Genomic DNA, 57,033 nt, shown 5'->3' on the forward strand with positions numbered 1-57,033 from the left:
ATAATACCGGCAATAAGATAACCGATAAGAGGGGGGAGGCGTAAACGTGCAGCGATATAGCCAAAAATTAAGGCGACGCCAAAGCCAACCGCAAGTAATATTATCAGTTCTACATCATGTGGCACTAAAAACTCCCTAAGCTATTATGGTTAAGGTTTAAATAAGCACAAAGAGTGCCAAAAAATATTTTTAAAGTGTAGCAAGTCGCATAAAAAAAATGCAAAAAAAAACGACCTTGACGGTCGCTTTTTTCAAAAAAACTAAAATTATTTAATTTTAGCTTCTTTAAAGATTACGTGTTGACGGATTTTTGGATCAAATTTTTTGATTTCCATTTTTTCCGGCATTGTACGTTTGTTCTTAGTGGTAGTGTAGAAATAACCTGTACCAGCAGAAGAAACTAGACGAATTTTATCACGCATTGTCGTAACTCCTTAGATCTTTTGACCTTGAGCACGTAGGTCAGCAACAACCTTTTCGATACCCAATTTGTCGATAATACGCATACCCTTAGTAGTTAGACGAAGACGTACGAAACGTTTTTCGCTTTCTAACCAGAAACGGTGGTGGTGCAGGTTCGGCTCGAACCGGCGCTTAGTTTTGTTGTTGGCGTGTGAGACGTTGTTACCAACGACTGGACGCTTGCCGGTAACTTGGCAAACCTTAGACATGGTGTAACTCCATTGATTTAGCCAACAGCAAATCTGTATGGCCAGTCAAAAATAAACGGATTGAATTCATTCAAGGGGCGTTTTATACCAAAAATACGCTTAAAAGACAAGCGATTTAAGATAAAACAAGACATGATGCTGTTTAATAGCTCATGCCTTGATCAGTTATCGAAGAAGAGTCTTCGAAATAAGTCGATGAATCGGCTTGTCAAACGGTGGGAGAATGAATTTCAAGCTATACAACTTGGGATTAGACATCATAGACCGTTCATGTGACAAACTGAAAAATCCTTCAGGACCGTGATACTTGCCCATGCCTGATGCACCTACGCCACCAAATGGTAAATCGTCTTGTGCAACATGAGTCAAAACAGTATTCAATCCGAAGTGACCTGAATGTGTGCGCTGTACAATATAATCTGCACGCGCCTGATCAAAGTCGAAATAGTATAATGCAAGTGGACGCGGACGGCTATTAATAAACGCAAGAACATCATCTATTTGATCATATTCCATTATAGGAAGAATGGGACCGAAGATTTCATTCTTCATAATTTCCATGTCAGAAGTCACGCCAGTCAAGATTGTTGGCACAATTTTTCTATTTAAACTTGCATCTTCACTTTGTGGATTTATTTCAATAATTTTTGCACCAAGTTTTTTTGCATTTTCTAAATATCCCTGCAAACGATTATATTGTTTGTCATTCACAATAGATGTGTAATCGGGGTTATTTAAAATACTTGGGTACATATCGAATACATAAGTTTCAAATTGCTCGATGAATTCTGCTGTTTTGCCTTTTGGTAAGAACATATAGTCGGGCGCAACACAAGTTTGTCCTGAATTCCATAATTTACCAACGGCAATACGTTGGGCAACATCGCTCATGTCACTTGATGAATGCACAATAACAGGCGATTTTCCGCCAAGTTCTAAAATAACAGGAACCAAGTTTTCTGCGGCAGCCGCCATAATGGTTTTACCCACAGTGGTAGAACCTGTAAAAATAATTTTATCGAATGCTAAATGACAGAATAAGTCAGAAATAACACCGCCACCATTTACCACAGCAACTAACTCTTGTGGAAATGCTTCTGCAATAGCTTGTTCAAGTACACGGCCAAAATTGGCAGATGCACTCGAAATTTTAATCATTGCGTGATTGCCAGCAGCAAGCGCGCAAATAAGGGGACCAACAGAAAGTAATAAAGGATAATTCCACGGTGTAATAATGCCAATTACGCCTAAAGGTTGATATTCGACCCATGCTTTTGCAGGTTGATGAATGATTCCAACGTGGCGCTTAGAGGGTTTCATCCAAGTGCTTAGGTTTTTACTATAATATTTGATATGCTCTAAACACGTGAGAAGTTCACCAATTTTGGTTTCGCTTATAGAGCGATTACCATAATCTTGATTAATCGCATCTGCAAATTGGTCTTGGTATTTCACTAAAACACGTTTTAATCGGGCAAGTCGGTCTATACGTTCCTTCGCGCTTGGCACAGGGTAACGCTGATAAGCAAATTTTTGTAATGATAGAAGCTCGTTTAAATGGGTTTCGTCAAATGATTGTGCGGTCATGGTTGTATTTTTTGTTTGACTGTTCATAGCAAATTACATTTAATAAAAGCGATTAATTAAGTTTTTAGAGTATTTACTCTAAACAGTCAAGATACTTTATGTTAGTTTGCTAACATTTTATACAGAATGGTTATGTCAGGATGTCTCAATCAAAAACGGTCAAAACCAAAGAGCGTATTTTACAGTTAAGTTTGCAATTGTTTAACGAACGCGGTGAGCGTTTAGTTACAACAAATCATATTGCAGCAGAGCTGAATATGAGCCCTGGAAATTTGTATTATCATTTTCGTAATAAAAGTGAAATCATTAAAGAGTTAATGGAGCAGTATCAATCTGAAACGCTTGAAATGCTTGCTTTGCCAGATGATCGTGCTTTAGATGCAAACGATAAAATTCGTTATTTCCAGGTATTAAGTAGCCAGCTTTGGGCATATCGTTTTCTGCATCGTGATGTTTATCATTTGGTCGAAAATAACGAAGATTTTCGTAAAATGTATCCGCGATTTGCAGGTCAAGTGATGCAGCAAGGACAAAAAGTTTATAAAGCTTTTGTAAATGCTGGATTAATGGAAATGACAGATTCAGAAATTGAAGCTTTAATTATTAATTTATGGATTGTTTTAACCAACTGGACAAACTTTTTATATATGTCGGGTCATATTAAAGATTCGAATACATTGGAAGAAAAATGGGTATGGCAAGCATTACGTCAAATGGTCTTCTTAGAAGGTGCTTATTTACGTGGTGAAAGCCGAAATACCTATGAAGGATTGTTAGAATCTTTTGGTTCATCTGAGTTGTTTGAGAGCCTTTCATCTGCAAAAAAATAGATAGTGAATAATTCTATTTTGTTGGCAAACGAAAAAGCGTTAGAATGCTCGGCTTATTTTAATTTACTGATTAGCGATATAAACCAACATGAATATGACGACTGCCAACACTGCACGTTTGTTAATTACCTGTGAAGATAAACCAGGTATTGTGCAAGCTGTTTCTAGCTTTTTGTATCATCAAGGAGCAAATATTACAGCTCTAGATCAATATGCTACAGCGGCTCAGGGCGGGCGTTACTTTATGCGTGTTGAATTTGAGTTAGATAATTTACAAAGTCGTAAAGAAAATTTAACGCAAACTTTTGCATCGAACGTGGCAGAACGTTATGACATGCAATGGCGCTTGGCATTGGTAAGTGATGTTAAAAAAGTGGGTATCTTAGTTTCAAAAGTAGACCATGCATTACTTGAACTTTTATGGCGTCATGCACGTGGTGGTTTACCATGTGAAATTACGAAAGTTGTTTCTAATCATGAAACATTACGTGAGTCTGTAGAAAACTTTGGTATTCCTTTTGAAGTTGTACCTGTAAATAAAGAAAATAAGCGTGAAGCTTATGCGCAAATTGATGAGTTAATGCAAGGTAACGATTTACTTGTTCTTGCTCGTTATATGCAAATTCTAGATGAGGAATTTGTACAAAAATGGGAAATGAAAGTCATCAACATCCATCATTCATTCTTACCTGCTTTTGTGGGTGCAAACCCATATAAACAAGCGTATGAAAAAGGCGTTAAGCTGATTGGTGCAACTGCGCATTATGTAACAGCAGATTTAGACCAAGGACCAATTATTGAGCAAGATGTAGAGCGTGTAAACCATGACTTTACCGTAGATCAGCTTCGTGATTTAGGTCAAGATGTAGAGCGCAACGTTTTAGCACGTGCGGTTAAATGGCATTTAGAAGATCGTATTATTGTAGATGGTAATAAGACTGTTGTTTTCCAATAAGTCTTTATTTGATACAGATAAAAAGGCATACTATTAGTATGCCTTTTTTATTGAATATATGAATTATCAGTAATATAAATCAATAAAAAAGTAATAAAAATAGACAAATTAAATGTTGCAAATGAAAACACTTCTCATTTATCATTGTGGCACTTTAATTGTACAGACCGATAAGTTTAATTGCTGATTTAAAATTTACTTTAAATATGTAATTTTGCTTTTGAAGGTAAAAGAATTTAATGACTCAATCTGCCTCACCTATGATGCCTGAACATAATCCGATGAAAAAGAAAGTCGTTATTGCTTTAACAGCAGTAATTGTCGGACATTTGAGTGTGATGTGGGCTTTGAGTCATATCAAAACTTTAGAAATAAAGCCAAATGAAACAAAGCCAATGAGCGTTCGTTTTGTCACAATTGCAGATGAACCCGTTGTTGAGCCTGTAGTAGAACCTGTTGTTCAACCGCCTAAGCCTGAACCTAAACCCGAACCTATTGTGAAGCCAAAAGTAATTGCGCAAAAACAACAGGTAACAGAGAAGAAAGTTCAACCTCAAGAAGAAGTTGTAGATAAGAAAAAACTTGAGAAAGAGCGTTTAGATAAGTTAAAGCAACAACAAGAACAGCAAGAGCAACAAAAGCGTTTAGAACAGCAACAGCGTGATCAACAGCAACGTGAGCAAGCTGAACGTGATCGTCTTGCAAATGAACAACGTGAAAATCAACGTCGTCAGCAAGAACTGAATACACCGAAAAAATTGAACATTGGTCAAATTTCTTGGTCACGTTCACCAAAACCAGTTTATACAAACAAAGATTTACAAGGCTCTAATCGCATTATTGTTGTTTCTATTGAAGCAGATGCGAAGGGCAGTATTACAAATGTACGAGTAATTAAATCGAGTGGTCTTAGCGCCCTTGATGAAAAAATTGTACGCGCTGTAAAAGGTGCAAAATTCAAACCATATAAGGAAAATGGTATTGCATATCCGTTTAAAGCGGATCAACCATTTGAACTTACATTGAATTCTAACGGCTAACATTTATCAGGAGTTCGAGTATGAACTTTTCAGTTTATTGGCAACATGCAGATGCAGTCAGCAAAACACTTTATTTTGTGTTGTTGATTATGTCTATTACAACATGGACTGTTCTTATCTTGCGCTTGATGGGAACGCGCCAACTTAAACAAATCGCTTATGCTCAACTTTCTAAAGCTATTGCTGCATTGAAAAATAAGCTTTCACCTTTATCGTTCGAGCAACGTAAAGCTGTGGCAGAGCAAGCACTTCTTCGTCAAATTTCAGTTGAAAAATCTTCTGCTGAAAAAGGCATTGCAGTGTTAGGAACAATTGCTTCACTTGCACCATTTGTAGGTTTATTTGGTACGGTTTGGGGTATTTTCCATGCTTTAGTTGCCGTAGGTAAAAGTGGTCAAGCAGGTTTAGCACAAGTTGCAACACCAGTTGGTGAAGCACTGATTATGACTGGTTTTGGTTTGGCTGTTGCGATTCCTGCAGTAATTGCATACAACATCTGCATGCGCTTCAACAAAACGTTAAATAACGAATTACAAGACCATGCACACAGCTTATTAATTGACACAATGTTGCAGCAAGATTCATCAACTCAAAAAGTTGAAGTGAAAGCAACAGAAAATGGTTTAGTTGGAGGTCAAGTTTAATGGCTTTTCAATTGGGTGAAGACAACGATAGCGGCATGAATGAGATGAACCTCATTCCACTTATCGACATTATGTTGGTATTGATGATCATCTTTTTGGTGACAGCAACCGTTGCCAACCCATCAATTCCATTAACCTTGCCACAAACGACTGCTGAAATCCAAGATCAGCCACCAAAAGCAATTACTGTAAGCATTAATGCAAATGGTGATGTTGCTTGGGATGATAAAATGATTAGTTTAGATGAGCTAGAAACTCGTTTTAACGAAGCAGGTCAGCAAGCGCAAAAACCAACTGTGCAATTACGTGCAGATAAAGAATCTAAATACGATACAGTTGCTCAAGTAATGTCACGTGCGAGTGAAGCCGGACTCAGTGATATTGCCTTTGTAAACGAAAATTAAAATTTAGAAATTTCTTAAAAAAAGCGATCTATTTAGGTCGCTTTTTTGTGCATGAATTTTGTGTTTAACCCTCAATAAATTATTTAAATGAGTTTTATACATACAAAAAAGATTTTAATAAGGTGACTTGTTATCTAATTAATCATATATATTTCAGTTAGGACATTACTCTATGTCTAGTTATTACAGGTAAGTATATATAGTGGAATTGCGTAAGCCGCTAGATGCTCAAGCATCTGGCTTAATGGTCATATTGTGTATTGTTTGGGGTATTCAACAGGTTGTACTTAAAATTGCTGCACCTGATATTTCTCCTATTATGCAAATTGCAATTCGGTCTGGGCTTGCAGCAATTTTGGTTTACCCATTAATTAAGCTAGAGCAAGGAACACATTTATATTCGAAAGAATATTTGCTTCCAGGTATTTTGGTGGCATTTTTATTTTCTGCTGAATTTGTTTTTGTGGCTGAAGCTTTACGCTTTACGTCGGCTTCTCATACCGTTGTTTTGCTTTATACCGCACCTATTTTTGTCGCTTTAGGTTTGCATTGGAAATTACCTTCTGAGCGTTTATCTGTAATTCAGTGGGGCGGAATTTTTATTGCATTTTCAGGTATTGTTTTATCTTTTATGGGGCGTGAGCAAAAAGTAGGTGTAGATTTACAGCAAGTATTATTTGGTGATGTTCTAGCGCTAAGTGCAGGCATTATGTGGGCGTTTACCACTATTGCACTACGTTTAACAAAATTAGGAGATGCTCATCCTACGCAAACGCTTTTTTATCAATTGGTAGGTGGTTGCTTGTTCTTATTGCCTGTTGCATATTTTACAGGGCAAACAGTTATTCATTGGACAGTACTTACTTTAAGTAGTTTGGCATTCCATGTGCTCATTATGTCATTCTTTAGTTTATTACTTTGGTTCTGGTTGCTTAGAAAATATTTAGCAAATGGATTAGGTGTTTTTTCCTTTTTAACGCCAATTTTTGGTATGGTCTTTGGCGTTGTTTTTTTAAATGAAAGCATTGAAACCAATTTTATTTTAGGCACTTTGCTTGTAATGGCAGGAGTATTTATTGTGACACTCCATCAATGGGTTAAGCGCAGTTTGGCTTTTCCTAAATCTCTTAGATAAATTTTAAAAATGAATACTGTAAATAAATATACATGGCTAGGTTTTAGTTCAATATTAATTTGGGCTAGTTTGGTGGCAGTTGTAAAACTCATTACTGAACAAGTGACACCTGTTTCAGGCATCGCCATGATTTACAGTTTTAGTGCTTTATGCATTTTAATATTCGGTAGCATGCCGTCACTTAAAGAAATGCCAAAAGAATATTTATATGGCTGCGGTATTTTATTTGTTAGCTATGAAATTTTATTCTTAATCTCTATTGCGCTGTCACATAACCATGAGCAAGTTTTAATTATTGCGATGATTAATTACTTATGGCCGCCCATCACCATTTTATTTTCTATATTTGCAAAGCAATTAAAGTTTAATAACTTTGTTTTTGTTGGATTTATTTTGGCTGTAATTGGTTTATTGCTTGTGGTGAATCCACGAATATTAGAAATAGCACAGTTTATTCATGTGTTAGAGCAAAATCCCAAAGCGTATTTCTTTGCCTTTTTAGGTGCAATTTTGTGGCCGTGCTATAGCGTTTTAACGAAAAAATATGCACAAGGATATAACGCAGTTCCTTTATTCTTTGTGCTTACAGCGGCTTCATTGTGGATTCTACACTTTGCATTAAATGAACCATTCATTATGCCAAGCCTGAATTTATGGTTGGCAATTGCAGTTGTGGGAAGCTTGATTGGTATTGCATATAGCAATTGGAATCAAAGTTTACAATTTGGGAACATCCAAGTATTAATTTTAGCAACGTACTTTATGCCAATTTTATCATCCCTAATGTCTATGCTTATTTTAGGTGTAATTCCTTCTTTTGCATTTTGGATTGGTACAGCATTGGTGACAGTGGGTGCATTAATTTGTTGGAAATGTACGTTTGCAAACAATTGAATCCATTGTGAAAATAGCGAATTAGAAAGCCCTTTATAAAAGGGCTTTCTAATTTTAAGAAGATTACTTTGCTTCAAATATTTTAGAAAGAGGAATAGAGAGCTTCGCAGATAAATAGTCATCTGCCTCAATAAGTGCAGGCCCTATTTTTTCCATCCATTCATCATGTTCAAGAACATCACCAATGTCATGTTTATGCGGTAATGAATAAGGTAGATTGCTATAAAAATTCCAAAAATCGACTTGAGATAAATTTCGAACAAGCACGAATTTATCGTCATCTGTACGTTTAATTAGATCTTGTTTCTCGAGCATTAAAATGTATGAAGGCAAGCGTCCAATTTCATCACGTCCTAAAACTTCTAAAGCTTCGTGTTCACTAACAGATTTTCCAACTTTTTGCTTTTTATAGAACAGCTCTAATAAATCTAAAAGCATGAGTAAAGGATGACGTTTTTGATCTTTTCCTGAATTAAATGCAGTTAAGGCATAGCTAATTTCAACACCAAGTAAAACAATATTCCATGACAGGAAAATCCATAAAAGGAAGATTGGAACGGCAGCAAAAGCACCATACACAATTTGGTAACTGGTGAAATTCGACATGGTATAGCCGAATAAATTTTTCAATAATTCAAACACAACGGCACTAAAGAGACCCGCAATAAGTGCAGCTTTTATAGGAACATTACGGTTGGGAATTGTCCAATTTAGAATAAAAAAACCAATAACAGTGAGGGAAAATGAAATTGCCCATAAAATAAATGCACCATCTAACTCATAGCCTGCAAAGTTATTGCTTAATACATTCATAGATGCGAGCGTTGATGAAATAACAAAGGCACTGCCAAGTAAAATGGGACCTAAAGAAATAATTGTCCAATAGCGCATAAAACCTAAAATACCACCGCGTGTTTCTTTTACACGCCAAATTCGGTTAAACACCGTTTCAATACTCGTGAGCATCATCACTGTAGTAAAAAATAAGAACAGCACGCCAATAATGGTCAAATTGCTCGATTTTTCTGTAAATGCACTTAAGGCTTTGTCGAATGCAATGGTGGTATTGGGTAAGAAATTACTATAAATGAGTTGCTGTAATTGTTGTCTGGCTGGTTCTAGTGCTTTAATTGAAGAAATAATAACAAGAAAAACAGTAAGCATTGGTACTACAGCAAACAGGGTTGTATAAGTTAGAGATCCTGCTTGTTCACGGCAACGGTCTGCTTCAAAGCGTCGTAATACAAACAAAATAAACTGAAACCATGTCTTTTCATAAAAAGGTAGTTTTTTAAAATACTCAATGATCATGCTTTAGTAATCTCAATTGTTTTTAATGATATTTCTCAACTTTCTTTAATAAGCTTACCCAAAAAAAGATAAAAATACCGTATAGTTTTCTTTTTTGTTCCGTTTGTTAAAAATATGCAACCCTACATTTTAGTTCTATATTACAGTAAATATGGCTCAACAAAAGAGATGGCACATTTAATTGCAAATGGTGTCGAATCTACGGGCATGGCTGTAAAAATTCGTACAGTTCCTAATTTATCAACTGTGGTAAAAGAGGCGGAGCCAAGTATTCCAAATGATGGTGATATTTATTGCACCTTAGATGATTTGGCTAATTGTTCAGGTTTGGCATTAGGCTCACCAACACGTTTTGGTAATATGGCATCGGAACTGAAGTATTTCTTAGATCAAACAACAAGTTTATGGCTAAATGGTGCATTACATAATAAACCTGCAAGTGTATTTACTTCTTCAGGCTCTATGCATGGCGGGCAGGAAAGCACTTTATTGACTATGCTTCCACCGTTATTTCATCACGGGATGATAATTTTGGGTTTAACCAATGCAAAGCCTGCATTATCGAATACTAAAACAGGTGGAACACCTTATGGTGCAACGCATGTAAGTGGACCACGACACGACCAAAGCCTAAGCCAAGATGAAAAAGGCTTATGTGAAGAGCAGGGAAGACGACTTGCTGAAACCGCGTTGAAATTATTGAAATAATAAAATGAAAAGGAGAATATTAATTCTCCTTTTTTTCTGCCTTAAAACGTTTGCCACATTTGTTACATTGGTAATCTAAGAAAATTCTTTGATCGACAATAACACCTGCTTTTTTGCCAAAACGATGACCTAAAAAACCACCCGTAATACCTACGCTAATTGCACCAACGAAAGTTCCTACAGTTCCGCCTACAATAATGCCTAACGGACCTGCAACTGTTCCAATAGCAGCACCAATAGAAGCACCAGATGCTGCACCACCAACAGTACCTGCTGTTGCTCCTGCACCACTAAGTAATACGCCGCCTATTTTTTGAAGGTTTTGTTCATGGTTGCGTTGTTCAATTTCGCTAGATCCACATTTAGGACATTGCATTATCTTATTCCTTGATTTGTGTGTTTTTAATAAAACACTTTAAATGCTTATTTTGAGTTTAACCGACTCTTTAAGATAATTGGATATAAAAAAAGCGCCAATTGGCGCTTTTTTTATTTTCACGAATATTAATCGCGAACAAATTCAACAGTGCCATTTGCTAAAGATTTAACACGAGCTAAAGATTCTACGCGGTAACCTTTTTCAAGAAGTAAATCACGACCTGGTTGGAATGATTTTTCAATCACAATACCAATACCAATAACTTCAGCATTTGCTTGGTGAATTAAGTCTGCAAGACCTAAAGCTGCTTGACCATTTGCCAAGAAGTCATCAATAACCAACACTTTATCAGTTGAGCTGATGTGTTTGTTTGAAATCGCAATTGTGCTTTCAATTTGCTTAGTGAAAGAGAAAACTTTAGAACGATACAAATCATCTTTTAAAGTTAAAGATTGGTATTTACGTGCAAAAATTACAGGAACACCAAGCTCTAAACCAGCCATTACTGCAGGCGCAATACCAGAAGCTTCAATGGTAATAATTTTTGTAATACCCGCATCTTTGAATAGACGAGCAAATTCTTGACCAATGAGTTGCATCATTGCAGGGTCAATTTGGTGATTTAAGAAAGAATCGACTTTCAGAACTTCCTCAGAAAGGACGATACCTTCAGCTAAGATTTTCTGTTCAAGTGCTTGCACGGGAGAATCCTCAAAAGCAGTTGCTTTTTAAAGCAAAAGCGTATTTTAAAAAGCAACTGAAAAAATGCAAGCGAAATTAACAAATTCCTTAACTTGTTTGTCCTTTATAGCTTGTTAGTAACAGTCCATAAGATGTTTTTTTATCGACATGGGTTACTTTTACAGGCAGGTAATCTAATTTAGGTGCTAACCAGAAAATTGTTTCACGACCAGGTTTATCGTGCTTTAACACAACTTTCATGGTGTCGAAAGTACCATAGCTTGTAGTTACTTTTTCATTTCCTTGTTTTACAAATTTACGTGCTTCAATTTCTTTTGCATCAGCAAGATAATAATTCGATTTTAATGTGCCTTTTTTCAAATCTTCACGTAACTGAAGTTCTGCATTTAGCTCATCTAAAACACCTGCTTTCCAAGCAAATGAACGAGTTTTATCATCTTTTTTGGTATTAATTAATTTTGTACTTGGATTAAAGTTAATGCTCATAGTGTTGTTATGAACAAGAACCTTACTTGTGCGGCTAAAGCTTGTAGATGAAATTTGTCCATTATTCAAAGTGAATTTACTAGTTTCAGTTGCAGAGGCTAAACCAACTGCTTTTGCAACAAAAGCGTATGACCAATTGTTGCCAGACTTTGCTAATGTACGTGTCGCTGAACCAATATTTTTACCATTGTAGCTAAACTGATAACCCGCCTGAAATGGACTCATTGCAAAGCTTTGGCTTGAAATTGTACCCAATACCGCCGTTACTGTAAGAGCAGAAGTAAGGCTGAGAGTTTTTAAAATTTGTTTAGCCATATATTAAATGTCCTTTACGTAATGGAAGATGAGTTCCACAGCTTGAAATGAGTTTTAATGATTATGCATTTAGATCATGAAGATAAATCTTAGATTTTTTTCTTTTCTGTATCTGAAATGTAGCGCTGTAAATTGCTATAGCATCGTACGCTATTTCTGTTTAATTGGCGTAACGTCAGATTCGGTGAAGTCTGTAACATTACTTTCTAGTCGCTCACTCGACATTTTGCTAAAAAGCGCCACTAAATTAACATTGCCAAAAACAACAAGTTGAGCTTCACGAAGTACAGCATGATTTACGTTTACCTTGGCTAAAGTATCAATAATCGATTTATTTTTGCCAAGCCAACGGTTTAAGTCTAAATAAAGTAAATCATCTTTTACTTTAATCACATTTAGTTTTTCTAAAATCATGCCTAAAGGATCTTTATTTAAAACTTTTTGATAGAACCATAAAGCACATTGAACACCACCTTTATGAAACACACTTGGATATTTAGCATCTAAAATTGTAGTTTCACTAATTTGTTCAAATACAATCAACTGAGATTTTTTATTGAGTTCCATCAGCGCAAGTTTTAAATCGACACTTAATGTAATATTTAGCCCGTTGTAATCTAAGGTTGCATAAAGGCGTAACCAATCATCATGTAAATCTGCATGAAGATCTTTTAACATTTTTACATTATCGGTAACGAAACGCTGAAATGTGGCGTTCAGAAACACTTGAGACATTGGAAATTCACGTTCGTCTTCAATGTAATCTTCAGCTTTTTGATAAGCTTGTTTTAAGCGAGCGGAGATATTTGAAATGATCGTTTGCATATCGTGTTCCAATGATTGGGTCTATCTTTGACTCAAATTACTTTAATTGTATTAAAAATTCGAGTTTATCGCTTGCAGTTTATCAAAATAAATAGCACCATTTTCAATAGTTTATATGCTTGATTTATTTGTTGATAGGTTTCGCTTTTATCTATAAAAATAGATAACTCGATCTATATTATTCTGTTTTTACAGTTTGGGAAAACCGACTTTTGTCCGTTTATTGTGATGTCAATTAAAATATTTTTAACACCTTTTAGAAGCCACTGGTGGCAAGATTCTATTTTTACTGCATCATTGTTGATTGCAGGATTTTTGCATCTCATTGTTTTGACTCTACAATTTGCAGAGCCAACAGCAACTGACACATCGACAAAAGATATTGCAGTTTCTATTCGACCTGCTGAAAAAGAAGTAAAAAATGCAGATTTTTTAGCACAAGAAAATCAACAAGGGGCGGGGACATTTCGTGAAGCACATCGGATATCAAGCGATATGCCTGCTGCGATGGAAGATTTAAGCGCTGGTGAACAACAACTTAAAAGTTTAGAGCAAATGCAACAACAACGTGAATTGAGCTTTGAAGAAAAAGTGTTAATGACCACGTTAAGTTGGAAAAAAGAAGCAGAGCAAAATAACCGTAAAAAGGCGATGGAACAACTCAATAGCCAATTTCAAGCCAAAGCAGCAATGGTTGCAAGCATTGAAGCACAATATTTAAAACGTCAGCAAAATTTCAGTCGTACTCAAAAAGTAAAAACTTTAGATGGCATTCAGGCGAAAAAAGACGTTTCAGCAGCGTATATGGATAAATTCCGTGAAAAAGTAGAATTTTACGGTAATCGATATTATCCAGAACAAGCTAAACAAATGCGTTTATCTGGTGAAGTTCGCTTAATGGTTATCTTAAATGCGAATGGCGGTATTCGTGCAATTCGTTTAATTGATAGTTCAGGTCATGCCATTTTAGATGAGGCAGCTAAAGCCTCGGTTCGTAAAGCAGCACCGTATGGTGCATTCGATTCTAAAATGAAAGATATCTCAGAGCTTCGAATTATTCGTACTTGGCGTTTTGATCCTGCTGAAGCTGAAATTGAAGTGAACTAAAGCTTTCAGTCTATTTCCTTCTCCTTCTAGGAGATAGTTAAGTAGAGGTCTGTTCAATTTTCTCAAATAAAAAAGCGAGCTCTAGCTCGCTTTTTAAAATTCAGAATTAATCTTGTTCTAAATATGGATTTTCAAAACCTAATTTAGCAAGAATTTCAATTTCCAATGCTTCCATTTCGTCTGCATCTTCATCTGAAGTTTCGTGGTCATATCCCATTAAATGCAAAGTTCCATGAACAAGCATATGGGTGAAGTGAGTGAGTGGAATTTTATTTTGTTCCTGAGCTTCGCGTAATACAACAGGAATGCAAATGACTAAATCGCCAATTGGAAATGAATCTAAAATTTCAGCCATTTCATCGGGAAGGTCACTTGGGAAAGATAAAACATTGGTCGGTTTATCTTTGCCGCGATATTCTAAATTGAGTTTGTGGCTTTCATCATTATCGACACAAGCAATACCAATTTCACAATCACTTTTTGTGTCGATATGGCGTAAAGCTGTTTCTACAACTTTTTTAATATGAGCACGCTTCAAGACCAATTCAGGTGCTTGAAAATCCTGTTGTAGAGAAAGACTAAGCTTCAAAACAAATCCTTAAATCATGTTTAAATTAGTCTTGTGCATCTGCTGCGGCATCATTTTCAGCAATTAATGCCGCTTGGAGCGCTTTACGTTCCGCACGAGCTTCTGCACTAAGACGTTGATGTTCGCTATCCCATCCTTCGTATGCTTCAACAATTTTTTGTACCAATTGGTGGCGCACAACATCGCGTGAATGGAAGCGAGTAATATGAATTTCTTTTACATTTTCAATAACACGTAATGCATGTGATAAACCCGATTGTTGTCCTCGAGGTAAATCGACCTGTGTTACGTCACCTGTAATGACGGCACGAGAACCAAAACCTAAACGGGTTAAAAACATTTTCATTTGTTCAGGTGTAGTGTTTTGTGCTTCATCGAGAATAACGAAAGAATGGTTGAGTGTGCGACCACGCATATAAGCAAGTGGAGCAACTTCAATGACTTGGCGTTCAATCAGTTTTGCAACCTTTTCAAAGCCAAGCATTTCGTACAATGCATCGTAAAGTGGACGCAAATAAGGATCGATTTTTTGAGATAAATCACCTGGTAAAAAACCGAGCTTTTCACCTGCTTCAACAGCAGGTCGAACCAGTAAAATACGTTGAATCTCATTACGTTCTAACATATCTACAGCGGCAGCAACTGCAAGATAGGTTTTACCTGTACCGGCAGGGCCAATACCAAATGAAATATCACTTTGTAAGATGCGTTGAACATAACGCTTTTGGTTTGCACCACGCGGGTTGATGCGACCTTTTCGAGTTTGTAGATAAACATCTTCTAGACCTGTATGTTCTTGGTCTAAATCCGTTTGTAGTTCACGGTCAGTTTGGCTGCCTTGAATCATAAGATGCAAGGTGTCTGATGAAATCTGCTGAGAAAGTTCAGCTTCGCTATGCAGACGTTGGAGCAAGCTTTCGGCTCTCTCGACTGCTTCTAGATCACCATCGACAAAGAATTCTTCGCCACGATGGGAAATTTGGACATTCAAACGTTGTTCGATTTGTTTTAAGTGACCGTTATAAGCACCTAACATATTCTTTAAACGGTCAACTGAAACACCAGGAAAAGCTACTGTACGTCGAATCGTTGCAGTCAAGAGAGTTCCTTAAAAGTAATCTTGTTATAACCCTACATTACGCTACGTCAGGTTCAAGATTCAAGAGCTCACCGTAAACTAAATTTAAAGTTTTTATTTCAGTGATTTCAATTTCTGCAAAACGTCCAACCCAAGATGCATCACCAATAAATGTCACATAACGCGTGTTGTCTGCTGTACCCACTAAAAGGTCAGGGTCTTTGTCGGAAACTTTTTCAATAAGAACACGTTGGATTGTGCCTAGCATTGCATCTGTCTTATCAATACTTGAGCGTTTAATCCATTGTTGAACTTTAGCTAAGCGTTCTTTTTTCACATCTTCAGAAATTGTATCTTCCAATTCTGCCGCAGGAGTTCCCGGACGTTTTGAATATACAAAGCTATAAGAATGGTCAAAGTCCATGTCTTTAATAAACTGATAGGTTTCTTCAAAGTTTTCATCTGTTTCGCCAGGGAAACCAATAATGAAATCTGAAGATAAATGCATATCTGGACGAACTTTACGTAACTTGGCAATTTTTTCGATGTAAACATCAATGGTATGGTTACGCTTCATCGCCTGAAGGACATCATTTGAACCACTTTGTACAGGCAAATGAAGGTGAGAAACCATTTGTGGTAAATCTCGGTAGCATTGAATTAAGTCATCGTTAAATTCAAGCGGGTGAGATGTGGTGTAACGTAAACGACCAATTCCCGGAATTTCTGCAACTAAACGAAGTAAATCTGCAAATGTACAAATTTCACCTTCGAAAGTTTCACCACGGTAGCCATTTACGTTTTGACCTAATAGTGAAATTTCACGAACGCCTTTTTCTGCCAATGTTGCAATTTCAGCAAGGACATCATCGAGTGGGCGTGAAACTTCTTCGCCACGTGTATAAGGCACAACGCAGAAAGAGCAGTATTTTGAACAGCCTTCCATAATTGAAACAAATGCTTTATGACCTTCAACGCGCGGTTCAGGTAAAAAGTCGAATTTTTCAATGTCAGGGAAAGAAATATCAACCAGTTTGATTTTTTCTTTTTTAGGTTTTTCAATTTGGTCAAAATGCTGATCGAGCATTTGTGGTAAACGGTGTAAAGTTTGTGGACCAAAAATCATATCAACATAATTGGCACGTTTTTGAATGTTGTCACCTTCTTGAGATGCAACACATCCACCAACACCAATAATTAGGTCCGGATTTTTTTCTTTTAGCTTGCGCCAGCGACCAAGTTCAGAAAATACCTTTTCTTGTGCTTTTTCACGAATGGAGCAGGTATTCATAAGTAGAATATCGGCCTCTTTCGGATCTTTGGTTAACACATAGCCGTGTGAATCGCCTAGTAAATCTGCCATACGATGACTGTCATACTCATTCATCTGACACCCTTGCGTTTCGATGAACAGTTTTTTTACTGAACCGTTGGCTGGGGTGTGCTGTGGCTGGGTAACAGTGTTTTCTGAGGCAGCTTGGGCACTATTTGGAATGAAGGTTTGAACCGTCATGTAGGCTCCTAAAAGATAAATCTTTATGAAACATGCTCTTGTGGCAGTATAGAAGACCTAGTGGCATTCCACATGTGTTCTATCTGCACGATAAATATTGAGCAAAAAATCAAGGAATGTAAGAAGGCGCATAGTTTAGCAGGAAAATGTAAGAAATTTATAATTTAAAATAAGTGTGTATTTTTATTGATTTATGAAGGGAAAATGTTTGAAAATTAATATTGTTTAATCATAAGGTTACACAACAGAACAATAGAGTTATTTCAAAATAACTAAACTGTTAGGCGCTGTTGGTTAATTTCTATATATAAAAGGCACAGTAATGGAAGAAAGCACAAATATGCTCGCAATAATTAAAAAAGAAAAACAAGGTTATAAACGTCTTGTATTAAGTATGAGTTCTTTGTGTCTTTTTTCTTTTGCACATGCAGAAAATGAGCAGTTTAACGATGCTTTAAAGGCATCAAATGCTGGAAATACACAAGCCTTAGAACAATATCAAAATTCTATGCAAAATGATGTTTTGGGTTATTACCCAGAATATTGGCTATTAAATAGAAATTTAGCATCACAGCCTGCAAGTGCCATTATTAGTTTTGCTCAGCGCTATCCTCAATCTGCTATGGCTGAAAAACTTGCTGCCGATTATGTAGAAGAAAAAGTAAAACAAGCCGATTTTTCAAGTCCATTGCCCGTTTTGCAATATGTGACTAATCCAGATCAAGCGGAAAGTTGTGCAATGGCACAAGTTCGTGCACGTTCAGGCGATCCATTGGTTTATGCAGAATTTAAAGATGTTTGGTTAAGCACAAGCTCTCAATCTGATTTTTGTCATGGTTTGGCACGCATGATGTCATCTAGCCCTTTAATGACAAAAGAAGATAAAGAACAGCGTCTTTGGGGGCAATTGCGTTCAGGAAAAAGTGGTCAAGCTGTTACAACAGCACAAAGTTTAGGATTGAACTTAACGCTAGCTCAATTTAATTCTATTCAAGCAGCTCCTTTAAATTATATTTGGTCTGCACCTAAAAGTACGGATGCAGATTATGCATATTTAATTTTTGCGATTGGGCGTTTGGCAGAAACAGATTTAAACTCAGCACTATCTTCGGTAAAACGTAGCGCTGAAGGCACACCTGAGATTATCCAAAAAGCGTTATACAGAACTGTTGGTTACATTGGTGGCACAACAGTGATGAAAAACAACTTCAATAAAGAAGTTTTAGATGTTTTAGATGCAAGTTATGGCTTGCCATTTAGCCCAGAAGAGGCGGAAATTTATGCACGTCAAGCAATTCGTTTTAGTGGCTGGGAAAGTTTAATTCGTGCAATTGATGCAATGTCAGTTACTCAGCGTGAAGAAGATCGTTGGCAATATTGGTTGGCTCGTGCATATGAACAGCGCACAGATTCAGCTTCACAACGTACATCAAAAGAAATTTTTAAGAAATTGGCTGAAGGTACGGGTTATCACAACTTATTAGCCAAAGACCATGTTGGGCAAACTTATAACTTATCATCTAGTTATGAACCATCAAATAAAGATATTCAACGTTTAAGCCAAGATATTCATTTTAATCGTGCATTTGCTTTACGAGATATTAATGCACCTGTCACGTATATTAATCGTGAATGGAATTGGGCAGTTCGACAAGCATATTTAAAACATGATGATGAACTGATTCTTGCAGCAGCAAAACGTGCAACAGACATGGGGTGGTATGATCGTGCAATTTATGCGGCAGATCGTACGGTAAGTAAATCAAACCATCTTTATGGTTATGCAACACCACACAGAGGTTATGTTGTAAGTCATAGTCAAAATGCTGGAATTGATCCTGCATGGGCGTACGGAATTATGCGTCAAGAAAGTCGCTTTAATACTGCTGCGCGTTCGCATGTTGGGGCAGGCGGTTTAATGCAAATCATGCCTGAAACTGCAAAATTGGTTGCACGTAAAATGGGTGAAACTTACAACCCTGCTGCGTTATCAGACATGAATGTAAATATTAGATATGGGACTTATTACTTATCGACTATTCAAAGTCAGCTCAGTAATAATGCAGTGATTGCCACAGCAGGCTATAACGCAGGACCAAATAGAGCACGTCGTTGGCAGCCTGAATATCAAACTATTGCAGCAGATCAATACACAGAAACTATTCCGCTAAGTGAAACTCGTGATTACGTAAAACACGTTATGACAAATGCAGTTCATTATGGTTTATTACTTGGTCAAGGTCCACAATCTATTGGAAAACGTATGCAAGTTATTCCTATGCGAAACGTAACTCAATAGTGGTAATACACGGTTAAAGCCAGTTGCTTTATTAGGTAAGGTAAAGATGAGAAAAGGGTTTCAGCAAAAAATGATAAAACGAAGCATGCTTGTTATAAGCACGCTTTGTTCATGCTTTGTGACATCTTATCTTTATGCAAATAAACCTGTGGGATACGTTTTAGATATTCAAATGACACCTGCAATTTGTTTGCTAGATACATCTAAAGTAAAAAAACGAAAGTGTATGGAAGGTTATACATTAAATATTGAGGGTTTATATCCTGAAACCACGAGTAAGAACTGCTCTACAGACACCTCAGCAACTTTACAGCCTTTACAAGCAAAAGTTGTTGCGCGTGTAATGCCCGATGAGGCAGCTCGACGCCAATTGTGGGCTGCTGTAGGTGGTTGTACGGGAACAAATGCAAGTCGATATTTTAGAACCGTAATTAACTATGCAGAGCGTTTAAAAATTCCTTCGGTTATGACAGGGCAGGAAACTAAACAAATTCATACTATTTCTTTACAGACCATGTTTGTACGTTTAAATAAAGGTTTATCTGCAAATAGTATTCGTTTTCAATGTATGAAACATCGTAATACAACCTACTTAACATCTTTAAATATATGTTATGCGCCAGATGGTCAATATAAAGCCTGTTCCAATAAAGTCGTTTCAAATTGCACAGGAACTTTTACAATTAAAGGCTCTTACTAAGCTTTTTTAGATTTTAATTTATATTTTCTATCAGACTTTTGTTCAATTAGATTCTGTTTTACATGCATCGTACGAATGATTGGAGTACAATCTTTGCCGTTTATGATGATTAAGATTAAATAGAACAGCTATTTAATTGCATTGACTATCCTCTCAATTGGAGATAATTACATGAAGCAAGCAGTTCGTGTTGCCGTTACTGGCGCAGCTGGTCAAATTGGTTATAGCTTATTATTCCGTATCGCAAGCGGTGAAATGTTGGGTAAAGACCAACCAGTTATTCTTCAATTATTAGAAGTTCCTTTTGAGAAAGCTCAACAAGCGCTTAAAGGCGTAATGATGGAGCTTCAGGACTGTGCATTCCCACTTCTAGAAGACATGATTGGTACTGATGATCCTAAAGTTGCATTTAAAGATGCTGACTATGCATTATTAGTTGGTTCACGTCCTCGTGGTCCTGGTATGGAACGTGCTGACTTATTAAAAGTAAACGGCGAAATCTTTATTGGTCAAGGTCAAGCGCTTAACGAAGTTGCTAGCCGTGACGTTAAAGTTCTTGTTGTAGGTAACCCTGCTAACACTAACGCTTACATCGCTATGAAATCTGCTCCAGATCTTCCAGCGAAAAACTTCACAGCAATGTTACGTCTTGACCATAACCGTGCAGCTTCTCAAATTGCTGCTAAAACTGGTAAAGCAGTTAAAGACATCAAAAACCTTACTGTTTGGGGTAACCACTCTCCAACAATGTATGCTGACTACCGTTTTGCAACAATCAACGGTGAAAGCGTTAAAGACATGATCAACGACCAAGATTGGAATGCAAACACATTCCTTCCTACAGTTGGTAAGCGCGGCGCTGCAATTATTGAAGCTCGTGGTCTTTCTTCTGCTGCTTCTGCTGCTAATGCTGCAATCGACCATATGCGCGATTGGGCTCTTGGCACAAATGGCGAATGGGTAACTATGGGTATTCCTTCAGACGGTTCGTATGGTATTCCTGAAGGCGTAATGTTTGGTTTCCCTGTTACAACTGAAAATGGCGAATACAAGATTGTTCAAGGTCTTGAAATCGACGAATTCAGCCGTGACCGTATCAACTTCACGTTGAACGAACTTGAAGAAGAGCGCGCAGCAATTGCTGACATGCTTAAATAATTTAATCTTTCCAGATTAAGTTTAAAAAGGGACCCCATTTGGGGTGCCTTTTTTAAATAAAAATAAAGTGAAAAATATATGTAATTTAAAAAAAATCTGTTATAAATGATTAAATAATAATAATTTTAAGGAGATAACAATGCAAAATGTACAAATCACATTGGAGACGTTATTTCAAACCTTGGGGCTTGCTTCCGATGAAAAAGATATGGATCTTTTTGTAGATAATCATCAATTAGATGCAAGTGTAAAACTAGAAAATGCACCATTTTGGAATGATGAGCAGCGTCAAATTTTAGCAAACTACAAATCAACCAATGAAGAGTGGGTAATTATAATTGATTTGCTTGATGAGCTTTTACATGGCGAATAATAAAAGCAGTTAGAATGTGTATAAGTGACTGAAAGTATTGTGTAAAAAACAACAGTCCATAAAAATATTATCGTTAAATTTAAAGATCTAAATATGAAAATATAAGGATCAAAGAATGCTAGATATGGACGTAACACAAGAATTATTGTTTCAACAACTCGGTTTAGACAGCTCAAAAGAAGGAATTGAAAAATTTATCGATACACATCGATTAGATTTGAATACAGCTATGCCCGCAGCAGATTTTTGGACAGACTCGCAAAGTAATTTTCTAATTAGTCATTGGGGAAAAGATGACGAGTGGTCTATGGTGATAGATCAGTTAAATGAACAACTTCATAATGATTAATTAAGTTATAAATAGAAACAAATTATTTAGACACATCGCTAGTTTTATTTGTTTAATTCTTATAAGCTGATTAAATAACAAACTACAAATAAGCTGATAAGGAGGGCGAAAGCTCATGCAGAACAAACCATCCTTAGAATTATTATTTTCACAACTTGGGTTAGCAAATAGTGCAGCTGCAATAGAATTGTATGTACGTACACATCAGCTACCAGCCAATGTGTCACTTCACGATGCGCCTTTTTGGAATAAAGCGCAGCGCTCACTTCTCATTAGCCATTTAGTTCAAGATGATGATTGGGCAATATGGGTAGATGAATTAAATCAACAACTACATTTAGATGCTTATAAGTTACAAGCTGTTTGAACTAATTTCTTTCATAAAAATAAAAGCCTCAATTGAGGCTTTTATTTTTGCTATTTATTATTTGAGAGTTAATGAAGCTTGCTTTGAACAATCTGATTAAACCATTTTTCATCTTTAAATGTTTTGAACGCAGCGTGTTGCATCAAAATTTCTAAATCGTAAATTGGTGTTTTACTATATTTAGTCAGCCAATGGCGTGTCATTGAAGGCTCATTTTTTATTGAAGATACATAAGCCAAGAAGAAATAAATGTCGCCGTGTTCAAAATGAGCCATCGGCTTCATAATTTGCTGGGTAATAATGGCATAACGCTGTTCTTGGGTTATTTCAAAAAACATCATATATGCTTTAGCCAAATGCAATGATAGGTTGATATACAACTCTAACGGCATTTCTTCAAACTCAACACGCGCTTGTTCTAAAAGTACAATCGCTTCTTGTAAAAAATGAACTTTTTCTTGGCGATGTTCGCTAATTTCAACCAATTGAAGACGTAAGTCTGCACGTTCCAATGCAAGAACAGGCGTATTTTCTTGTAAAAAAAGTTGGTCAGTTTCGCCAAGACGTTGAATAATTGTCTTTGTGTTTTCGCGCATTGGAAACATCCTCATTGAATCATCTTCACTATATGAGGATGTTTTTTGGAATTTAAAGTTACAAAATAGAATCGTTGTGACGAAGCCATGCAGTAATAGATAGTCTTTGATGCTTTGCTTTTAAAACTTCGTGTAATAAATCACTTTGAAACAAAGCGACTCTATTAGGTTTAGGTTGTAGCGTATGCCATTGATCATTTTTATCTTGTAGGCGTAATTCACCACCCCAATCATCTTGCCAATCTTCATGTAAATAATAAACTGCAGAAATGATGCGACCATTTTTACCTTGTGGATTATCACGGTGCAAAGCATAAAACTCACCTGAGTTATAGCAAGCAAAGTGAGCTTCTATATTATTGATTCCTAAATAAAATGCACGATTAAATTGTTCTGTAAGTACATAAAGTGTTTTTGTATGTTGATGCGATATTTTTAATTCTTCATGTAGCCATAAAATATGATCGCTACGTATATTTGAAACAATTCCATTTTGAATCGCAGCATCTCTAAACTGATTTAAATGAGATGTGCATTCCTCTACAAGTTGATGAATATATTCAGAAGAATAAGCGTCATCAATGATAGAGAAGCCGTGTTGATCTAAATCATCTAAGATTTGATCAACATTCCAAGACTTTGGGAGAAGGACTGCTTCCATCGCTTAAAACTCAAAATAAAAAAATGTGTCTGCTATTAGAACAAGATATGCTTCTGAATGAAACTAAATTTCATGCTAAAATACTCGTTGATATGAGGAATAAATGAAACATGAATTACCGTCACCATTACCATGCAGGCAACTTTGCCGATGTCATGAAGCATGTCCTATTGCTTCAATTACTGACTCGACTCAATGCAAAAGATAAACCTTATCGCTATGTAGATACGCATGGTGGTGCTGGTAAATATGATTTATCAACATCTGAAGCGCAAAAGTCAGGTGAGTTTTTAACGGGTATTCACCGTTTAGTTAAACTAGATGATTCTATTAAACGCAATGCGCCAGAAGGTGTTCAACAATATTTAAAAGTTGTTGAAAACATGCGTGAAAACTTTGGTAAGGGTGCATACCCAGGCTCGCCATGGTTTGCGCTTGAAGGCATGCGTGAAATAGATAAAGCCACAATTTTTGAAATGCAACGTGATGTTTTTCAACAATTACGTCATAACATTTTTGACAAGCGTGCAGGCTTACATGAGCGTGATGCTTATGAAGGTCTTTTAGGTGTTATTCCGCCGAAAGAAAAACGTGGTTTAGTGATGATCGATCCTCCATATGAAGTGGAGCGTAAAGATTTTCCTCAACTTGTTGAATTAATTGTTGCTGCATACAAAAAATGGCCTACGGGCGTATTTGCGATTTGGTATCCAATTAAAGACCGCGCGATGATTGAACGTTTTGAAAAGAAAATGTTTAAAACAGGTATTCGTCGTCAGTTGGTGTGTGAAGTATGTGTATGGCCAGATGACACACCTGTTGGTCTAAATGGTTGTGGTTTGTTGGTGATTAACCCACCATGGAAGTTTTCTGAAGATGCTGATGAGGCGTTACAATGGTTATTCCCACATTTACGCATGAGCGAAAATGGCGGACATGCTGCTGTACGTTGGTTAGTTGGCGAATAAGTTAAAATGAATCAGAAATGGTCACATTTAGGAATGAAGAATGACAAATACAAATAAACCTGAACGGGAAATATCTTCAACGAAAGAAAGTACCTTTGATGGAATTACTTTCGAAGTTGAAGAGGAAGAGCATACCCATGAAGGGCAGAAAGTAAAACGTCGTGGCATTTACTTGTGGCCAAATCTAATAACAACGGCTGCGTTGTTGTCTGGTTTTTACTCCATTATTGCAAGTATGAATCAAGACTATACGCATGCTGTTTATGCAATTTTTATTGCAGCATTATTAGATGGTTTAGATGGTCGTGTAGCACGTGCAATTGGTGCGCAGAGCCCATTTGGCGAACAGTTTGATTCATTGTCGGATTTGCTTGCTTTTGGTGTAGCACCAGCCATTTTAATGTATAGCTGGAGCCTTCACGATTTAGGTCGTATTGGTTTGGCAGCTTGTTTTGTGTATACCGCATGTGCAGCATTCCGTCTAGCACGTTTTAATGTACAAATTGGCGTGGTCGATAAACGCTACTTTATTGGTGTTGCAAGCCCACTTGCAGCAGTCATGATTATTTCACTTGTACTTGTTGCACGAGATTTTCCAGAATTCTTCAACTTGCAAGAACTTGGTGGTCAAATTTTAAATGCTGTAATTATTATTGCAGTTGGTTTATTAATGATTTCCAACATTAAATATTATTCATTTAAAACAGTAGAGCGTAAACGCGTTCCATTTTTTGTATTACCTATTATCGTATTTGTATTTGCCGCGATGACTTACAATATCCCAGTAGGCATATTTGTGATCTCAATTATTTATGCATTATCTGGTTTTGTTACAACATTCTTAGCGCGAAATAATCCCAAAACATGATGAATTAAAATGAGGAGTTCGATATGGCGTTGTTTTTCGATTTATTAGATCAATCAAAACAATGTAATCGAGCTTCTCAGAATTCACTCGATCAACTGCCTTTTCATGCTCCAAATAATAAATATAAAATTACGCATCACGCACTTATCATTCCAAATCTTCCTGCGCCTTTACATTATTTTAATTTCTATAGTTTACTGGGGCAGCCTAATGCACTTGCTTTGCAAAATGAAAGTAGTATCAATACAAGTCCTTTAGATACGGCAATAGTCTTTAATAGTGTAAGTGGAAAAATGGCAGGATGCTTACATTCATATTCAATGGAAAAAGACTGTTCATTTTTACAAAATCAATTTCAATTCTCAGATTGTGAAAGAATTCAGGGGGAATTTCCTAATTTTCAAATAGAGCGAGAAGATGCAGAATTAAGTTTCAAAATAAAAATTACGGCTACAAATACTGTTTCACACTTTATTAAATTAAGAATGACATTGGCGGAGCATTGGTCATTATTGTGTAGATGCGAAGGTGAGATTATTTATCAGAAACAAAAAATAGAAATTAATCATCTGGGGACATTTGATTTTGCAAGAACAATAAATTTTCCATATATCCCATTTGCTTTTTATAGCTATCAAATTGTTAATCTAAAAAATGATAGACAACTTATTTGTATACAAATAAGAAATGAGATAAATGAAATTTTACAATCACGAATTTATTTAAGAGATGGAATTAAACAAACAACGCAGATGTTTGATGAGTCCGTAGAATTTAATATTTATAGAATATATCCACAAATTACAACGCCAAATGGTCATCAAATGTATTTGCCAAGAGAGTTTGAATGGAAACATATCAATAAAGATGGCATTCAAATCATTTTAACCGCGCAGAGTCGGGGAGATTTTAAGTTTGGACTTGGTGCTGGATATGTTGGGAGCTTTAATTATTCTGTAAATATCAATAATGATGAGGAAATTGGCGAAGGTGGCTACTGTGAATACATCGATTGTCGCGCTTTAAAGTGGCAAGAACAAAATAAAGAAGATAAAAATATAAAAAATACAGCTAATTTTGTCCCATTTTTAACCAAAAGATAATAAAAGCAGTGGTTTTTGTAGAATAAATAAGCAGATGGTGTTTTTTGTTTGAAAATAGGGTTGCATTGGTTTTGAAATACTGTAGAATGCACATCCATCGGCGGTGATGAAGATTAAAACATCTTGATAAACAGTAACTTAGCACAAAGTGTTAAGATTGGGTTTTGAAAAGAAAGTTTAAAAATAATTTGAATTACTGATTGACTTTCTGAAAAGAAAGCGTAATATAGCCGACCTAGCTTGCTGGTGACGAACCAACAAGAAGATCATTAAGAGATTATGAAGAACAACTTGTGTGGATTTTTACTGATTGATCAATCGAAATTATTTTCATTGATTTGAAGGTAGAAATTACTCGAAGTTTATTTGAGAAATATTTGTCAGAAAATTGATGAGCCAAGATTGGTACCCTTTAAAGGTACTACTGATTTTAAACTGAAGAGTTTGATCATGGCTCAGATTGAACGCTGGCGGCAGGCTTAACACATGCAAGTCGAGCGGATGAAAGTAGCTTGCTACAGGATTCAGCGGCGGACGGGTGAGTAATGCTTAGGAATCTACCTATTAATGGGGGACAACAGTTGGAAACGGCTGCTAATACCGCATACGCCCTACGGGGGAAAGCAGGGGATCTTCGGACCTTGCGTTAATAGATGAGCCTAAGTCAGATTAGCTAGTTGGTGGGGTAAAGGCCTACCAAGGCGACGATCTGTAGCGGGTCTGAGAGGATGATCCGCCACACTGGGACTGAGACACGGCCCAGACTCCTACGGGAGGCAGCAGTGGGGAATATTGGACAATGGGGGGAACCCTGATCCAGCCATGCCGCGTGTGTGAAGAAGGCCTTTTGGTTGTAAAGCACTTTAAGCGAGGAGGAGGCTACCGAGATTAATACTCTTGGATAGTGGACGTTACTCGCAGAATAAGCACCGGCTAACTCTGTGCCAGCAGCCGCGGTAATACAGAGGGTGCGAGCGTTAATCGGATTTACTGGGCGTAAAGCGTGCGTAGGTGGTCTTTTAAGTCGGATGTGAAATCCCTGAGCTTAACTTAGGAATTGCATTCGATACTGGGAGACTAGAGTATGGGAGAGGATGGTAGAATTCCAGGTGTAGCGGTGAAATGCGTAGAGATCTGGAGGAATACCGATGGCGAAGGCAGCCATCTGGCCTAATACTGACACTGAGGCACGAAAGCATGGGGAGCAAACAGGATTAGATACCCTGGTAGTCCATGCCGTAAACGATGTCTACTAGCCGTTGGGGCCTTTGAGGCTTTAGTGGCGCAGCTAACGCGATAAGTAGACCGCCTGGGGAGTACGGTCGCAAGACTAAAACTCAAATGAATTGACGGGGGCCCGCACAAGCGGTGGAGCATGTGGTTTAATTCGATGCAACGCGAAGAACCTTACCTGGTCTTGACATAGTAAGAACTTTCCAGAGATGGATTGGTGCCTTCGGGAGCTTACATACAGGTGCTGCATGGCTGTCGTCAGCTCGTGTCGTGAGATGTTGGGTTAAGTCCCGCAACGAGCGCAACCCTTTTCCTTATTTGCCAGCACTTCGGGTGGGAACTTTAAGGATACTGCCAGTGACAAACTGGAGGAAGGCGGGGACGACGTCAAGTCATCATGGCCCTTACGACCAGGGCTACACACGTGCTACAATGGTCGGTACAAAGGGTTGCTACCTCGCGAGAGGATGCTAATCTCAAAAAGCCGATCGTAGTCCGGATCGCAGTCTGCAACTCGACTGCGTGAAGTCGGAATCGCTAGTAATCGCGGATCAGAATGCCGCGGTGAATACGTTCCCGGGCCTTGTACACACCGCCCGTCACACCATGGGAGTTTGTTGCACCAGAAGTAGGTAGTCTAACCGCAAGGAGGACGCTTACCACGGTGTGGCCGACGACTGGGGTGAAGTCGTAACAAGGTAGCCGTAGGGGAACCTGCGGCTGGATCACCTCCTTAACGAAAGATTGACGATTGGTAAGAATCCACAACAAGTTGTTCTTCATACGATGTACCTGAGGGTCTGTAGCTCAGTTGGTTAGAGCACACGCTTGATAAGCGTGGGGTCACAAGTTCAAGTCTTGTCAGACCCACCACTACTGACGAAGCAATTAATTGCAGAGTAAGACAGAGAATCAGAGACATTGAATCTATATGATAAGCTGGGGACTTAGCTTAGTTGGTAGAGCGCCTGCTTTGCACGCAGGAGGTCAGGAGTTCGACTCTCCTAGTCTCCACCATATATCGTTTACGATATATAAGCTGAGAGATTATAGAATTTAGTAAATTAAACGATAGAGTTTAAGTTTATTAAGTTCTGTGATTTATCACAGTTTCTAGACCTGACGAAGGCTAGAAAAATCATTAACAGAATATATTTGAGTTGAAATAATTTGTTCATAACTCATCAAACTTAAAAACGAAGAAGCAATTCTGAGTTTACGAGAATGATGATTTACTAGCGATTAAACTGAATCAAGCGTTTTGGTATATGAATCTAATTGAAGCTGTACAGTGCTTAAGTGCACAGACGCCAACTGTATGATTGACTAACTTGTTAGTTGATCTGTTGCTAATCCTACTTGTAGGGATTAACGACTGTTTGGGGTTGTATAGTCAAGTAATTAAGTGCATGTGGTGGATGCCTTGGCAGTCAGAGGCGATGAAAGACGTAATAGCCTGCGATAAGCTCCGGGGAGGCGGCAAATATCCTGTGATCCGGAGATTTCTGAATGGGGAAACCCACTTACCATAAGGTAGGTATTGCAACATGAATACATAGTGTTGCAAGGCGAACGAGGGGAAGTGAAACATCTCAGTACCCTTAGGAAAAGAAATCAATTGAGATTCCCTCAGTAGCGGCGAGCGAAAGGGGAACAGCCCATTAAGTCATATAAGTTCTAGTGGAATGCTCTGGGAAGTGCAACCATAGTGGGTGATAGTCCTGTACACGAAAGGGCTTATATGATGATGTCGAGTAGGGCGGGGCACGTGAAACCTTGTCTGAATATGGGGGGACCATCCTCCAAGGCTAAATACTCCTGACTGACCGATAGTGAACCAGTACCGTGAGGGAAAGGCGAAAAGAACCCCTGTGAGGGGAGTGAAATAGATCCTGAAACCGCATGCATACAAGCAGTGGGAGCCGGCATTGTGTCCGGTGACTGCGTACCTTTTGTATAATGGGTCAGCGACTTATGTTCAGTAGCAAGGTTAACCGAATAGGGGAGCCGTAGAGAAATCGAGTCTTAATAGGGCGTTTAGTTGCTGGGCATAGACCCGAAACCAGGTGATCTATCCATGAGCAGGTTGAAGGTTGGGTAACACTAACTGGAGGACCGAACCCACTGTCGTTGAAAAGCCAGGGGATGACTTGTGGATAGGGGTGAAAGGCTAATCAAACTTGGTGATAGCTGGTTCTCCCCGAAAGCTATTTAGGTAGCGCCTCGGACGAATACCATTGGGGGTAGAGCACTGTTTCGGCTAGGGGGTCATCCCGACTTACCAAACCGATGCAAACTCCGAATACCAATGAGTACTATCCGGGAGACAGACTGCGGGTGCTAACGTCCGTAGTCAAGAGGAAAACAATCCAGACCGCCAGCTAAGGCCCCAAAATTATAGTTAAGTGGGAAACGATGTGGGAAGGCATAGACAGCTAGGAGGTTGGCTTAGAAGCAGCCACCCTTTAAAGAAAGCGTAATAGCTCACTAGTCGAGTCGGCCTGCGCGGAAGATGTAACGGGGCTAAAACTATATGCCGAAGCTGCGGATTTGCAATTTATTGCAAGTGGTAGGGGAGCGTTCTGTAAGCCGATGAAGGTGGATTGAGAAGTCTGCTGGAGGTATCAGAAGTGCGAATGCTGACGTGAGTAACGACAAAACGGGTGAAAAACCCGTTCGCTGAAAGACCAAGGGTTCCAGTCCAACGTTAATCGGGGCTGGGTGAGTCGACCCCTAAGGCGAGGCCGAGAGGCGTAGTCGATGGGAAATTGGTTAATATTCCAATACTTCTGTGTAATGCGATGAGAGGACGGAGAAAGTTAAGTCAGCCTGGCGTTGGTTGTCCAGGTGAAAGGTTGTAGGCATGTATCTTAGGCAAATCCGGGGTACTCTATGCTGAGAACTGATAGCAAGCTAATTTATTAGCGAAGTGGCTGATACTATACTTCCAGGAAAAGTCTCTAAGCTTCAGTTACACAGGAATCGTACCCGAAACCGACACAGGTGGTCAGGTCGAGTAGACCAAAGCGCTTGAGAGAACTCTGCTGAAGGAACTAGGCAAAATGGTACCGTAACTTCGGGAGAAGGTACGCTGCTGACGGTGATGGAACTTGCTTCCTGAGCTATCGGCAGCCACAGAAACCAGGCCCCTGCAACTGTTTATTAAAAACATAGCACTCTGCAAACACGAAAGTGGACGTATAGGGTGTGATGCCTGCCCGGTGCTGGAAGGTTAATTGATGGGGTTAGCGTAAGCGAAGCTCTTGATCGAAGCCCCAGTAAACGGCGGCCGTAACTATAACGGTCCTAAGGTAGCGAAATTCCTTGTCGGGTAAGTTCCGACCTGCACGAATGGCATAATGATGGGGGCGCTGTCTCCAGCAGAGGCTCAGTGAAATCGAATTCGCCGTGAAGATGCGGTGTACCCGCGGCTAGACGGAAAGACCCCGTGAACCTTTACTGCAGCTTGACATTGAACTTTGATCTTACTTGTGTAGGATAGGTGGGAGGCTTTGAAACCGCGACGCTAGTTGCGGTGGAGCCAATCTTGAAATACCACCCTGGTAATATTGAGGTTCTAACTCTGCTCCATAATCTGGAGCGAGGACCATGTCTGGTGGGTAGTTTGACTGGGGCGGTCTCCTCCTAAAGAGTAACGGAGGAGTACGAAGGTGCGCTCAGCGTGGTCGGAAATCACGCGTAGAGTATAAAGGCAAAAGCGCGCTTAACTGCGAGACCCACAAGTCGAGCAGGTACGAAAGTAGGTCTTAGTGATCCGGTGGTTCTGTATGGAAGGGCCATCGCTCAACGGATAAAAGGTACTCTGGGGATAACAGGCTGATACCGCCCAAGAGTTCATATCGACGGCGGTGTTTGGCACCTCGATGTCGGCTCATCTCATCCTGGGGCTGAAGCAGGTCCCAAGGGTATGGCTGTTCGCCATTTAAAGAGGTACGCGAGCTGGGTTTAGAACGTCGTGAGACAGTTCGGTCCCTATCTACCGTGGGCGTTGGAAATTTGAGAGGATCTGCTCCTAGTACGAGAGGACCAGAGTGGACGAACCTCTGGTGTACCGGTTGTGACGCCAGTCGCATCGCCGGGTAGCTATGTTCGGAAGGGATAACCGCTGAAAGCATCTAAGCGGGAAGCCTACCTCAAGATAAGATTTCCCTAGGACTTTATGTCCTCTAAAGAGCCGTTGAAGACTACGACGTTGATAGGTTGGATGTGGAAGCATAGTGATATGTGAAGCTGACCAATACTAATTGCTCGTGAGGCTTGACTATACAACACCCAAACAGTTGTTGTATAAAAGCTCAATTGATTCGATATTAAGCAAAATAGCTTGATTCAGAAGAAAGTTAGTAAGACAATGTTCAACTCAGATATACCTGTTAATGTATTCTATTTGGTACGAAGTAAGGCATACATCAAATGATGTAAATAAGACCCGAAATAGTCCATAAACAGTTGTGCTGGCGACAATAGCAAGAGTGAACCACCTGATCCCTTCCCGAACTCAGAAGTGAAACCTCTTTGCGCTGATGGTAGTGTGGGGTTACCCATGTGAGAGTAAGTCATCGCCAGCTCATTAATTCTAAAAACCCCCTCCAATACGGAGGGGGTTTTTTTATGCGCGGGGAAAGATAATAGTGAATCATCGTGCTAATAACTAATTTGATTGCTTTTGAAACTGATCAAAGTGTGATTAAATAATTAATATTTATAAATATTATAAAGGCTGATCTGTGTTTGATGGGGTGTTACAACTTTTAGGAGGAATTGGTTTATTTCTTCTTGGCATGACATTAATGACCGATAGTCTAAAAGAAATTGCGGGAACATCTTTACGTCAATGGTTATCCAAATTTACAGGTTCACCAATTAAAGCCATAAATTCCGGCATAATCTTCACATTGATCGTTCAATCATCTACAGCGACTACACTTGCAACAATTGGTTTTGTAAGTGCAAGCGTATTGACCTTTTCACAATCCATTGGCGTTATTGTTGGTGCAAACATAGGAACAACAAGTACAGGATGGATGGTTGCTTTATTGGGTGTTAAATTCTCAATAGGTCAATTTGCTTTACCTTTTATTGCATTGGGAGCTTTATTAAAAGTTCTAGGTGGTGCACGTTGGTCTTTATTGGGCTTGGTTCTTGCTGGTTTTGGTTTGATTTTTTATGGAATTGAGCTATTACAGATTGCGATGGCCGATCTATCTAAACAGATAGATTTATCAATTTTTACGACTTCTACATTTTTTGCTAAATTGTTGCTAGTTCTTGTCGGATTAATCATGACGATTATCTTGCAGTCTTCAAGTGCTGCAATTACAACAACTATTGCCGCTTTAGCAAGTCAGATGATCCAGCTTGAACAGGCACTATTTTTAATTATTGGACAAAATATAGGTACGGTTGCAACGGCAATTTTAGCATCATTAAGTACAACTGCGAATGCAAAACGTACGGCTTTATCACATTTGCTTTTTAATGTTATTGCTGCAATTTTTGCATTTTTTATTCTGGTACCCATGATTTTATGGGGATATGGCAATATAAAATTCATTAGTAGTTTTGAGCAGGTTATTATTGTTGCTGCATTCCATACAGTATTTAGTCTGTGTGGAGCATTATTATTTATGCCGTTTTTAGAACAGGTTAAAGCCTTAATCTATAAACTAATTCCAAGTGATGAAGATGCACTTTTGACTTATTTAGATGATTCTAGTTTGTCATTTCCAAGTGTTGCGATTGCAAATGCTAAAAATGTGATTTTTCAATCAATATCATTACAACTTAATTGGATTGCCTCAGGATTAAAAGAGGAGCATATACCATCAGCACAACAAATTAAGCAACAAGATGTATTAATCGAAAGACTAGAAGAATACTTATCTAAAATTATTGTTGTTGAAAAAAGTAAAGATCAATATGATTTGTTTCAGTTACTTAGAATAATGGTGTATTTGAAAGTTTTTAGAAGCGATATTGAGCAAATGGCATATGTTAAACAGCTTAGAACTCAACCTGCATTGTTTCAAATTGCTTTAGATTATTTAGATATTTTGGGTGAAGATATTCATCATGCTTTAAATTTAAGTGATAGTTCAAAAAATAAAAGTCTATTGTCTGAACTACTTCATTTAAAAAAATGGAATGAAGAGCATCGAGATCAAATTCGTGAAACTATACATGAATATGCCGCTTCTAATCATCTTAGTGCATCACAAACTATTGAATTACTCGCTTCTCAGCGTTGGTTAGTGCGTTTTATTGCACATCACCAACGCTTTATGAATGTTCTATCAACACAAACTGAAGTTAATGAGCCACATTTAGCTGACGTCGAGCATGTTTAAACGCAGTTCTTAAGCCTTCTTCTAATGTTGGATGGTAATACGCTTGATCAAGTACTTCATCTAAAGTTATGTCTTGATGAATCATCCAAGAAAGTAGATGTGCCATATGTTCAGCTGAATCTACAAATAGTTCTGCACCTAAGAGTTTTCTTGATTTTTTATCAATATAAACTTCAATGGCTCCTTTATTTTTACCTAGAACAATTGCACGTCCTTGTTTTTCGTACGAAACAAAACCTGTAATAAAATCGATGTTTTGTTGTTTTAACCGTTTAAAGCTTTGTCCTGCTGTTGCCATTTCAGGAGAGCTGAACACAATTCCTAAAGAAGTTAGTGTCTTAATATTTTTTACTTGTGGATAATTTAAACAGTTATGAACAGAACCTCTGCCTTCGTTGGCAGCTTCATGTTGAAGTGGGGTGGTTGTGAGTGCATCCCCTGTAATAAATATTGGGAAATCTGCGAGTTGTTTAGTTTCACTATGAACAGGTAAGTTTCTAATATTTTCAAAATCCTTTGAAATACTGCTTAAATTTAAAGTGTTTAAGTAACTTTTTCGACCTGTAGCAACAAGTAGAAATTCAACATTTATATTTTTAGATTCATTATTTTCTGTAAATTTAATATTCACACCCTTTTCAGTTTTATTGACTGAGTCTGGTAGAACTTCAAACTTGATATTAAGTTCTTTATTAAGAGTTTGTTGTGCTAACTCCTGTAAGTTTGAACTTGTTAAAGAACCTACTTTTTTACTTCTAGCGAATATTGTTGTATTTACACCTAAGCGATGCATAGCTTGAGCAAGCTCAATCGCAATTACGCCACTACCAATGACCGCAATAGATTTAGGAAGTGTTTCTAATTCAAAAACTTGATCTGAAGTAATTAAGTGCTCACCTAATTCATCTTTCCATTTTTGATCAAATGTAGGCGTAGAGCCAACTGCAAGAATAAAGGATTTTGCTTGATATTCTTTATTATTCACTAGAATTGTATTGGCATTTTTAAATGATGCTTTGCCTGAAATTTTATGTTCACTTGGCCAACTATTCACATCTCTAATTGTGGCTGCTGTAAAACGATCTCGTAATTGTCGAACATGCGACATTACATTTGAAGTATCTATTTTACTTTCTACATTGAGTGAAACTTCTTCTGCATGTTGAATATCATACATACGGTTTGCCGTAGAAATAAGGACTTTGCTTGGCATGCAACCTACTCGGGCACAGGTTGTATCCCAAGGGCCATCATTAATAATTAGAATGTTTTGTGTGTGTTTAATGGCTTCTTTATAAGCCGCAATGCCTGCTGTACCAGCGCCAATAATAATGATGTCATACATAATAAATAAAATTATTTGAAAGAATTTATAGTATTCATACCATATTTAACGGTTTTAATTATGCTTATTTGTAAATAAAAAACGGCAATTAATTGCCGTTTTAAAAAGCTTATATTGTTGTGCCCATACTAATGCCAACAGTAGGTTTAAGTTCCATAGAGCTACATCCAAAAAGTGATGCAGAGCAAAGTAGGACGATAAGAAGTTTATTCATGGAGTAAGCCTTGTGATTTTGCTTGATTGAATAATGCGCTAGAGCGAGTTCCGCTTCGGCAAACCATTAAAATAGGTTTTGGTAGCTCATTATAATATTTGGCAAATTCGTGAATGTCTGTTTGAGTAATTTTACCGCTCATGACAGGTTGGTAAATTACACTAACATGTTGACGTTCTGCAATTTCTCTTAATTCACTTACTTTAACTTTATTGCCATCTTCTTCATCTGGTCTATTCACAACAACAGATTTAAAACCTTGTTGCATAAGTTGACTAAACTTTTCCGAAGACATTTGCCCTGTAACACTAACGTTATTAGTTAGGGCTTTACTTAAACCGTTTTCGGCAAAAGTTGCCGTTGAAAAACAAAAAATCAAACAACAAATAAGTCTATTAAAGACGTGATTAGTCATCCAATAAATCCATTTGTTTTGCAAGTTGAAATAAATTATTTGAGCGATTACCCGTACGGCAGAACATTAAAACAGGTTTAGGTAACTCGTTATAATGATTAGCAAAAGCACGTACATCTAATTCTGTAATTTGACCTGCAACAACAGGCTGATAAACATAATCTAAGCCAGCAGAGCGAGCTGATTCTTCAATGAGAGCACTTGTTGGTTGGCTAGGACCACCTTCCATATCTGGACGGTTATTAATAATAGATTTAAAACCTTTTTCAACCACTTGAGAAATATGTTCTGGTGCAATTTGACCTGCAAAACCTACATTTTCACTCATTTCATTACTCCATAAGTTCATCAATACATTTATGCTTTATGATAGCATTATGATGAAAAGGGAACGCATTGTTCTTTAATTTTAAGCTAAGTTTTTATGCATATAGATAATTAAAAAATTGCAATGGAGTGCATATGTTCGCTTATACCGTAGAGCCCTTATATGTAAAAAGTGGGCAAGATGTCATTGCAGCAGATTTTTATCATCCTAAAAATATAGAAAAACCACCTGTTATTATTATGGCGCACGGTTTGGCAGCGTTAAGACAATTTAAGTTGGTTCAATTTGCGAAACGATTTGCTCGTACTGGATATGCCGTTGTTTTATTTGATTATAGATATTGGGGTGGAAGTACAGGACGACCACGTGAATTAGTATCTTTAAAAGCACAGCTCGAAGATTGGCGAACAATGATTTCTCATTTAAGCGAGCGTCAATCTATAGATGCAGAGCGAATGATTTTATGGGGTACAGGTTTAAGCGGTGGTTATGTTTTATCTTTAGCGGCAACTTTAGCAAATATTAAGGCAGTCATTACTCAAGTTCCTTATGTGGATGGAACTGCAAGCGTAAAACGTTATCCGCTACAACAATTATCAATAGCACTAAAAATATCTACTCAAGATTATATGGGTGCTAAAGTTGGAATGTTGCCCAAAACACTTCCTGTAGTAGATACATCCGAATTATGTTTTATGCCATCTAAAGATAGTTATGAAGGATTTTTATCTATTCTAAATACAGATTATTTTTGGAGTGGTGAAATTCCTGCAAGAGCATTTTTTAGTTTAATGCGCTATAGACCAATACAAGTGGTACGACAAATTAAGGTTCCTGTTTTATTTATAGCCGCTTTAGAAGATAGTGTTGTTCCTATTGAGGCAAGTCGTGAAACAGTCACAAATATTGCGCCATATGTGGAATATCATGAGTGGGATATAAAGCATTATGATATTTTTCATGGTAAATGGTTTGAAAAAGCAATTTCAACTCAATTAGAATTTCTACAACAGCATTTAGGAGTCCGTTAGATGATTATTGTATGCCCTGAATGTGGAGCAAAGAACCGTGTACCTGAGGAAAACTTTTTCCAAAATCCATCATGTGGACAGTGTCACGAAGCATTAATTACATTAATGCCAATAGAGTTGAATGAACAAAATTTTAGTAATTTTATTAGTCATAGTGATTTACCCATTTTGATTGATTTGTGGGCAGAGTGGTGTGGACCTTGTAAAATGATGGCTCCACACTTTGCTCAAGTTGCAAAGCTCTATCCTAATGTAGTTTTTGCTAAAATTGATACCGAAGCAAACCCAAGATTAAGTGCTGCATTTAATATTCGAAGTATTCCGACTCTGGTTTTGATGAATAAAACCAACGAAATTGCTAGAATAAGCGGAGCATTAAGATCTACCGAGCTAAAAGAGTGGTTAGATCAACAGCTAAATGCCCAGAAATAAACCAAATTTGGAGAGAACGTGTCAGATTCTTACGTAAAGCCTGAAGGTACTCTATCCCTTCAAACCATTGCAATGCCTGCAGATACTAACTGGAGTGGCGATGTATTTGGTGGTTGGATTGTGTCGCAAATGGATTTGGCTGGTGCAATTCATGCAGAGCGTTTTAGTAAAGGGCGTTGTGCAACCATTTCAATTAATCAAATGACATTCCTTGTACCTGTAAAAGTAGGGGATGTGATTAGTTGTTATACCAAAATTCTAAAAGTTGGTAATACATCAATTCAAATGCAAATTGAAGTTTGGGATAGTCACGATAGTTCACGTGAAGCAAAACGTGTAACTGAAGGTGTTTTTACTTTTGTTGCTGTAGATGTTAAAGGCAATAAACGCCAAATTCCTGAAGAAGTTAAGCAGAAATTTGCTGAAGATCAAAAGTAATTCATAAAAAATCCCAGATATAAATCTGGGATTTTTATTTTAAAGATCAATTCTTTTTCAATTGATCTTTAGATACCCAAGCCCACAGCATTTCACATTGAATAGGCTCTTCGTTGCTTTCATCTGTTACAGATACAGCCACTAAAGTTTCGCCTTTATCTGTGCTTTGCATTAACTGCTGTTGTTCGGCAGTTAAAGTAGCTACAGCAGTCATGGCACCTTTAGTTGGCCGTTTAAAATCGACCTTAAAGCTTTTAATGAGCACAATTGCAGTATCTGGAACATTCATTGCTGTTACAAATCCTGTTGCCGTTTCCGCAATAAGTGCCATTGCACATGCATGAATTTGTCCAATATGGTTTTGCATAGCTTTGTGATTCGCAAGTTGAACCACAACTTTATTAGGCAACATTTCCAAATATTGAACTTTTGCTGTACCTACCATAGGCACGACTCGACCAAAAGCTCGACTCCACAAAGCATTACGAACTCTTTTGGGAAATTTAGAGGTCGTTTTAACAAGTTTAGATAAGCGATTGATCTGAGTCATGAGTATCCTCTTTAGGCAATCCTGCCTTAATCTTTAAAGTTATTGAACTGTAAAGGTACGCCAAATTGTTGCTCTTTTAAGAAAGCCATAATTTGTTGCAAAGTATCGCGTTTTTTATCTGTCACGCGAATTTTGTCACCTTGAATAGAAGATTGCGCTTTAATGCCACTTTCTTTAATGGCTTTATTAATTTTTTTTGCAGTATCTGAGTCAAGACCATCTTTAAGTTTGATGATTTGAATGACATTTTTACCAGATGCAGTCATTTTTTGTGGATCAAGCGCTTGAATATCTACTTTACGTTTAAAGAAGTGATTTTCAAGCATGCTATAAACTTGTTCACATTGGAAATCACTTTCAGTTGAAATTTTGATTTCTTTATTTTTTTCACTCAATTCAATTTTTACGTCTTGTCCACGGAAATCGAAACGTGTTGCAATTTCTTTTTCAGTGTTCTGAACTGCATGATTTACTTCAAAAATCTCTAATTCTGAAACAATATCGAAAGATGGCATATTTTAGACCTTTACAAGTGGAAAGAATATCTGAGATGCTAGGGATGTTTTCTTCATTTGCCAAGTGCTGTTTACATCAAAGGAGTGCGTAATGATCCGTAAACAAGATATTACTACATTTGAGTTTCCAGAAAATTCAATTATCTGGGATGTACGAGATACAAATGCGTTTGCTGAAGCACACGTTAAAGGTGCTGTTAATCAGCCCATTACTAGCTTATCAGCAGATAGTTTAACTCAAGTGGCAACGGATCAACCCATTTACATTTTATGTGGTGGTGGTAGTAAAGCACCTCGTGCTGCTGAATTATTAGAAGGCTTTGATAGTCAGCGTGAATATGTTGTATTAATGGGTGGCACACGTGCTGCTCGTGATGCAGGCTTGCCTTTAGAACAAGGCGCATAAAAGCTAAAAAATAAAAAAGCGCCGAAAGGCGCTTTTTTTGTCATGAAATTTTTCTTTTAAATTTTTAAGAATGTTAAAAGACTATTCTTAAAGATGAATTTAAGGCTGAGGCTTAAAGTAAGGCTTTTTTATTTTCACTTTCTTTTGAAAGCGCGTTGCACTTAATTTTTTAACTAAGTCTGATGGAGCAGGGCAAGCTTCACCTAAAATTTGCGCAGTTAAAATTTCACTGCATAAAGGAGCAAAAAGAAAACCTTTAGAGCCTAAACCTGCAAAGCTATAAATTTCATCTTCAGAATTTAGTTTTCCAAGAACAGGGAAGTAGTCTTGACTTTGAGCACGAACAGAAGCGCGCCCTTGCCAAGTCGAAACATCCGCTAAATTTTTTGCATATTCAGGAAATACACTGTGGATAAGATCATAGTTATGAACATGATCTTCTAATAAAACGTCGCTATCATCTCTATTTGGATAAAAAGACGCACCTAAAACTAAATGTTGAGTACCGAGTTGCATGCAATAACCACCATAACTTTGTGCTTGATGCATAGGTAATGGCTGATTTTCGTTATTTACCCAACTCACTTGTCCACGAATAGGTTTTAAAACAGGGTGATTTTCAAAAAAATCTGCATTATTACGCGCACTACAAACAATCACATGATCATAGCGATTTAATAATTCATCATTTGACCAAACAGCAACGCCATTTTCTGTTTGATTGATTCGTGTAATTTTAGCTTGTTCAAAATCAATTAAGGCATGATCTAATATTTGATCACGTAATTGGTGCGGTGAAACTGCACCTGCTTGTAATAAATTTAAGCTTGAATATTCAGTTGTTAATTCTTCATTTTTAATTTGAGCCGTCAATACATTTTGTGGATATTGATTGGCTAAATCTAATAGTTCATCTGCATTTTTTAACGCAATTTGATTAACCTGAATTGGGCGAAAAGCTTTAAAAAATTGATAATGACGTATGGCGTGTTGCCAAGCCAAAGTCATTAAATGTTCTGAACTTTGTTCAATTGGGCACAGTTTGGGGTTTAATAACGCAAGAGGATTACCAGAACCGCCCGAAAGAGGCGCTGATTGATCGTATATGGTGACTTTATGACCACGATTAGAAAATGCCCAAGCAGAACTTAAACCTGCTATTCCTGCGCCAATAATCGCAATTTGGCGTTGTTTAAATTCAGATTTATTGTTTTTCGAATCTGTTACATCTAAATTGGACGGTAAATTCGTTATTTGTTCGCTTACTTCTTCTAATTTATTTATGGTTTTAGGTGCTTCCCAAATGCCTTTTAACATTTCACGTTTATGTTTAAAACCACGAGGCCGCGAAATACTAATGCCATTTTGTTTTAAACCACGTTTAAGAACTCCCGCAACACTGAAAGATGAAAAAGTTGTTCCAATATCTGAAAGACGAACAATATTATTTAAAACTTGTTGCTCCCAAATATCTGGGTTGCAAGAGGGTGCAAATCCATCTAAAAACCAGGCATTTACAGAACAAGTTTTTTCTATAATAGGAAAAATATCGTGTGCATCACCTAGCCATAAATCTATAGAAAAACGCTCTTTAGCAAATGTAAGTCTATGACAACCTGCAATAGGTAGTGGATATTGCTCAATGAGTTGAGAAGATAGATCTCTTAATTCGGGCCAAACATTTAAAGCTTGAATTAAATCTTCTTTTTTTAGAGGGAATTTTTCTACAGAAATAACATGAAGATGACTATGATTGTGAGGTCGGACTTGTTGCCACAATTGCCATAAAGCAAGAATATTTAAACCTGTACCAAAACCTGTTTCACCTACGCAAAAATATTCAAAATCTTTTAAATTTTCTAAGCGTGTTGGTAAATCATTACCGTTTAAAAACACATGGCGAGTTTCTAAAAGACCATTATCTTTTGAGAAGTAAATATCGCCAAATTGTTTAGATACAGGAACATTAATTCCATCTACAAGTTGCCAATCGAGATCAGCAGTTTGAATTGCGTTAGACAAAACCACACAACCTTTTATCGAATATTAAAAGTTAAATTACCACTGACGACGACGTTTAGCATAGACATAGCTTGCAATTAAGAAGCCAAGTAATACACCAACCGCAAGTGTTGTAGCGCCATATAAAAACATTTGCGCGCTGCGTTCACTTTGTAGAACTTGAACCTGAACACCTAAATTATCATTTTTTAACTGTAATTCTTGGTTTTGGGTTAAAGCATCTAAATTGGCTTTTTCAAGTTGCTGTAAACGTGTTGTTTGATCATGCACTAAAGCTTTTACTTTCGCTTCTTGAAGCATTTTGTTTTTTGCAATTTGTTCAGCAGTAAGTTTTCTATTTTCGATATCTTGCGGAGAATTTCCTGAAATAGGATTACGCGTAGTCGTTGGTTTATTCGCAGGGATTGGCTGCAAAGGATTTTGTGCGACTACAACAGTAGCATTTTGAGATGGAGCTGCTTCGGTAGTTGGTTCCACCGCCCAAGCAGTTGAACACAATAGTGTGAAACTTAATGCACTAGAAACAACGATACGCATATACCTTATCCTTTAGGAAATGCTTTATTGAAAGATTTAATGTCAATATGACTATAAATGCCTTCTTTTAAGAATGGTTCTTCAGCCACCCATGCTTCAACTGCTTCACGGCTTTCGAAATCGACAATAATTGTGCTGCCGTAAAAACCAGCTTGAGGATTGTTTGGATCTTTAGGTAATGCACCTGCAACAATTAAGCGACCTTCATCATTTAATTGTTCTAATCGCGCTACATGCGCAGGACGAGTAGCTATACGCTTTTCTACTGTACCTTCGTTATCTGTACAGCTTAGGACGAATAATGGCATATTTTTAATCCAATTTTTTTATAAAATTCTTACTCAGATGTCTTAAAGTATTTTCTTAATACAATAAACTGAATAATGATAAAGGAAAACATCACAATCATGTCACCAAATGCAGTGAATTCACCCCAATATTTTCCATTTGCGAAAATAAAAGCAAAAAATACATGCAAAAATGACATTACTGCAAACATTGCAGTCCAAGCGTAGTTTAAGTTTTTCCAGCCTTTTTCATTCAAATTTAAGACAGAACCAAATAAACGTTGGATAAGTGGTTTCTTGTCTTTTGTAAAAAATGGAGAAAGCAAGAAAACACCAGCGAATACTAAATTAAGTAATGCTGCTTTTAATTTAATATAAAAGTCATCTGAAAGTATTAAGGTAATACCACCAAAAATAACCGTCATAAATAAAACAAGCCATTGTTGTTTATCTAAACGGAATTTTTGAGCAACAAATAAAGCGCCGTATACAACAAGCATTGAAATAATTAGACCCGTTGTTGCAACCAAAATATTATTGTTATCTACACCACCCGCAGATCCAATAAATTGTAAAAGAGGATGCTCAGTATTCTTAGGATCTACAGTTTTATATAAATAAAAGAAAATAATGAGTGGCACAAAGTCTAAAAGTGCTTTCATGTTAAAGTATCTGAATCTGATTAAATAATTGACATAGTATAAGTGATGGAAGGCATAGATTTACATACACATAGTAATATTTCTGATGGAACTTTGTCTCCAGAGCAACTTGTGCATGCTGCAATAGAAAAAGGCATACATACATTGGCTTTAACAGATCACGATACAATGGATGGTTTGGTTCTTGCACAGCAAGCTGTAGAAAATAATGCGCTTAAAATTATTTCTGGTGTGGAAATTTCAAGTCAGTGGTCACGTCCTTCAACTAAAAAATCTTATGGTGTTCATGTGGTTGCATTAAATATGCAAAATCCAGCACCGTTAAATGAGCTACTTGAACAACAAAAAATAATTCGTGCAGAACGAGCAAAACAAATTTGCGATTTGCTTATACCTTTAATTGGTGAAGATATCTATTTAGATGTGATTATAAAAGTGGATAACATCCCTGACCGCATTACAAGAACTCACATTGCGAAAACATTAGTTGAAAAAGGTTACGTTAGCCGTCCGCAACAAGCGTTCGATAAATATATTAAAGAAGGCAAAAAAGCCTACGTAAAATTTGATGGCTTAGGCTTGCAAGAAACTATTGATGTGATTCATCAAAGTGGTGGATTTGCTGTACTTGCACATCCTACACGTTACGATTTATCTGCAACGAATATTCGTTATTTAATTGAAATATTTTCCAAATTTGGTGGCGATGCTGTGGAACTTCCACCTGCAATTGAGCCTGCATCTACACGCCAAATGGTAGATAGAATGATTGCTGAATATAATTTGAAAGTTTCTGTAGGAAGTGACTTTCATGGTGACAATATGCCATGGATTAGATTAGGCAATATTCCTCGTCTAAAAGAAGGGCAAGTTGGAATATGGGAAAGTTTTTTTTAATTTATCTTTCCCTCATCCAAACCTTCTCCCTGAGCTATATATAGCGCAAGAGAAGGCACATCTTCTTCTTGTAGGTAATAAGAAACATTGTTTCATAAGGGGGACTGTAAACCGCTTACAGTAAATTGTGATCTTGAGCCTGAATAGGTGGTGGCGTTGGTTTGCCTAATGTTCCTAAAAGTTCAATTTCAATAGTTCTCACCATTGCATCTAAAGGTAAGTCATTGCTTTGTGTGCCAAAAGGTTCTTCAATTTCTGAACTTAAAGCATCTAAACCTAAAAATGTATATGCCAAAATACCCACCAAAAGTGGCGTAGCTAAACCTAATGTTGAACCCAAGCTAAATGGCAACATAAAGCAGAAAAAATAAACGGTACGGTTTAACAAAACAGAATAAGCAAAAGGTAAAGGCGTGGTTGCAATACGGTCACAACCTGTTTGAACTAAGCTGAGTTCCGTTACATGCGCATTCATTTGTGTGTAAATAATATCGGAAATTTCACCTTCTTTTAGGGCTTGCATAAGCTCCCATTGAATCAGGCTTAACGTGTATTGCGGTGCATTCACCTGTTGATAGAGTTGCGTTAAAGCCTGCTGACTCATACCACTCGTTTCCACAAGTTCAGTTGGGTTGGCTGTTTGATGGCGCAGTCGATCGCGCAGTACATTTGCAAAGACAATTACATGATGAATAACACGTTCACGACGACCTTGGCTGAGCATACGACAATCTCGGTCAAAGTGGCGCGCATTTGCAATGAGTAATCCCCAAAGTTTGCGTGCTTCCCACCAACGGTCATAACATGCGGAGTTTTTAAAGCCTAAGAAAATAGAAAGAACAACACCAATTAAGGTAAAACCAACAAGTGGTAATTCTGGAAAGTTCAAAAAGCCAATATAAGATAGACCACCAATAATGGTAGAAAGTAAAACTACGAAGCCTAAAGGTGGCAAAACTTTAGGTAAAATTGTACCTTTCCATGAAAATAAAAGCTTAAATATACTCGTTTGTTCTCGAACAATCATTTATTAGAATCATCACTATTTTGAGTTGATATTCGTAGTTAAAGAGTGAATTGTCAATCTTATTAACAAAAGCTTAATCAAATGTTAAAAGCTTTTGCTCTGCAAATGAAAATGTACCATTAGGTGAAATAATACAATGATCAATAAGTTGTATTTCGACCATTTCACAGGCTTTTCTTATTTGTTGTGTAAGTGATAAATCTGCATTTGATGGTTGAGCTAAACCAAATGGATGATTATGTGCAATGACTATAGATGTGGTGTGATGGCTAATTGCGAAACGTAGTAACTGATTAATTGATATTTCACAGGAATTAATCGATCCATAAAATAACTTTTTAAATGCAATTTTACGTAGGTTTGCATCTAAACATAAAACAGCAAAAACTTCTTGAACCTCGCCTAAAAGCTCAAATTTTAAAAAATCGAGTAATAATTTAGAATTACTGAGCTCTAATTTTTCTTGTTTTAAGTGTTGTGAAATATAACGACGACCTAATTCTTTAACTGCCATTAACTGTGCGTATTTGGTATTTCCTATTCCATGAAAATGTTTAACATCTTCCAAAGTTGCATCTAATAACGACGTAATATCACCAAAATGTTGAATTAATATTCTTGCCAATTCAACCGCAGAGTGTTGCTGTGAGCCTGAACGTAAAAAAATAGCGAGTAATTCTGCATCAGATAAGCTTGCTGCACCTTGTTGGATTAAACGTTCACGAGGGCGCTCTTGTTCAGGCCAATTTTTAATAGAAAAATTCATTGTTTTAAGTCTTATTTATTATAAATGTGTGTAATTTTTCCAAGTCACATACTTGGGAAAGCTAATATTTAATGATATTGTGAGCGCCACTGCAACAGAAAGGTAAACTGTTCGTGAGTTTTGACCTCAGTGTAATTCCAAATAAAAATATTATTGTCGCTGTAACAGGCGGTATTGCAGCGTATAAAAGCGCAATTTTAGTTCGTCGTTTAAAAGATGCGGGCTTTAATATTCGCGTTGTTATGACCAAAGGTGCACAAGCTTTTGTTACGCCACTCACATTTCAAGCTTTGTCAGGTAATTCTGTTCATACCGAATTATTAAACCCTGAAGCAGAAGCGGGAATGGGTCATATTGAACTTGCACGTTGGGCAGATTTAATTCTTGTTGCGCCTGCATCTTGTGACACTTTAGCAAAATTTGCCGCAGGTTTAGCAGACGATTTACTTTCCACATTATATTTAGCAACTAAAGCGCCTGTTTGGGTTGCTCCTGCAATGAATCAGCAAATGTGGGCTGCAAAAGCGACACAAAGAAATTTGAACACACTTGTTGAAGATGGTGTACACGTAATTATGCCTGACGCAGGTGCTCAAGCTTGTGGTGATGTCGGTTTAGGTCGTATGCCTGAACCTGAAGATCTTGCTTATCAAGTGATTAAGTACTTTCATCAAGCACAGCGCACCATTGCTGAAAAATTCGGACAGTTGGCAGGTAAGCATGTGGTGATTACCGCAGGGCCTACACGAGAATCAATAGATCCTGTTCGCTATATTTCAAATCATAGTACAGGGAAAATGGGCTTTTCTTTGGCTGCTGCATGTTATGCGGCAGGTGCAAAAGTCACGCTTATTGCAGGGCCTGTGAGTTTAGATACACCAAATGGCGTGCGCCGTATTAATGTGCAATCTGCGGTAAAAATGTTAGATACAAGTATGCAGTTGCTTGATGAAGGTTGCGATATCTTTATTGCGACAGCAGCCGTTGCAGATTACCGTGTGGCTGAAGTTGCAGAACATAAAATTAAAAAATCAGGCGATGAGCTGAACATTTCACTCATTAAAAACCCTGATATTGTGGCAACCATTGCACAGCAAGAAAAGCGTCCATTTATGGTCGGCTTTGCAGCTGAAACACGTAATGTTGAGGAATATGCAGCAGGAAAATTGGTTGCTAAAAAACTCGATATGATTGCATGCAATGATGTTTCACGTGTAGATATTGGTTTTGCATCGGATGAAAATGCAATGACCGTATTTTTTGCAGAACATTATCAAATGCAAAAACGTGATTTAGAAAAAGCCTCTAAACAGGAAATTTCACAGCAATTGGTTGATGCAATTCATGATGCTTTAAATCGTGAACCTGAAACAGAAGAAGATTTTTAATCTTTAGTATTTAAATTACAGTTCTAAAATTTTATTCCATATTAAATGCAGCCTAGGCTGCATTTTTTGTGCAAACTCAAAAGGAAAAGGAATGAACAAATTTTTAAAAGTAGGATTATTTAGTGCTACATTTTTATTCATAGGTGTGGCACACGCTGTACCACTTGAAGATGCAATGAAATCTTTAGCAAAAAACTCAAAAGCATTTGAAAAAGCACAAACAGTTGAGCTTGCACAAACAGCATTAGATGAAATGGTAAAAGCAACGCAATTGGCAAAGCAAAATAAGCCTAAAAAATTAAAAAAATTGGCAGAAACAGATACGAAGATTATTGCTTATGAAGCGCAATTTAATCTTTTACTCAATGAAATTCAGCATGCACAAAAGCTTGTACAAGAAAATAAATTAGATGAAGCGAAACAGGTTTCAAGCAAATTTGATGAAATTAAGAAACAAGGACATAAGGCGTATCGGTTTTAACATTTCATTATTTCAAAAAAAAGACCGCATTTAGCGGTCTTTTTTAGCTTTAAGCTTATGCATTGCCTTCGGCAGCAGCAGCTTGAGCACGTTTCATATTTTCTTCAAACTCTGCATCAAAGTTGATTGGAGTAAGAAGTAATTGAGGGAAGCTACCCTTTGTTACCATGTCATTTACAGCTTCGCGTAAGAATGGGAACAAAATGTTCGGGCAGTATGCACCAAGAATATATGGAAGACGTTCTTCTTCAACCGAATCTACTAAGAAAATACCAGATTGAGTCACATCAACAATAAAAGCTGTTTCGCCAGCATTTGTTGCTTGAACAATTACTTTTAAACCAACTTCAAAATGTGTGTCATCAATTTTTTCAGCAGAAGATGAAAGGTTGATGCTTAATTCAGGTTCCCATGCTTTTGTGAAAACATGAGCGCCAGGTACTTCAAAAGAAATATCTTTAGTGTAAATACGTTCTAATGCTAATTGTGGTTGAGTTTCTTGTTCACTCATTATTGGATCCTTGATATTTTAAAGTTAATTATAAAAAATTATGCGACTAAGTGGTCTAACTTCGCTTCACGGTCTAAAGCATAAAGTTGGTCAAAGCCACCAATAAATTGATCTTCAATAAAAATCTGTGGAACAGTGCGGTGGTTGGTGCGTTGCATCAACTCAATACGTGCTTCAGCAGGTTCTTGTGATAAATTAATTTCTTTGTATTCGATGCCTTTACGCTCAAGAAGTTGTTTTGCACGAACGCAATAAGGACATGAATTTGTTGAATAAATAGTCACTTTAGCCATTCTATTTTGCTCCTGAGTCGTAAATTATTTTGCTTTAATCAGTGGTAAGCCTTGAGCTTTCCAATTGCTAATACCGCCATCTAAACGGTAAGCATCTGCATGACCTACTTGTTGTAGTGCAGTACCAGCAACTTGACCTAAATTACAGATAAACACGATAGGGCGTTCAGCTGTTTTTAGCTCTTCAACATGACTTGTAATTTTGCTGTAAGGAATATTACGGCTGCCACTAATATGACCTTCACGGAAATCTTTAGCGTCACGTAAATCTACAAGCATTGCATTTTTAGCTTTAACTAAAATGCCTAAAGATTGAGGAGAGATCTTACGACCATTACGTTGGCCTTCTAAAATAAAGAACAACACTACAAGTACAGCAAGTGTTCCAAATAAGAGGGGATGATTCCCCATAAACTCGAACCAACGTTCCACAAATCACCTAATTACAATTTAATATTGTCAAAGAGTATAGCCTATAAATATGGCGATCAAAATCGCATCTTCAAGGGCTATTGTTGAATTAAAATTAATTTTTTTGCTGAGCCTCAGCAATTTCATCAATTAAGCGTAAAAAACTGTCTAAACGACGTGGCAGAATTTCACCATTTTGCGCAGCTAAACGAAGCGCACATTGTTTTTCATGTTTATGTGTGCAATTTCTGAATTGGCAATAACCTAAAAGTTTGTCAATTTCAGGGAAGCCTTCTTGAACTTTATCTGCATTTAAATGCCATAAACCAAATTCACGAATTCCCGGTGAGTCAATGAGCGCAGCACCATCACCAAAGCCAATCAGGCGGGTAGATGTTGTTGTGTGCTGACCAAGTGCCGAGTTTTCAGAAATGATATTGGTCTTTTGCGTTGCATCGGGAACAATGGTGTTAATAATTGAGCTTTTACCCACACCCGATTGACCAACAAAGGCAACGGTTTCACCTGCTAATCTTTCAGCAAGTTTAGATACATTATCCATAGACTGCGTAAGCATGATTTCATAGCCTAAATCTTGGTATTCTTTTACCAAGTCTAGAATAGGATCATTTTCTTTGAGTAAATCGGTTTTATTAAGTACCAATAATGCAGGAATTTTTGCATCTGCACAGGCTACTAAATAACGATCGATTAAACCCGGAGCGGGTTCAGGAAGTGGAGAAAATACAATCACAATTAAACTAATGTTTGCTGCGACAGGCTTCACTTTGTGGTAACGATCTGGTCGTGTTAGTAAAGATTGACGAGGATGGATGGCAGTAATAATGCCTAAACCTGTAATTGGGTCGGCTTGCCATTTTACGCGGTCGCCAGTCACCAATAATTCTAAATTGGTACGTGTATGACAACGCCAAACACTACCTAACTCAATAGCTTTCCAAAAAGGTTCAGGTTCGCCATCTTTTACAATTGGTTTTTCAGGATGTACGTCAGGAGTCGAAAGCGTTTGTACTTCAAGTTGTCGACCATAATGTTGAACAACTAGACCTTCTAAATCATTTGAAGTATCTAAATCTTCTTGACGTGTTTTGTGTTGTTTCTCAATACGACGTTGTTGCTGTTCGGTTAAACGTCGTTTACGAATTAAAGCCATTCATGTCCTAAAAAACCTTGAATCTAAGATGGCAAAAATAGCACGAAGAAGGGGGGCAATTACAGCTATCATTCGAGAAATTTGCTACTATATTGTTTTTAAGCCTAATAAGATTGCACATTTATGAGCAGCACGCCTGATACACGCCTCATTTGGATTGACCTAGAAATGACAGGTCTAGATACAGATAACGACGAAATTATTGAAATTGCGACGATTGTGACAGACGATAATTTAAATATTTTGGCAGAAGGTCCTGTGCTTGCTATTCATCAGTCTCCAATTAAGCTAAATGCAATGGATGAGTGGAATACGCGTCAACATGGGCAATCTGGTCTCATTGAGCGTGTGCGTCGTAGTAAACTGACTGCACGAGATGCAGAGTTACAAACGCTTGAATTCTTAAAAAAATGGGTAGATCCAAAAACATCTCCAATGTGCGGTAACTCGATTTGCCAAGATCGCCGTTTTATGCACCGTTTAATGCCTGAATTGGAACAATTTTTCCATTATCGTAACTTAGACGTATCTTCTGTAAAAGAATTAGCAAAACGCTGGCGCCCAGAAATTATGGGTGGCTTGAAAAAGAATGCATCACATTTAGCAATGGATGATATTCGTGACTCAATTGCAGAGCTTAAATACTATCGTCAATATTTCTTTATTATGAATAAAGACTAATGTGTTGATGTGTTTGATAGGAAAGGGGCAAAAGCCTCTTTTTTATTGGCTGATGATTAAAAAATGAGTATAATTTATACAGGTTACAAAAAATATTTACGTCATTCATTTTGATGAAGATGATTACGTATAAAATTGAGCAATGAATTATAACAACGAGCTTTATTATGCAAAGTAATAACCCTATTTTAACGCGTGTTGAAATCCAACACAATTACTCTCAGCCGATGACTATTCAAGGCGCTATTCAAAAGGCAACACTTCTTACTGTAATTTCGGCAGTGGTTGGTGTGTCATTTTTCTTTTATGTTTTTATGACGGCTAATTTGTCTCTTGCATATACAGGCGCAATGGTAGGTGCATTGGTGGTTTAATTCTTGCCTTAATTGCAACATTTAAACCCAATACAGCACGCACTTTAGCTATTCCTTATGCATTATTTGAAGGTGCATTTTTAGGTGGTATTTCTGTTGTTTTCCAATTGAAATATCCAGGTGTTCCTTTGCAAGCGTTATTGGCAACATTCGTAACCACTTTTGTTATGTTTGGCTTGTATAAATATAGAATTGTGCGTGCGACTGAAAAATTCAAATCTGTTGTAATGTCTGCATCAATTGCTATTGCCATTGTATTTGTTGTGCAATTTGTTATGCGTATGGCTTTTGGTTCAAGCATTCCATTCTTATTTGAAACAAGTCCATTAGGTATTGGTTTTGCTGCATTTGTTGCAGTAATTGCATCTTTAAATTTAATTTTAGATTTCGATTTAATTGAAAATGGTGCAGCACAAGGTGCACCTAAAGCAATGGAATGGTTGTCTGCAATTGCGTTATTGGCAACATTGGTTTGGATGTATTATTCATTCTTACGCTTGTTGGGCATGCTCAATAGCGACGACTAATTTAAAAATTAGAAACAAAACGCTCCACATTAGGGGCGTTTTTTATATTTAAATGAAGGGAAATGAAAAAAGATGCATTATGCAATTTAGTAATTTCTAAATTTTAGGCATTATGTGAACAGATTATATTAAGTGAGAGTCTCATGGCACAAGGATTATTAGCAGGTAAACGCTTCCTCATCGCAGGTATTGCAAGCAAATTATCAATTGCATTTGGTATTGCAGAAGCGCTTCATCGTGAAGGCGCAGAGTTAGCTTTTACTTACCCAAATGAAAAACTAAAAAAACGTGTAGATGATTTTGCTGCACACTTTGGTTCAACTTTAGTATTTCCTTGTGATGTAGGCGTTGACGCTGAAATTGACAGTGCTTTTGCAGAACTTGCAAAACATTGGGACGGTTTAGATGGTCTTGTGCATTCAATTGGTTTTGCACCTGCACATACTTTAGATGGCGACTTTACAGACGTAACTGACCGTGACGGTTTTAAAGTTGCGCATGACATTAGTGCATATAGCTTCATTGCGATGGCGCGTGCTGCTAAGCCTTTATTGGCTGCTCGTCAAGGTTGCTTATTAACGCTGACTTACCAAGGTTCTGAGCGTGTTATGCCTAACTACAACGTAATGGGTATGGCAAAAGCATCTTTAGAAGCTGGCGTACGTTATTTAGCTTCTAGCTTGGGTGAAGAAGGTATTCGTGTAAACGCGATTTCTGCGGGTCCTATTCGTACACTTGCGGCTTCAGGTATTAAATCTTTCCGTAAAATGTTAGATGTTAACGAAAAAGTTGCACCGCTTAAACGTAACGTAACTATTGAAGACGTTGGTAATGCTGCATTGTTCTTATGTTCACCTTGGGCAAATGGTATTACAGGCGAAATTTTATATGTAGATGCTGGCTACAATACTGTAGGTATGAGCGCATCGCTAATGATGGATAGCGAATAAGTCTCACTATAAATGACGTATAAAAAACGGTGCATAAGCACCGTTTTTTATGGCTTTAATTTTATGGTAATTGCTTAATTGGGCTACCACCTAAAGCTTGCATTAACGTTACATATGCATTGTATTGGCTCTGCTTAGTCGAAACTAAATTCAATCGTGCTTCACGTGCAGTCTTTTGAGCATCCAATAAATTTTTTAATGCAATTGCGCCGTTGTTGTAGCGAACTTGCGTTAGGCGTTCCGTTTTTTCAGCAAGTTGAACATTACGTTCTTGCAAAGAAACCTGTTTATCTAACTCATTACGTGCAGATAAGGCATTTTCAACATCAGCAAATGCTTTATACATTGTTTGACGATATTGAATAATCGACTTTTCATATTCAAGTTCATTTACTTTTAAATCACGTTTCATATCATTCCATTGTAAAAATGGAAGCGATAATCCTGCACCTAAAAGAGCAGTAGGATTTGAAAGAATTTGGGCAAGTGATGTATTGGTTGTGCCGCCAGTTGAAAAGCTACCTGTTAAGCTAATAGATGGATAATATTTTGCTTTATTGGCATCTTTATTGGCTAAAGCTTTACGTAAACGTAATTCTGTTGCTTTTAAGTCAGGGCGACGTGATAAAAGTTCAGCAGGCAAGCCGGAAGAAATTTCAGGTAATTTAGACTGCGGTAATTTTGCAGGTTCATTAATATTTAATTGTTGAACAGGTATATTTAAAAGCACAGCTAAAGCGGTACGTGCTTCTACTTTTTGCTGTTCAATTTGGCTTAAACTTGCTTTTTGACTTTGAACAGCTTGTTCAGCTGAAGTTAAATCTAAACCTGAAACTGCACCTGCGCGGTATTGGGTTTGAACCAATTCATAGGTTTTTTGCGTACTTGCTAGGTTTTGATTAGCAACAGAAAGACGCTCATTTAAATAGCCCAATTGCCAATAAAGTTGAGCTGTTGTTGCAATTAAACTTTGCGCTGTCGCTTGTAAGTCTTGTTCAGAAGCCAAAGCTTCCCAACGTGAAGCTTGAGTTTGATTGGCAAGTTTTCCAAATAAATCTAACTCATAACTTAAGCCAGGATAGCTCAGCGAAATACCATTTGAAGAATCGCCATCACCATCTAGGCTAAAGCGGTGTTTGGCAGAAGCACCAGCATCCCCAACGCGAATACCTTGTTGGCTTTGAGATTGCTTTGCTTGAATTCGCGCTTGTTGTAAGTTAATTCCTGCAACGGCTAAATCACTGTTTGCAGCAAGAACTTTGTCGACCAATTGGTTAAGCTGAACGTCATTAAATAAAGTCCACCATTGATCTGCATAAGCATCTGCATGAATTTGTTTGCTTACATTTTTTGAGTTTTGAAAGCTAGATGGCGTAGCAATATTCGGCTGTTCATAAGGTGATTTCACCAAAGCAGCGCAACCTACCAATGAACTACTCAGAATCAAAGCACTTGCAAGCTTAGTTAAATGTGTTTGCATGATTATTTCCTTATTCTCTAGAGAGTGCATCGACGGGGTTAAGTTGAGCAGCGTTGCGTGCAGGAATAAAGCCAAATACAATACCAATTAAGCTTGAACATACAAAGGCTGCAACAATTGACGTTGTTGAATATGCCATTTGGAATGATCCGCCTGCAAAATGCGTAATAAGTTGACCAATTCCTAAAGATAAAAGAACACCTAAAATACCGCCTAAAATACAGACCAAAATAGCTTCAATAAGGAATTGCTGCAAAATGTCGCTTTGGCGTGCGCCAACAGCCATGCGTACCCCAATTTCTTGGGTACGTTCTGTTACGGAAACAAGCATAATATTCATTACGCCAATACCACCAACAATAAGCGAAATAACCGCAATTGCTGAAATGAGCAAAGTCATTGTTTGTGTAGTTTGCTGAATGGTTTCACGAATACTGTCAGAGTTTTGGGTAAATACATCCTGAGCACCGTGCCGTTGCTCAAGTAAACTTAGAATGGCATTTTCTGCAACATGACTTGGGTATTCATCTTTAATACGGACAATAATGCTTCGTACGTTAGATTGACCTAACATTCGACTCATTACAGTTGAATAGGGAAGATATACATTAAGGCTGTCAGCATTTCCCATCATGCCTGTTTGAGCATCTACCACACCAATAATACGGCTTGGTACGCTACCTAAAAGTACAACTTGTCCAACAGGATTGATGCCATCGCTAAAAAACTTGTTTTGAGTATTGGTATCAATGACAACATCTTGTGCTTGTTGAATAACACTGTTCTTATCGAAAGCCTGACCCGACTTAAAACTTAAACCTTTTACATAAAAGAAGTCTTCGCTTACTCCATTTACAGTTGTAGCTGCCTCAATATCTTTGAAGCGAGCTGTCACATTCGAGTTTACAGACGGACTTACACCGTCTACATAGGGTTGCTCTGAAAGTGCATCACCATCTGCAGGAATAAGTGTTTTAACCTGCGAGGCTCGTGAGTTATCACCAAAACCACGACCTTGATAAATGGTGATGGTGTTGGTGCCTAAGCTACTAATGTTTTGTAGAATTTGCTTTTGTGAGCCGTTACCTAAAGCAACAACAGACACCACCGATGCAATACCAATAATAATTCCGAGCATAGTCAGGAACGTTCGCATGCGATGTGCATTCATGGCTAAAAGTGCCATACGGAATGCTTCACCCAAACGATCTACAACAGAACGCCATGCAGGAATTTTCTTTTGTGGTGCGCGAACTAAAGTTTGTTTCTCTAGTACCTCATCTTCAGAAATTTCAGGTGTATTAGCTTGATCGGAAATAATATTTCCGTCACTAATTTCAATAATACGTGTGGCATTTTTAGCAACATTGTGGTCATGTGTAACTAAAATGATGGTGTGACCTTTGGCATTAAGTTCACGTAAAATACGCATCACTTCAATACCACTATTCTTATCGAGTGCACCTGTTGGTTCATCTGCAAGAATAACATCGCCACCGTTCATTAGTGCACGGGCAATAGAAACACGTTGTTGCTGACCACCTGAAAGTTGGCTAGGTCTATTTTGAGTTTTATCGGCTAAACCTAAATCTGATAATAATTGTTTTGCACGTTCTTGGCGTTCATGTGCATCTGCACCTGCGTAAATTGCAGGAACTTCCACATTTCCTGTTGCATTTAAATCACCAAGGAGGTGATAGCGCTGAAAAATAAAGCCAAAATATTCACGACGTAATTGTGCAAGTTCATCGGGTTCTAGTTCGCGTGTTTCACGTCCACTAACTTTGTAGCTGCCTTCGGTTGGCTGATCTAAACATCCAAGAATATTCATGAGTGTAGATTTACCAGAACCTGATTGACCTACAATGGCAACAAGTTCGCCAGGATAAATTTCTAAATTTACCCCTTTAAGAATCTGAACGGTTGTTTCGCCTGCGGGAAATTCACGAGTCAGATTCTTGACCTCTAGTAGAGGCTTTAAATTTTGACTCATAATTACATTCTCATCCCTGGACCACCACTGCGTTTAGCAGCATTATTTGATGTGTCCGAGCCATCAGCAATAACAACTTTGTCACCTTGCTTTAAGCCACGTAAAACTTGTGCAGTAACACGGTTATTTAAACCAATTAATACAGGTTGTGGTTTTGCAGTACCATCAGCTTGAACAACACGAACCATACTTACAGTGGCTTTACCATTTTGTACCAATTGTTTTTCTGCTGCTGTTAATTCAAAGCGTTTTGGATGATCTGAATTTTCACCCTTACTAGTAGGTCGTTCAGTTTGAGTATTATTGGTATTATTTGGTGCTCTGCGTTGTGGACGATTTGATGCCTGAATAGCAGCAGCAGGAACAGTGAGCGCATTTTTTGCTTCATCTAAAATAATATAAACCTGCGCTGTCATATCAATACGCAATTTGCCATCTTCATTTGGCACGTCAAATAATGCGTTGTAATAAACAGCAGTACTTGTAGATGATGAAGATGTATTGCTGTCTGAATTAATAGATTTTGGTGCAGGTTCTACTTGACGAAGTTTTGCGTAAATTTTCTTTTCGCTATTCCCTAAAGTTGTGAAATAAACAGATTGACCTTCCTCAACTTTCATAACATCTGCTTCAGAGATTTCAGCCTTAATGGTCATTGTGTCCAGTTTTGCTAATTTCACAA

60 protein-coding genes, 2 tRNA genes, 3 rRNA genes and 1 pseudogene (2 of these 66 only partly in view) are annotated in these 57,033 nt (G+C 37.5%); 34 read left to right on the plus strand and 32 right to left on the minus strand.

The genetic code is table 11. From position 1 onward, the window contains the following. The 4 genes from MZO21_RS02050 to MZO21_RS02065 form a co-directional block, all read right to left on the minus strand. Positions 1-125, minus strand: partial view of a cation:proton antiporter gene (locus MZO21_RS02050; RefSeq protein WP_171501333.1) — the start only. Its footprint begins 1,594 nt before the window's first position; the window shows 125 of its 1,719 coding nt (coding positions 1-125); it begins with the start codon at positions 123-125; its stop codon lies off the left edge, out of view. 141 nt (positions 126-266) lie between these two features. Then, positions 267-422, minus strand: a complete 156-nt coding sequence (gene rpmG, locus MZO21_RS02055; RefSeq protein WP_001205031.1) for a 50S ribosomal protein L33 — start codon at positions 420-422, stop codon at positions 267-269. A gap of 12 nt (positions 423-434) precedes the next feature. Further along, positions 435-671 carry a 50S ribosomal protein L28 gene (gene rpmB, locus MZO21_RS02060; protein ID WP_000048256.1) on the minus strand — a complete coding sequence of 79 codons (237 nt, stop codon included), beginning with the start codon at positions 669-671 and terminating at the stop codon, positions 435-437. A gap of 165 nt (positions 672-836) precedes the next feature. Beyond that, a complete protein-coding gene (locus MZO21_RS02065) occupies positions 837-2,285 on the minus strand; it encodes a coniferyl aldehyde dehydrogenase (RefSeq protein ID WP_154773366.1) in 1,449 nt (482 codons plus the stop codon). 113 nt (positions 2,286-2,398) lie between these two features. Between MZO21_RS02065 and MZO21_RS02070 the strand changes: the two genes are divergently transcribed. The 7 genes from MZO21_RS02070 (at position 2,399) to yddG (ending at position 8,160) form a co-directional block, all read left to right on the plus strand. Next, the gene (locus MZO21_RS02070; RefSeq protein ID WP_154773367.1) at positions 2,399-3,088 is read left to right on the plus strand and encodes a TetR/AcrR family transcriptional regulator; all 690 of its coding nucleotides are present in this window, start codon (positions 2,399-2,401) and stop codon (positions 3,086-3,088) included. Positions 3,089-3,176: 88 nt separating this feature from the next. Beyond that, entirely contained in the window at positions 3,177-4,043 is an 867-nt protein-coding gene (gene purU / locus MZO21_RS02075) for a formyltetrahydrofolate deformylase (RefSeq protein ID WP_154773368.1), read from the plus strand. Positions 4,044-4,282: 239 nt separating this feature from the next. After that, a complete protein-coding gene (locus MZO21_RS02080; protein WP_228273460.1) occupies positions 4,283-5,083 on the plus strand; it encodes an energy transducer TonB in 801 nt (266 codons plus the stop codon). Positions 5,084-5,103: 20 nt separating this feature from the next. Continuing rightward, positions 5,104-5,727, plus strand: coding sequence for a MotA/TolQ/ExbB proton channel family protein (locus tag MZO21_RS02085; protein ID WP_154773369.1), 624 nt, complete (start codon positions 5,104-5,106; stop codon positions 5,725-5,727). Further along, entirely contained in the window at positions 5,727-6,131 is a 405-nt protein-coding gene (locus MZO21_RS02090) for an ExbD/TolR family protein (protein ID WP_154773370.1), read from the plus strand. Before MZO21_RS02085 ends, MZO21_RS02090 begins: the two co-directional genes overlap by 1 nt. Before the next feature lie 202 nt (positions 6,132-6,333). Next, the gene (locus MZO21_RS02095; RefSeq protein WP_171501334.1) at positions 6,334-7,266 is read left to right on the plus strand and encodes a DMT family transporter; all 933 of its coding nucleotides are present in this window, start codon (positions 6,334-6,336) and stop codon (positions 7,264-7,266) included. A gap of 9 nt (positions 7,267-7,275) precedes the next feature. Further along, complete coding sequence (yddG, locus tag MZO21_RS02100) at positions 7,276-8,160, plus strand: aromatic amino acid DMT transporter YddG (protein ID WP_154773371.1); 885 nt, start codon at positions 7,276-7,278, stop codon at positions 8,158-8,160. 63 nt (positions 8,161-8,223) lie between these two features. On the opposite strand, the gene MZO21_RS02105 is transcribed toward yddG, so the two are convergent. Then, the gene (locus tag MZO21_RS02105; protein WP_154773372.1) at positions 8,224-9,471 is read right to left on the minus strand and encodes a YihY family inner membrane protein; all 1,248 of its coding nucleotides are present in this window, start codon (positions 9,469-9,471) and stop codon (positions 8,224-8,226) included. A 114-nt stretch (positions 9,472-9,585) separates the two neighbouring features. Between MZO21_RS02105 and wrbA the strand changes: the two genes are divergently transcribed. Continuing rightward, complete coding sequence (gene wrbA / locus MZO21_RS02110; RefSeq protein WP_154773373.1) at positions 9,586-10,179, plus strand: NAD(P)H:quinone oxidoreductase; 594 nt, start codon at positions 9,586-9,588, stop codon at positions 10,177-10,179. Between the two features lie 19 nt (positions 10,180-10,198). Here the strand turns inward: wrbA and MZO21_RS02115 are convergent, their stop codons facing one another. The 4 genes from MZO21_RS02115 to MZO21_RS02130 form a co-directional block, all read right to left on the minus strand. Beyond that, positions 10,199-10,555, minus strand: coding sequence for a hypothetical protein (locus tag MZO21_RS02115; RefSeq protein ID WP_248103210.1), 357 nt, complete (start codon positions 10,553-10,555; stop codon positions 10,199-10,201). A gap of 128 nt (positions 10,556-10,683) precedes the next feature. Further along, the gene (locus MZO21_RS02120; RefSeq protein WP_171501335.1) at positions 10,684-11,259 is read right to left on the minus strand and encodes a xanthine phosphoribosyltransferase; all 576 of its coding nucleotides are present in this window, start codon (positions 11,257-11,259) and stop codon (positions 10,684-10,686) included. Between the two features lie 88 nt (positions 11,260-11,347). Further along, entirely contained in the window at positions 11,348-12,061 is a 714-nt protein-coding gene (locus MZO21_RS02125; protein ID WP_248103212.1) for a DUF3108 domain-containing protein, read from the minus strand. Positions 12,062-12,211: 150 nt separating this feature from the next. Then, complete coding sequence (locus MZO21_RS02130; RefSeq protein WP_154773376.1) at positions 12,212-12,886, minus strand: hypothetical protein; 675 nt, start codon at positions 12,884-12,886, stop codon at positions 12,212-12,214. A gap of 228 nt (positions 12,887-13,114) precedes the next feature. Here MZO21_RS02130 and MZO21_RS02135 point away from each other — a divergent pair, with 228 nt between their 5' ends. Beyond that, complete coding sequence (locus tag MZO21_RS02135) at positions 13,115-13,993, plus strand: energy transducer TonB (RefSeq protein WP_154773377.1); 879 nt, start codon at positions 13,115-13,117, stop codon at positions 13,991-13,993. A 106-nt stretch (positions 13,994-14,099) separates the two neighbouring features. On the opposite strand, the gene ybeY is transcribed toward MZO21_RS02135, so the two are convergent. The 3 genes from ybeY to miaB are packed head-to-tail and all read right to left on the minus strand — an operon-like array spanning position 14,100 to position 17,173. Next, positions 14,100-14,582 (minus strand): rRNA maturation RNase YbeY, encoded by a 483-nt coding sequence (ybeY, locus tag MZO21_RS02140; protein WP_154773378.1) that lies wholly within the window; start codon positions 14,580-14,582, stop codon positions 14,100-14,102. A gap of 25 nt (positions 14,583-14,607) precedes the next feature. Continuing rightward, positions 14,608-15,681, minus strand: a complete 1,074-nt coding sequence (locus MZO21_RS02145) for a PhoH family protein (protein WP_154773379.1) — start codon at positions 15,679-15,681, stop codon at positions 14,608-14,610. Positions 15,682-15,718: 37 nt separating this feature from the next. Continuing rightward, positions 15,719-17,173 carry a tRNA (N6-isopentenyl adenosine(37)-C2)-methylthiotransferase MiaB gene (miaB, locus tag MZO21_RS02150; protein WP_248103214.1) on the minus strand — a complete coding sequence of 485 codons (1,455 nt, stop codon included), beginning with the start codon at positions 17,171-17,173 and terminating at the stop codon, positions 15,719-15,721. A 340-nt stretch (positions 17,174-17,513) separates the two neighbouring features. Here miaB and MZO21_RS02155 point away from each other — a divergent pair, with 340 nt between their 5' ends. The 6 genes from MZO21_RS02155 (at position 17,514) to MZO21_RS02180 (ending at position 22,419) form a co-directional block, all read left to right on the plus strand. Further along, complete coding sequence (locus MZO21_RS02155) at positions 17,514-19,472, plus strand: lytic transglycosylase domain-containing protein (RefSeq protein ID WP_407060884.1); 1,959 nt, start codon at positions 17,514-17,516, stop codon at positions 19,470-19,472. A gap of 46 nt (positions 19,473-19,518) precedes the next feature. After that, a complete protein-coding gene (locus tag MZO21_RS02160) occupies positions 19,519-20,172 on the plus strand; it encodes a ribonuclease T2 family protein (protein ID WP_407061100.1) in 654 nt (217 codons plus the stop codon). A gap of 171 nt (positions 20,173-20,343) precedes the next feature. Then, positions 20,344-21,330 (plus strand): malate dehydrogenase, encoded by a 987-nt coding sequence (locus MZO21_RS02165; RefSeq protein WP_154773383.1) that lies wholly within the window; start codon positions 20,344-20,346, stop codon positions 21,328-21,330. A 139-nt stretch (positions 21,331-21,469) separates the two neighbouring features. After that, positions 21,470-21,703: a DUF2789 family protein gene (locus MZO21_RS02170; RefSeq protein ID WP_154773384.1), complete on the plus strand. Its 234-nt coding sequence runs from the start codon at positions 21,470-21,472 to the stop codon at positions 21,701-21,703. Between the two features lie 115 nt (positions 21,704-21,818). Then, entirely contained in the window at positions 21,819-22,052 is a 234-nt protein-coding gene (locus MZO21_RS02175) for a DUF2789 family protein (RefSeq protein WP_154773385.1), read from the plus strand. Positions 22,053-22,167: 115 nt separating this feature from the next. After that, positions 22,168-22,419: a DUF2789 family protein gene (locus MZO21_RS02180; RefSeq protein WP_154773386.1), complete on the plus strand. Its 252-nt coding sequence runs from the start codon at positions 22,168-22,170 to the stop codon at positions 22,417-22,419. 68 nt (positions 22,420-22,487) lie between these two features. Here MZO21_RS02180 and MZO21_RS02185 read toward each other — a convergent pair whose 3' ends face one another. Both MZO21_RS02185 and MZO21_RS02190 read right to left on the minus strand, forming a co-directional pair. Beyond that, positions 22,488-23,015, minus strand: coding sequence for a hypothetical protein (locus MZO21_RS02185; RefSeq protein ID WP_248103219.1), 528 nt, complete (start codon positions 23,013-23,015; stop codon positions 22,488-22,490). Between the two features lie 58 nt (positions 23,016-23,073). Then, positions 23,074-23,676, minus strand: coding sequence for a 2OG-Fe(II) oxygenase (locus MZO21_RS02190; protein ID WP_248103220.1), 603 nt, complete (start codon positions 23,674-23,676; stop codon positions 23,074-23,076). Between the two features lie 110 nt (positions 23,677-23,786). Between MZO21_RS02190 and MZO21_RS02195 the strand changes: the two genes are divergently transcribed. From MZO21_RS02195 to MZO21_RS02235, 9 genes are all read left to right on the plus strand, one after another. After that, positions 23,787-24,644, plus strand: a complete 858-nt coding sequence (locus MZO21_RS02195; protein WP_154773389.1) for a 23S rRNA (adenine(2030)-N(6))-methyltransferase RlmJ — start codon at positions 23,787-23,789, stop codon at positions 24,642-24,644. A 40-nt stretch (positions 24,645-24,684) separates the two neighbouring features. Beyond that, on the plus strand, positions 24,685-25,512 hold the full coding sequence (gene pssA / locus MZO21_RS02200) for a CDP-diacylglycerol--serine O-phosphatidyltransferase (RefSeq protein ID WP_154773390.1): 828 nt from the start codon (positions 24,685-24,687) through the stop codon (positions 25,510-25,512). Between the two features lie 23 nt (positions 25,513-25,535). Continuing rightward, the gene (locus MZO21_RS02205) at positions 25,536-26,615 is read left to right on the plus strand and encodes a DUF6670 family protein (RefSeq protein WP_248103222.1); all 1,080 of its coding nucleotides are present in this window, start codon (positions 25,536-25,538) and stop codon (positions 26,613-26,615) included. A 432-nt stretch (positions 26,616-27,047) separates the two neighbouring features. Further along, a 16S ribosomal RNA gene (locus MZO21_RS02210) occupies positions 27,048-28,584 on the plus strand. Positions 28,585-28,644: 60 nt separating this feature from the next. Then, positions 28,645-28,721, plus strand: a tRNA-Ile gene (locus MZO21_RS02215). A gap of 68 nt (positions 28,722-28,789) precedes the next feature. Then, positions 28,790-28,865, plus strand: a tRNA-Ala gene (locus MZO21_RS02220). Positions 28,866-29,239: 374 nt separating this feature from the next. Next, positions 29,240-32,134, plus strand: a 23S ribosomal RNA gene (locus MZO21_RS02225). A gap of 188 nt (positions 32,135-32,322) precedes the next feature. Next, positions 32,323-32,437, plus strand: a 5S ribosomal RNA gene (rrf, locus tag MZO21_RS02230). The 16S, 23S and 5S rRNA genes sit together here with 2 tRNA genes alongside, the layout of an rRNA operon. 159 nt (positions 32,438-32,596) lie before the next feature. Further along, positions 32,597-34,216, plus strand: a complete 1,620-nt coding sequence (locus MZO21_RS02235; RefSeq protein WP_171501205.1) for a Na/Pi symporter — start codon at positions 32,597-32,599, stop codon at positions 34,214-34,216. On the opposite strand, the gene MZO21_RS02240 is transcribed toward MZO21_RS02235, so the two are convergent. The 3 genes from MZO21_RS02240 to MZO21_RS02250 all read right to left on the minus strand — a co-directional run bounded on the left by MZO21_RS02240 (position 34,179) and on the right by MZO21_RS02250 (position 36,518). Further along, the gene (locus MZO21_RS02240) at positions 34,179-35,561 is read right to left on the minus strand and encodes a dihydrolipoyl dehydrogenase (RefSeq protein ID WP_154772068.1); all 1,383 of its coding nucleotides are present in this window, start codon (positions 35,559-35,561) and stop codon (positions 34,179-34,181) included. The two genes, MZO21_RS02235 and MZO21_RS02240, sit on opposite strands and share 38 nt — an antisense overlap. Positions 35,562-35,767: 206 nt before the next feature. After that, positions 35,768-36,190: a beta-lactamase hydrolase domain-containing protein gene (locus MZO21_RS02245; RefSeq protein ID WP_154772069.1), complete on the minus strand. Its 423-nt coding sequence runs from the start codon at positions 36,188-36,190 to the stop codon at positions 35,768-35,770. After that, entirely contained in the window at positions 36,183-36,518 is a 336-nt protein-coding gene (locus MZO21_RS02250) for a TIGR01244 family sulfur transferase (RefSeq protein ID WP_248101596.1), read from the minus strand. Before MZO21_RS02250 ends, MZO21_RS02245 begins: the two co-directional genes overlap by 8 nt. 134 nt (positions 36,519-36,652) lie before the next feature. On the opposite strand from MZO21_RS02250, the gene MZO21_RS02255 reads away from it, so the two are divergent. Genes MZO21_RS02255 through MZO21_RS02265 form a run of 3 tightly spaced genes read left to right on the plus strand, consistent with a single transcriptional unit; the run spans position 36,653 to position 38,419 of the window. After that, the gene (locus tag MZO21_RS02255) at positions 36,653-37,549 is read left to right on the plus strand and encodes an alpha/beta hydrolase (protein ID WP_154772071.1); all 897 of its coding nucleotides are present in this window, start codon (positions 36,653-36,655) and stop codon (positions 37,547-37,549) included. Beyond that, complete coding sequence (gene trxC, locus MZO21_RS02260) at positions 37,550-37,981, plus strand: thioredoxin TrxC (RefSeq protein ID WP_154772072.1); 432 nt, start codon at positions 37,550-37,552, stop codon at positions 37,979-37,981. Positions 37,982-37,999: 18 nt separating this feature from the next. Then, positions 38,000-38,419, plus strand: a complete 420-nt coding sequence (locus MZO21_RS02265; RefSeq protein WP_171501206.1) for an acyl-CoA thioesterase — start codon at positions 38,000-38,002, stop codon at positions 38,417-38,419. 46 nt (positions 38,420-38,465) lie between these two features. On the opposite strand, the gene MZO21_RS02270 is transcribed toward MZO21_RS02265, so the two are convergent. Together MZO21_RS02270 and MZO21_RS02275 are read right to left on the minus strand one after the other, a co-directional pair. Next, entirely contained in the window at positions 38,466-38,969 is a 504-nt protein-coding gene (locus tag MZO21_RS02270) for a DUF4442 domain-containing protein (RefSeq protein WP_248101591.1), read from the minus strand. A 26-nt stretch (positions 38,970-38,995) separates the two neighbouring features. Further along, positions 38,996-39,484 (minus strand): YajQ family cyclic di-GMP-binding protein, encoded by a 489-nt coding sequence (locus MZO21_RS02275; protein ID WP_154772074.1) that lies wholly within the window; start codon positions 39,482-39,484, stop codon positions 38,996-38,998. 91 nt (positions 39,485-39,575) lie between these two features. Here MZO21_RS02275 and MZO21_RS02280 point away from each other — a divergent pair, with 91 nt between their 5' ends. Continuing rightward, on the plus strand, positions 39,576-39,890 hold the full coding sequence (locus tag MZO21_RS02280; RefSeq protein WP_154772075.1) for a rhodanese-like domain-containing protein: 315 nt from the start codon (positions 39,576-39,578) through the stop codon (positions 39,888-39,890). Positions 39,891-39,989: 99 nt separating this feature from the next. Here MZO21_RS02280 and mnmC read toward each other — a convergent pair whose 3' ends face one another. From mnmC to MZO21_RS02300, 4 genes are read right to left on the minus strand one after another with little or no spacing between them, the layout of a single operon-like run. Then, a complete protein-coding gene (mnmC, locus tag MZO21_RS02285; RefSeq protein WP_407061093.1) occupies positions 39,990-41,918 on the minus strand; it encodes an FAD-dependent 5-carboxymethylaminomethyl-2-thiouridine(34) oxidoreductase MnmC in 1,929 nt (642 codons plus the stop codon). A 30-nt stretch (positions 41,919-41,948) separates the two neighbouring features. Continuing rightward, positions 41,949-42,449 (minus strand): hypothetical protein, encoded by a 501-nt coding sequence (locus MZO21_RS02290; protein WP_248101585.1) that lies wholly within the window; start codon positions 42,447-42,449, stop codon positions 41,949-41,951. 5 nt (positions 42,450-42,454) lie between these two features. Next, positions 42,455-42,757 carry a YciI family protein gene (locus MZO21_RS02295; RefSeq protein WP_248101582.1) on the minus strand — a complete coding sequence of 101 codons (303 nt, stop codon included), beginning with the start codon at positions 42,755-42,757 and terminating at the stop codon, positions 42,455-42,457. A gap of 29 nt (positions 42,758-42,786) precedes the next feature. Next, the gene (locus MZO21_RS02300; RefSeq protein ID WP_154772079.1) at positions 42,787-43,398 is read right to left on the minus strand and encodes a septation protein IspZ; all 612 of its coding nucleotides are present in this window, start codon (positions 43,396-43,398) and stop codon (positions 42,787-42,789) included. 45 nt (positions 43,399-43,443) lie between these two features. On the opposite strand from MZO21_RS02300, the gene MZO21_RS02305 reads away from it, so the two are divergent. Next, positions 43,444-44,295: a PHP domain-containing protein gene (locus tag MZO21_RS02305; protein ID WP_248101580.1), complete on the plus strand. Its 852-nt coding sequence runs from the start codon at positions 43,444-43,446 to the stop codon at positions 44,293-44,295. 115 nt (positions 44,296-44,410) lie between these two features. Here MZO21_RS02305 and MZO21_RS02310 read toward each other — a convergent pair whose 3' ends face one another. Together MZO21_RS02310 and radC are read right to left on the minus strand one after the other, a co-directional pair. Next, positions 44,411-45,322 (minus strand): bestrophin family protein, encoded by a 912-nt coding sequence (locus MZO21_RS02310; RefSeq protein ID WP_154772080.1) that lies wholly within the window; start codon positions 45,320-45,322, stop codon positions 44,411-44,413. 73 nt (positions 45,323-45,395) lie between these two features. Beyond that, entirely contained in the window at positions 45,396-46,088 is a 693-nt protein-coding gene (gene radC / locus MZO21_RS02315; protein ID WP_154772081.1) for a RadC family protein, read from the minus strand. A gap of 113 nt (positions 46,089-46,201) precedes the next feature. Between radC and coaBC the strand changes: the two genes are divergently transcribed. After that, complete coding sequence (coaBC, locus tag MZO21_RS02320) at positions 46,202-47,476, plus strand: bifunctional phosphopantothenoylcysteine decarboxylase/phosphopantothenate--cysteine ligase CoaBC (protein WP_248101578.1); 1,275 nt, start codon at positions 46,202-46,204, stop codon at positions 47,474-47,476. Between the two features lie 91 nt (positions 47,477-47,567). After that, on the plus strand, positions 47,568-47,957 hold the full coding sequence (locus MZO21_RS02325; RefSeq protein ID WP_154772083.1) for a cytochrome b562: 390 nt from the start codon (positions 47,568-47,570) through the stop codon (positions 47,955-47,957). Between the two features lie 55 nt (positions 47,958-48,012). On the opposite strand, the gene secB is transcribed toward MZO21_RS02325, so the two are convergent. The 4 genes from secB to rsgA all read right to left on the minus strand — a co-directional run bounded on the left by secB (position 48,013) and on the right by rsgA (position 50,346). Next, on the minus strand, positions 48,013-48,468 hold the full coding sequence (gene secB, locus MZO21_RS02330; RefSeq protein ID WP_154772084.1) for a protein-export chaperone SecB: 456 nt from the start codon (positions 48,466-48,468) through the stop codon (positions 48,013-48,015). A 38-nt stretch (positions 48,469-48,506) separates the two neighbouring features. After that, on the minus strand, positions 48,507-48,761 hold the full coding sequence (grxC, locus tag MZO21_RS02335) for a glutaredoxin 3 (protein WP_154772085.1): 255 nt from the start codon (positions 48,759-48,761) through the stop codon (positions 48,507-48,509). A 24-nt stretch (positions 48,762-48,785) separates the two neighbouring features. Further along, positions 48,786-49,193, minus strand: a complete 408-nt coding sequence (locus MZO21_RS02340; RefSeq protein ID WP_171501208.1) for a rhodanese-like domain-containing protein — start codon at positions 49,191-49,193, stop codon at positions 48,786-48,788. Positions 49,194-49,287: 94 nt separating this feature from the next. Continuing rightward, positions 49,288-50,346 (minus strand): ribosome small subunit-dependent GTPase A, encoded by a 1,059-nt coding sequence (rsgA, locus tag MZO21_RS02345; protein ID WP_154772086.1) that lies wholly within the window; start codon positions 50,344-50,346, stop codon positions 49,288-49,290. A 123-nt stretch (positions 50,347-50,469) separates the two neighbouring features. Between rsgA and orn the strand changes: the two genes are divergently transcribed. The 3 genes and pseudogenes from orn to MZO21_RS02360 all read left to right on the plus strand — a co-directional run bounded on the left by orn (position 50,470) and on the right by MZO21_RS02360 (position 52,878). Then, the gene (orn, locus tag MZO21_RS02350; RefSeq protein ID WP_154772087.1) at positions 50,470-51,027 is read left to right on the plus strand and encodes an oligoribonuclease; all 558 of its coding nucleotides are present in this window, start codon (positions 50,470-50,472) and stop codon (positions 51,025-51,027) included. A 167-nt stretch (positions 51,028-51,194) separates the two neighbouring features. Further along, a pseudogene (locus MZO21_RS02355) lies at positions 51,195-51,928 on the plus strand (Bax inhibitor-1/YccA family protein). 143 nt (positions 51,929-52,071) lie between these two features. Continuing rightward, positions 52,072-52,878, plus strand: a complete 807-nt coding sequence (locus MZO21_RS02360) for an enoyl-ACP reductase FabI (RefSeq protein ID WP_154772089.1) — start codon at positions 52,072-52,074, stop codon at positions 52,876-52,878. Between the two features lie 61 nt (positions 52,879-52,939). Here MZO21_RS02360 and MZO21_RS02365 read toward each other — a convergent pair whose 3' ends face one another. The 3 genes in view from MZO21_RS02365 to MZO21_RS02375 are tightly spaced (at most 10 nt apart) and all read right to left on the minus strand, a layout consistent with a single transcriptional unit that may run on beyond the window. Next, complete coding sequence (locus MZO21_RS02365; RefSeq protein WP_248101577.1) at positions 52,940-54,358, minus strand: efflux transporter outer membrane subunit; 1,419 nt, start codon at positions 54,356-54,358, stop codon at positions 52,940-52,942. A 10-nt stretch (positions 54,359-54,368) separates the two neighbouring features. Next, positions 54,369-56,351 (minus strand): MacB family efflux pump subunit, encoded by a 1,983-nt coding sequence (locus MZO21_RS02370; protein WP_248101574.1) that lies wholly within the window; start codon positions 56,349-56,351, stop codon positions 54,369-54,371. Between the two features lie 2 nt (positions 56,352-56,353). After that, positions 56,354-57,033 carry the 3' portion of a MacA family efflux pump subunit gene (locus MZO21_RS02375; protein ID WP_248101603.1) on the minus strand. 640 nt of this gene lie beyond the right edge of the window, so only the last 680 of its 1,320 coding nucleotides appear in the window; the start codon falls outside the window, past its right edge — the gene reads right to left on this strand; its stop codon occupies positions 56,354-56,356.

It is taken from the genome of Acinetobacter portensis (genome assembly GCF_023158935.1).
Classification (GTDB): Bacteria; Pseudomonadota; Gammaproteobacteria; order Pseudomonadales; family Moraxellaceae; genus Acinetobacter; species Acinetobacter faecalis.

What these genes read in the sequence shown, in the direction of transcription:
- rpmG (WP_001205031.1), bottom strand. Translation starts at nt 422, where the DNA reads ATGCGTGATAAAATTCGTCTAGTTTCTTCTGCTGGTACAGGTTATTTC.
- rpmB (WP_000048256.1), bottom strand. Translation starts at nt 671, where the DNA reads ATGTCTAAGGTTTGCCAAGTTACCGGCAAGCGTCCAGTCGTTGGTAAC.
- MZO21_RS02065 (WP_154773366.1), bottom strand. Translation starts at nt 2,285, where the DNA reads ATGAACAGTCAAACAAAAAATACAACCATGACCGCACAATCATTTGAC.
- MZO21_RS02070 (WP_154773367.1), top strand. Translation starts at nt 2,399, where the DNA reads ATGTCTCAATCAAAAACGGTCAAAACCAAAGAGCGTATTTTACAGTTA.
- purU (WP_154773368.1), top strand. Translation starts at nt 3,177, where the DNA reads ATGAATATGACGACTGCCAACACTGCACGTTTGTTAATTACCTGTGAA.
- MZO21_RS02080 (WP_228273460.1), top strand. Translation starts at nt 4,283, where the DNA reads ATGACTCAATCTGCCTCACCTATGATGCCTGAACATAATCCGATGAAA.
- MZO21_RS02085 (WP_154773369.1), top strand. Translation starts at nt 5,104, where the DNA reads ATGAACTTTTCAGTTTATTGGCAACATGCAGATGCAGTCAGCAAAACA.
- MZO21_RS02090 (WP_154773370.1), top strand. Translation starts at nt 5,727, where the DNA reads ATGGCTTTTCAATTGGGTGAAGACAACGATAGCGGCATGAATGAGATG.
- yddG (WP_154773371.1), top strand. Translation starts at nt 7,276, where the DNA reads ATGAATACTGTAAATAAATATACATGGCTAGGTTTTAGTTCAATATTA.
- MZO21_RS02105 (WP_154773372.1), bottom strand. Translation starts at nt 9,471, where the DNA reads ATGATCATTGAGTATTTTAAAAAACTACCTTTTTATGAAAAGACATGG.
- wrbA (WP_154773373.1), top strand. Translation starts at nt 9,586, where the DNA reads ATGCAACCCTACATTTTAGTTCTATATTACAGTAAATATGGCTCAACA.
- MZO21_RS02115 (WP_248103210.1), bottom strand. Translation starts at nt 10,555, where the DNA reads ATGCAATGTCCTAAATGTGGATCTAGCGAAATTGAACAACGCAACCAT.
- MZO21_RS02125 (WP_248103212.1), bottom strand. Translation starts at nt 12,061, where the DNA reads ATGGCTAAACAAATTTTAAAAACTCTCAGCCTTACTTCTGCTCTTACA.
- MZO21_RS02130 (WP_154773376.1), bottom strand. Translation starts at nt 12,886, where the DNA reads ATGCAAACGATCATTTCAAATATCTCCGCTCGCTTAAAACAAGCTTAT.
- MZO21_RS02135 (WP_154773377.1), top strand. Translation starts at nt 13,115, where the DNA reads ATGTCAATTAAAATATTTTTAACACCTTTTAGAAGCCACTGGTGGCAA.
- miaB (WP_248103214.1), bottom strand. Translation starts at nt 17,173, where the DNA reads ATGACGGTTCAAACCTTCATTCCAAATAGTGCCCAAGCTGCCTCAGAA.
- MZO21_RS02155 (WP_407060884.1), top strand. Translation starts at nt 17,514, where the DNA reads ATGCTCGCAATAATTAAAAAAGAAAAACAAGGTTATAAACGTCTTGTA.
- MZO21_RS02160 (WP_407061100.1), top strand. Translation starts at nt 19,519, where the DNA reads ATGAGAAAAGGGTTTCAGCAAAAAATGATAAAACGAAGCATGCTTGTT.
- MZO21_RS02165 (WP_154773383.1), top strand. Translation starts at nt 20,344, where the DNA reads ATGAAGCAAGCAGTTCGTGTTGCCGTTACTGGCGCAGCTGGTCAAATT.
- MZO21_RS02170 (WP_154773384.1), top strand. Translation starts at nt 21,470, where the DNA reads ATGCAAAATGTACAAATCACATTGGAGACGTTATTTCAAACCTTGGGG.
- MZO21_RS02175 (WP_154773385.1), top strand. Translation starts at nt 21,819, where the DNA reads ATGCTAGATATGGACGTAACACAAGAATTATTGTTTCAACAACTCGGT.
- MZO21_RS02180 (WP_154773386.1), top strand. Translation starts at nt 22,168, where the DNA reads ATGCAGAACAAACCATCCTTAGAATTATTATTTTCACAACTTGGGTTA.
- MZO21_RS02185 (WP_248103219.1), bottom strand. Translation starts at nt 23,015, where the DNA reads ATGCGCGAAAACACAAAGACAATTATTCAACGTCTTGGCGAAACTGAC.
- MZO21_RS02190 (WP_248103220.1), bottom strand. Translation starts at nt 23,676, where the DNA reads ATGGAAGCAGTCCTTCTCCCAAAGTCTTGGAATGTTGATCAAATCTTA.
- MZO21_RS02195 (WP_154773389.1), top strand. Translation starts at nt 23,787, where the DNA reads ATGAATTACCGTCACCATTACCATGCAGGCAACTTTGCCGATGTCATG.
- pssA (WP_154773390.1), top strand. Translation starts at nt 24,685, where the DNA reads ATGACAAATACAAATAAACCTGAACGGGAAATATCTTCAACGAAAGAA.
- MZO21_RS02205 (WP_248103222.1), top strand. Translation starts at nt 25,536, where the DNA reads ATGGCGTTGTTTTTCGATTTATTAGATCAATCAAAACAATGTAATCGA.
- MZO21_RS02240 (WP_154772068.1), bottom strand. Translation starts at nt 35,561, where the DNA reads ATGTATGACATCATTATTATTGGCGCTGGTACAGCAGGCATTGCGGCT.
- MZO21_RS02245 (WP_154772069.1), bottom strand. Translation starts at nt 36,190, where the DNA reads ATGACTAATCACGTCTTTAATAGACTTATTTGTTGTTTGATTTTTTGT.
- MZO21_RS02250 (WP_248101596.1), bottom strand. Translation starts at nt 36,518, where the DNA reads ATGAGTGAAAATGTAGGTTTTGCAGGTCAAATTGCACCAGAACATATT.
- MZO21_RS02255 (WP_154772071.1), top strand. Translation starts at nt 36,653, where the DNA reads ATGTTCGCTTATACCGTAGAGCCCTTATATGTAAAAAGTGGGCAAGAT.
- trxC (WP_154772072.1), top strand. Translation starts at nt 37,550, where the DNA reads ATGATTATTGTATGCCCTGAATGTGGAGCAAAGAACCGTGTACCTGAG.
- MZO21_RS02270 (WP_248101591.1), bottom strand. Translation starts at nt 38,969, where the DNA reads ATGACTCAGATCAATCGCTTATCTAAACTTGTTAAAACGACCTCTAAA.
- MZO21_RS02275 (WP_154772074.1), bottom strand. Translation starts at nt 39,484, where the DNA reads ATGCCATCTTTCGATATTGTTTCAGAATTAGAGATTTTTGAAGTAAAT.
- MZO21_RS02280 (WP_154772075.1), top strand. Translation starts at nt 39,576, where the DNA reads ATGATCCGTAAACAAGATATTACTACATTTGAGTTTCCAGAAAATTCA.
- MZO21_RS02290 (WP_248101585.1), bottom strand. Translation starts at nt 42,449, where the DNA reads ATGCGTATCGTTGTTTCTAGTGCATTAAGTTTCACACTATTGTGTTCA.
- MZO21_RS02295 (WP_248101582.1), bottom strand. Translation starts at nt 42,757, where the DNA reads ATGCCATTATTCGTCCTAAGCTGTACAGATAACGAAGGTACAGTAGAA.
- MZO21_RS02300 (WP_154772079.1), bottom strand. Translation starts at nt 43,398, where the DNA reads ATGAAAGCACTTTTAGACTTTGTGCCACTCATTATTTTCTTTTATTTA.
- MZO21_RS02305 (WP_248101580.1), top strand. Translation starts at nt 43,444, where the DNA reads ATGGAAGGCATAGATTTACATACACATAGTAATATTTCTGATGGAACT.
- MZO21_RS02310 (WP_154772080.1), bottom strand. Translation starts at nt 45,322, where the DNA reads ATGATTGTTCGAGAACAAACGAGTATATTTAAGCTTTTATTTTCATGG.
- radC (WP_154772081.1), bottom strand. Translation starts at nt 46,088, where the DNA reads ATGAATTTTTCTATTAAAAATTGGCCTGAACAAGAGCGCCCTCGTGAA.
- MZO21_RS02325 (WP_154772083.1), top strand. Translation starts at nt 47,568, where the DNA reads ATGAACAAATTTTTAAAAGTAGGATTATTTAGTGCTACATTTTTATTC.
- secB (WP_154772084.1), bottom strand. Translation starts at nt 48,468, where the DNA reads ATGAGTGAACAAGAAACTCAACCACAATTAGCATTAGAACGTATTTAC.
- grxC (WP_154772085.1), bottom strand. Translation starts at nt 48,761, where the DNA reads ATGGCTAAAGTGACTATTTATTCAACAAATTCATGTCCTTATTGCGTT.
- rsgA (WP_154772086.1), bottom strand. Translation starts at nt 50,346, where the DNA reads ATGGCTTTAATTCGTAAACGACGTTTAACCGAACAGCAACAACGTCGT.
- orn (WP_154772087.1), top strand. Translation starts at nt 50,470, where the DNA reads ATGAGCAGCACGCCTGATACACGCCTCATTTGGATTGACCTAGAAATG.
- MZO21_RS02360 (WP_154772089.1), top strand. Translation starts at nt 52,072, where the DNA reads ATGGCACAAGGATTATTAGCAGGTAAACGCTTCCTCATCGCAGGTATT.
- MZO21_RS02365 (WP_248101577.1), bottom strand. Translation starts at nt 54,358, where the DNA reads ATGCAAACACATTTAACTAAGCTTGCAAGTGCTTTGATTCTGAGTAGT.
- MZO21_RS02370 (WP_248101574.1), bottom strand. Translation starts at nt 56,351, where the DNA reads ATGAGTCAAAATTTAAAGCCTCTACTAGAGGTCAAGAATCTGACTCGT.